The following is a 54,591-nucleotide window of genomic DNA, read 5'->3' on the forward strand; positions in this document are numbered from 1 at the left end:
CCCCCCCAACCCCCCCCCCCACCCCCCCCCCCCCCCCCCCCCCCCCCCGGCCGCCCCCCCCCCCCCCCCCCCCCCCCCCCCGCCCCGCGTCGGGGGCCCCCCCCCCCCCCCCCCCCCCCCCCCCGGGCGGAAGGCGCTGATCGGCGTCAGCGCCAGCAGCGCGGCGTTGATCGGCAGGATCGGTCCCTGCGCGGACAGATTGTAGGCGGTGGAGCCGGCGGGCGTCGCCACCATGATGCCGTCGGCGATCAGCTCAGCCATGCGCTCGCGCTCGTCGATCAGGATCCGCAGGCGCGCGGCCTGGTAGGTCTGCCGGAACAGGGCGACCTCGTTGATGGCGTGATGCAGGTGGACGCGGTCGTTGACGTCGGTGGCGCGCATCAGGAGCGGGTTGATCTCGGATTCCTGCGCTGCCTCGAGACGAGCGCGAAGGTCGACCGTCGAGTACTCGTTCATCAGGAAGCCGACGGTGCCGCGGTGCATGCCATAGATCGGTTTGCCCGAGTGCATGTTCTGGTGCAGCGTCTGGAGCATCAGTCCGTCGCCGCCGAGCGCGACCACGACATCGGCGTCGTTCGGGTCGCAATTGCCATAGTCCCGAGTGAGCTGGCCGAAGGCGGTCTGCGCCTCGCTGCTTGGGCTCGCGACAAAGGCGATCCGGTTGTATCGCGCTGGCTTGGTCATGGCTTCCGGGCAGGGCCGCTGGCTGGAGAAAGTTCCGCCGGGCTCGTCTATACGACCTGGGCCTGCATTGTCGAGAAGGACCGCTGTTCAAGGCAAACAGCGTCCATCCCGATTCAGGGCAAATCCGGGTCGATTTGTGCTCGCCCGGCTTCTTCAGGCGCCGCCGGGCCGGCTATCCCCCAAACCGTCGCAATTTCTCGCTAGCCTTGCGATGCTCGCCGGCTCTCGCAGCCGGACAAGGAGAACGATCATGGTCATGCGTTTGCCGGCGCTCCGCCGCGCGACCCTGGTACTGGCGGTGTCGACTTTCGCGCTCGCGGGATTTGCCCGCGCGGACGATCCGCCGCAGCCGCGCGCCGAGACGACGGCCCCAGCGGGACAGAAGGGTGGGCGCGGCGGCAACACGCCAGGCGCGTCACAGGGTTCATCGTCCGCCGCCGAGCCGCATCGCCTTCCGTCGGATTCGACCACGAAGCAGACGCTCGATCTGCCGGGCCGTGCACTCGACTTCACTGCGACTGCCGGCTCGATCCGCGTGTTCGACGGCAAGGGTGAGCCGCTCGCCGACATCGCCTATACGTCCTATGAGCTCGATGGTGCCGACCGAGCGACGCGCCCCGTGACGTTCCTGTTCAACGGCGGTCCCGGCGCGTCCTCGGCATGGCTCCAGTTCGGCGCTGCGGGGCCGTGGCGGCTGCCGCTCGATGGCGAGGCCCTTTCGCCGTCCGCCTCACCCGAGGTGAAGCCGAACGCGGAGACGTGGCTCGACTTTACCGATCTCGTCTTCATCGATCCCGTCAGCACCGGCTACAGCCGCTTCGTTGCCAGCGGCGAGGACGCGCGCAAGTCCTTCTACTCCGTCGACGGCGACGTCAATTCGATCGCGCTCGTGATCCGCCGCTGGCTGGAGAAGCACGACCGGCTGACCTCGCCGAAATATGTCGGCGGCGAAAGCTATGGCGGCATTCGCGGGCCGAAGGTCGTGCGCCAGTTGCAGCTCCAGCATGGCGTCGGCGTCAGGGGATTGATCCTGGTGTCGCCGCTCCTGGACTTCCGCGAGTTCACCGGCACCAGCCTCCTGCAATATGTCGCGACGCTGCCGAGCTATGTCGCGGTGGCGCGCGAAGCCAAGGGAGCGGTCAAGCGCGCCGATCTCGCCGACGTCGAGGCTTACGCGCGGGGCGAGTTCCTGGCCGACCTCGTCAAGGGCGAGGCGGACAAGGAGGCCACCAATCGCCTTGCCGACAAGGTCGCCGAGCTCACCGGGATCGATCAGGCCGTGAGCCGCCGGCTCGCCGGCCGTTTCGACGTCGGTGAATTCCGCCGCGAGTTCGACCGCAAGAACGGCAAGGTGACGGGGCGCTACGACGCCTCGGTGCGAGGCTATGATCCCTATCCGGATTCGAGCAGCTCCCGGTTCGGCGATCCCTCGGGCGATGCGCTCCAGGCGCCGCTGACGAGTGCGGCGGTCGATGTTCTCACGCGCAAGCTCAACTGGCGGCCGGATGGCTCCTATGAAGTCCTCAATGGCGCCGTCGAGGGCAATTGGGATTTCGGCCGCGGCATCAACCCGCCCCAGTCGATGTCGGAGCTGCGCCAGATCCTCGCCACCGACGGAAAGCTGAACGTGCTGGTCGCGCACGGCCTGTTCGATCTCGCCACGCCCTATTTCGGATCGAAGCGGGTGCTCGACCAGCTCCCGGCGTTCGCCACGCAGCGGGTCAAGTTCGTCGTCTATCCCGGCGGCCACATGTTCTATTCGCGCGACGGCTCGCGGCAGGCGTTTCGGAGCGAGGTGGAGGCTCTTATCCGAGAGTAGGCCGCCGCTTGCGCGGCGGATATCTCCGCGCGATCTCGCGCGCCACGACACGCTCCGGCTTGATATTGGCGCCGGCGATCCAGATGTCGCTGACCTTGCCGCGCGCGTCACGGACGCGGCGCACCGGCTCGCCGTGGCTGGAATAGCCGGCAGCCCAGGCGAGCTTGCCGGTGTCGCGGCCGGTGACCTCGATCTCGGCGGCATCCATGAACGGATTGATGAACTGCGGATTGGCGACCAGCACGCGGTTGCCCGCGGGGACGAGATCGGTTGCGCCCCAGATCGTCCACCAGCGGCCGGTCCAGTCGCGCACGCGGCGGTCGGGTGCGCCGCGAGTCCTGAACACGCGCAGGATCTGCATCGCGCCGTCCATCCAGAACGGCGCCGCGCCGTCGATCGAGTTGCTGAGGATGCTGATCGCGAGCTCGCAAGCGGGGATGGAGCAGGTCCGGGAGATGTAACCCTGAAAATGGCCGCCATGGCCGAACCAGTCCCAGCCGTCGGTTTTGCCGGCGTTGATGCCAAGGCCATAATAGGCCTCGAAACTCTGCGGGATGCGCCAGTGATGCCGGGTCATTTCGCGGCGGCTTGCGACTGAGAGCACGCTCTTCCTGGCGTTGGGCGCAAGCTGCGCGAAGAAGCGGGCCGTATCGCCGGCGGTGGCGGCGAAGCCCGTGGCGGACGCCATCGCGTGCGTCGGATTGTCGCCGGGGATCACGCAACGCTCGCCCAAGGGCACTTTTCGCGTGTGGCCGCGCGCGAACGATGCGCCCTTGGGAAGCGGCGCATCCGGCTCAGTCTCGCGCAGGCCTGCGGGCTCGATGATCTCGCGCTTGATCCAGGCGGAGTAGGGCTCCTTCGACACGGCTTCGATGACGAGGCCGAGCAGGCCAAAGCCGTGGTTGGAGTATTTGAAGCGCGTCCCCGGCTCGATCGCGGTCGGCAGCTTCAATTCCGCGAGCAACTCCCTGGCGTTGAGATAGGGACGGTTGTCAATGAACTGCCCGGAATCGGCGCCATCGCGCGTCAGCCCCGCGCTGTGCGAGAGCACCTGCGCAATCGTCGTCTCGGCGACGCGCGGATGCAGGCCGCCGACATGTTGGCCGACCGTGTCGTCGAGCCGGAGCTTGCGCTGGTCGCGCAGCTTCATGATGCCGGCGGAGGTAAAGCTCTTCGAATGCGAGGCGATACGGCAGCGGTGGCGCGGGGTGAGCTTCTCGCCAGTGTCGAGATTGGCAAGACCAAAGGCGTGCTCGGCGACGATTTCGCCGCGATGGGCAAATGCGACGATGACGCCGGGCTGCTGGAATGTCGCCTGTTGGAATTCGATCCAGCAGCCGATGTAGTCGATCGCGGATCGCAGCCACGTATCCATTGCGCACCAATTTGCGAGGGGAGCACTTGATGCGAGAGGCTAACCGAGAAAGCGGAACGGGCACAACCCCGAGGTTGTGCCCGCTCGTTTCGTTCGAGGATGCGATGTCTCAGTAGACGAGCGTCGCGCCGGTCGGCTTGTCGAGCGCCGCGGCGAGCGAGCGATACTCGGAGCTGTCGGTGCCGGCGAGCGAGGCGATCTTGTTCAGGTGGTACTGCGCCTGTTCGCGGTTGCCCTGCTCGAGCTGCCAGAGGCCGTAATACTGCCAGGTGCGGACGTGGTTCGGATCGTCCTTCAGTGCGATCTCGTAATAGACCTTGGACGACTGGTAGTCGCCGAGCTTGCGATAGGAGTAGCCGATCAAATTGGCGACGTCGGCGACGTCGTCGCGCTCGAGCGACTTCAGCTGGCCGATCGCGCTCGTGTAGTCGTGACCGTCGTAGATCGTGGTGTAGGCGGTGCGATAGGCCGCGAGGAATTTGGGATCGCTGATGGAGGAGCTCTTCTTCTTCCCCTTCTTGGCCGAGCTGTCCGACTTCGGCGGCGGCGAGGGCTCGTCGCTGCCCGCGGCGTAGGCGCTGGTCAGCATCGGTCCGGCGGCCAACGCCATCGAGACAAGCCCCGGTACCAGAAGCATGGAAAGTTTGCGCATCTATCTTCTCCCGTATGGAACGTGGCGATCCTACACGATTGCCCAAAGACCGGAACACCCAGAGGGCAAAAACATTCCCGCTTCGCACGATCTATTCGCCCCTCCGCAGATGACAAACTTGTCATCGAGATGAACAGAAGCCTGCAAGGGACTTCAGACTGGGTTCAGCGCGCGCCGCCTAGGCTCCCACCCACGATCGAAGAGTAGGCGAGAGGGCGCCGCCTCAAGATCCTTCCAAGAGGAGACCAACCATGTTGAAGACCATTTCCGCAGCCTTGCTCGCCGCTTCCGTAATCGCAGCCCCGGCCTTCGCCGCTGAAGCCGGCAAGACCACCACGACCGCGCCGGTGATCAAGGCGGACCAGAGCCAGACCAAGGCGTCGACCACCGCCGTGAAACCCGAGGCCGGCGTCAAGGCCGACACGAAGGCCGCCGACGTCAAGGCGGACGCCAAGGTGGATACCAAGTCGAAGGCGATGAACGCCAATGCCGCGGTCACGCCCGACGAGCACAAGGCCGTGCGCACGCATCGCCACCACAACAAGCATCTGTCGGCCAAGAAGTCGCTGAAGGCGCAGCCTGACGTGACCAAGCCGGCGGCCATCGACAAGCGCAGCTAACGACTGATCCGGCGCGGCGGCATCCCTGGCATTGCCCGCCGCCGCGTGCGGAATTCAGGCCCGGCCCGTCGTCTCGGCGTCAGCGCGAAAGCGCAGGCGCCGGCGGCGGGACGGTGCGTTATTTGCGCAGCATACGAGCAGGACCGAATTCCCTTCGTGCAACCTTGGGGCTAGAACATCCTCCGAGTCTGATCGAGCGGAGAGCGTGGCCTGTGGGATGGTTGGCGAAGCGTGCGGTGATCTTGGCGTTGGTTCTGGTCTTGCCGCTGGCGCTCGCGGCATGTTTCGGCAGCGACGGTGATCGTCCATCCCTGATGGAGGGGACCCAGGCGGGAGGGCCGCAGCCGTTTCCCGACAATTTTCGCAGTGACACGCTGGCCTTGATGCGCGCTTACCTCAACAATCCCGTCGGTGTGCGCGAGGCCACCATGGCCGATCCGGTGCTGCGCGAGATCGGCGGACGGCAGTTCTACGTCGCCTGCCTGCACTTCACGCCACGCGAGACCGACGGCAGCTACAAGGGCGTGCGCGAACGGGCCGCCGTCTTCGTCAACGGGCGGGGCGACCGCATCGTCGATCGCGCCGGCGAGCTCTGCGCCGGTGCGGTTTACGCACCCTTTCCGGAACTGGAAAAGATGGCGCGGTAGCGCAAAGCCGGCCTTCATCGGCAGGTGCTAGGACAGGGGCCGCCGGAGCCGCTGGATCACAATTTGGCGAGCTTTGAACGGGGCTGGTTTGCCTTGCGACAGATCGTTACAGCCCGCCTTGAGCAGACGACGAAAACAGTCGGTGCAAGCAGGTGTGACGGAACAAAATCGCGTTGTTGCCACACCGTCACAGTGACAGACGATCAACGTTCCGGCATCGCCGCGAAGCAACCTAATTCACGCCACGTTGTTTCCTGAGTGTCGAATTTGAAAGAACGGGGATGATCATGAAGACGATTTTGCTGGGCGCCGTTGCTCTGCTGGCGCTGGCTGCACCGGCCGCCGCGGCCGACATGCAGCCGCGCACCTATACCAAGGCGCCCGCCTATACGCCGCCGCAGGTGATCTACAACTGGACCGGTTTCTACATCGGCGGCCATGTCGGCGGCGCGTTCGCGGGTGACAGCAGCTTCCAGTCGAGCGACGCCCGTTTCCTGGGCGGCGTGCAGGGCGGCTTCGACTACCAGTTTGCGCCCAATTGGGTGGTGGGTATCGAGGCCCAATATTCCTGGCTGCCGACCAACAACAACGGTGTCACGTTCCCGCTGGGGACGCAGGTGACGTCGAACACCGACCAGCTCGGGTCGGTGACCGGCCGCATCGGCTACACCTGGGGACCGGCGCTGGTCTATGCCAAGGGCGGTTACGCCTGGCGTAATGGCGGCCTCGGCGTCAACGTCGCCGGCGTGGCGCAGCCCTTCACCGCCACTGGCAACAACAAGGACGGCTATACTGTCGGTGCCGGCCTCGAATACATGTTCGCACCGAGCTGGTCGGCCAAGGCCGAGTACCAGTATTACAACTTTGGCAGCACGACCTTCACCTCCGCTCCGGCCGACGTCGTCGGCGTCCGGGGCCGGGAGGACGAGCATACCGTCAAGGTCGGTGTGAACTACCGCTTCGGCTGGGGCGGACCGGCGGCCTCGCGCTACTGACGCCCAACAGCGACCACGACCTGACAAGGGCCGGCTCACGCCGGCCTTTCGTTTGCCTGGCCCTTGTTTGCCTGCCTGTTGTTTGCTTTGCGTGAACCATCTGGCGCGTCATTTGCAAGCAAACGGTCTGGCGCGCGCGTTCTCACGCGCGTCATGGGACTGGCGTAAAGCAAAAATAATTTTTGCCGCCTACGGAACTCGCGCTCCGGAAGGCGTTATATGAGAATTACCGGGCTGGTGGGACGACGGACATGCGTATCTTTGTGTCGGCAGTAGTGCTCTCGTGCTTCATCTCCCTGCCGTGCGCTGCACAGACAATCCTCAAATCCGAGCCTCTGATGCTGGCACCCTATGAGGTGGCCTTCGTCAAGGACGCTTCCTGCCCATCCGGCAAGGTGCTGAAGGTAACAGGCGCGATCCGCGGGCTGCACCGTCGCAAGGCCTGCGTGGTGCTGGCGGGCGAGCAGGCCTCGCTGGCGACCGCGACCCCCTGAGAGATCCCTTCCTGAGATACCCCGGGCCGAACCTCAGGAATTCAGCGCAAGCTCCATCCTCGACTGCTGCTCGGCCTCGGCCTTGTTCCTGGCGGGGTCCTCGCCCTGGGCAGCCCGGCAGGGCCTGATCTCGTAATCATTGTCCAGGACCCGGCGCGGCCCGTGGCGCCGATCGTCGGTGCTGACATCCACGACGAGGCCGCTTTGCTGCGCGAGCTGCCAGACGTCGGCCTCGCTGGGATAGGCCTTGCTGATTTGGGCGTCGTTGCAGAACAGGGCGTAGGGCATTCTTCCCGCTCCCGGAAAGCGCGTTAACGGCTTCACGGGGCAAGGGGTTCCGGGACGATCACGGGGGCGTGATCGGAGCCGCGGGCCCTGAGTCTTTAACGAGTCCTGAATCCCTAAAAAAAGAATCCCTGGGACTCATTTGCCGGAATCAGCGGATGTTTTCGGCCATGACGACCGACCTCAAGACCTGCTGCGGGCACATGCTGCTGCCACTGACGCTGGGATTGCTCAGCGCCTGTGCGGCCAATCTCTGGTTGGTCTGGTCCTGGCTGTAGGTGTCCGATCGCCCGCCGGTCTTAGTTTTCGGTTGGCGGACGGAGGGAGGGGTCACGAATGGCCGCGCGGAGCCTGGTCAGGGTCGCCGCGCAATACTCCTCCCGCTCGCGCTCGAATCGCTCCTGATGCTTGCGGAAATTGGCGATGCGGGCCTGCATCTCGGAGCGGAAATCGCCGCTTGTCCGTGCTGGCGGGATCATGACGGGCGGGGCGAGCGGGACTGGCGGCGGCTTGATCTCGACCGCCAATGTGTCGACCGCCACGATCTCGACGGTGACGGTCTCGACGGTGACGGTCCCCACCGGGACGTCCGGTGCAGCCGTCGGCCTCTCCGGCGGATGGAAGTCGCCCTTCTTGCCGGTCACCGAATGGACGAAGGCCATTGTCTGCGCGATCAGTGCGTCGCGCTCGCTGATCCACTTCATGGTCCACCTCTGTTGGAGCCATTCCAGCAAAGCTGGCCGGCCGAATCAAGGAGGTGTCCGGCTGGGGATTGCATATTTTTCCCGCCCGCCCGACAGTGGGGAATGGACGTCAAATCAGACCAGTCGGACGAAGCGCAGGGCCTGCGGCTCGTTCGTGCGTTCTTGTCGCTGCCACCCGACAAGCGGGCGGAGGTGATCGTGTTCGTGGAGGAGTTGGCGCGAGCCCAAGGCCGGCCCGAGGCGGGCACGGAGGCATCGCCGACGTGAGCGCTATCGCTCGCGCGGGTTGATGTTGGGCTCGAACGGCGCGCCCACCACCCGGACCGGTGTCGGAGCCGTAACGTCGATCGCCGCGCGTTCGGCGACCTGCGTGGCCGGAGCCGGTCCTGGTGCCAGCTCGAACAGCGCAACGGTGCCGGCCACGGCGACACAGCACAGCGTCACCGTCGCCAGCAGAAACATGTTTCGGTTTTCTTCCTTGATCCGCATGGGCCGACAACGACTGACGCCGTCGACCGGTTCCGGCCGGCTCTGTCCGGAAACGCCCCCAAAACAGGCAGAAGCTTACACGAGGCTTACGTCGACCCCCCGAATAGTTATTTTTCCGTAAGACTACTCGGGGGATTTGGCATCAAATCTTAACGTCCGCCGGTTCCAATGCCCGTTGCTGGGATTATGCGTCGGCAGAAGCATTGGGGCGGCTGTTATGAGCTTTTTGAACAATCTGAAAATCGTGTGGAAGGTCGCACTAATCGTGGCGGTGATGGGATGCGCGATGCTCGCCGTCGCCGGCTTCGCCGCGCGTGAACTTTCGGCGACTGTCGACGGATTTACCGAACTCTCCGCCGCGCAATCCTCGGCGCTCAACCTGACGCGGGCCCAGCGCCGCGCGGAGACCTATCATGCCGCGCTCTATGCGGTCTTCACCGAAGCGACGGAGGCGGGCAACGCTGGCCGTCTCAAGATCGCGAACCAGAACCGCACCGAAATCAGTCAGTACCTCGATGCGGCCGTGCAGGACGACCCGTCGCGCGCCAGCCAGGTCAAGAGCATCGGGGACCAGCTGAAGGCCGCGTTCGCCAGCTGCGATCCGGTACTCCAGGCCGGCGCGCAGGCAAGCAGCGTGGAGGAGAATGCCAAGGCCGCCGAACGTGCGCACAAGGAGTGCGATCCGGTGCTGGACGCGGCCCTCGCACGCATCGTCCAGTTCGTGACCGAGTCCGCACAGGCGGTCAGCAACCGCAAGGAAGCCATCAACCGCGACGCCAGGTCCGCGACCTGGACCGTGATCGGCGTCAGCGCCGGCGGCCTGATCGTCGGTATCGCGATCGCGCTGTTCATCGGCCTCAATGCGATGTCCCGGCCGATCGCCCGGCTCAAGCTCGCGATGGAGGGTCTCGCCCGCAACGATCTCAAGACCGAGGTGTCCGAGAAGGACCGGAGCGACGAGATCGGCGACATGGCCAGGACCGTCGAAGTCTTCAAGACCAACGCGATCGAGGTCGAACGCCTCAAGGCTGCGCAGCTCGAGATCGAGAAGCAGGCTGCCGAGCAGCGCCGCCGTGACATGGTCAACCTGGCCGACGGCTTCGAACGCGCGGTCGGCGAGATCATCGAAACCGTCGGGTCCGCTTCCACCGAGCTCGAAGCGTCGTCCTCGACGCTGGCCACCACCGCGCACCGCGCGCAGGAGCTGACCTCGGTGGTCGCGGTCGCTTCGGGTGAAGCCACGGGCAACGTGCAGTCGGTTGCGACCGCAACGGAGGAGCTGTCGTCCTCCGTCAACGAGATCAGCCGGCAGGTGCAGGAATCCGCGCGGATGGCGGGCGAGGCCGTCACCCAGGCGCGCACCACGACCGAGCGGGTCAGCGAGCTCTCGATCGCGGCGACGCGGATCGGCGATGTCGTCGAGCTGATCAACACCATTGCCGGCCAGACCAACCTGCTGGCGCTGAACGCCACGATCGAGGCGGCACGTGCCGGCGAGGCCGGCCGCGGCTTCGCGGTCGTCGCCTCCGAGGTGAAGACGCTGGCCGAGCAGACCGCGAAGGCGACCGGCGAGATCAGCCAGCAGATTTCCGGCATCCAGACCGCGACCCAGGAATCCGTCAACGCGATCCGCGACATCTCCGCGACGATCGAGCGGCTGTCGGAGGTGTCGTCCACCATTGCCGCGGCCGTCGAGGAGCAGGGCGCCGCGACCCAGGAGATCTCGCGCAACGTGCAGCAGGCCGCTCACGGCACCCAGCAGGTCTCCACCAACATCACCGACGTGCAGCGCGGCGCGGCCGAGACCGGCTCGGCGTCCTCGCAGGTGCTTTCGACCGCCAAGATGCTGGCGACCGACAGCAACCGGCTGAAGGACGAAGTCGGAAAATTCTTGCGGACCGTGCGCGCGGCGTAAGTGTGTGCGGCGGCACTCGTCCGCCGCGCTCACCGCGCCTAATGCGGAAGCAAGAGGCCGAGCGCGAACACCAACAGCATGGCCGTCATGACGACGGCCGTCACGGCGCCGGCAACGATTTTGGCCTTCTCTTTGCTGGTGGTCGAGCGCATGCGGGCTGCATGCTACCTCATGTTGAACTTCGGTCCAATCCGTGGTCAGTAGCCGCGCAGCGCGATGCGCGCGGCCGACTCCATTCCCGAAGGTCGCCCCATGAACGAGGACGTCAGCGACGGCTGGACCGCGTCCGCGGCCGCCTGGATCGTCGAGCAGGGAGAAGACGGCGACTACGGCCGCCGCTTTGTCCTAGACGCGCCGATGCGGGCGCGGATCGAAGGGCGCGGCTTTCGCAATGCGCTCGACGTCGGCTGCGGGGAGGGGCGCTTCTGCCGCATCATGCAGCGCGCCGGCATCGGCACCACCGGCCTCGATCCGACCGAAGCGTTGCTTGCGCGCGCCAGGGAGCTGGACCCGACCGGCAACTATCGGCTCGGCCGCGCCGAGACGATGGAGGTCAGTGCGGAATTTGACCTGGTCGTCAGCTATCTCAGCCTGATCGACATGCCCGACCTCGGCGCGGCCATCGCGAAGATGGTGGCGGCGCTGCGGCCGGGCGGCACGCTGCTGATCGCCAACCTGACCAGCTTCAACACCGCAGGGCAGCCCGACGGATGGACGCGGGACGGCGAGGGTATCCCGCGCTTTTCGATCGACCATTACATGGAGGAGCGGCCGATCTGGGTGAGCTGGCGCGGCATCCGCGTCCAGAATTGGCATCGTCCGCTCAGCACCTACATGACGCTGTTGCTCGATCACGGCCTTCAGCTGCGTCTGTTCGTCGAGCCGGAGCCCGCAGGCGGCGATCCCGAGAGGAATGCCGTTCATCGCCGCGTGCCCTATTTCCACATCATGGAGTGGCAGAAGGCGGCCTGAGGGAAGCGGCTGGCGATTTCGGAGGCGACGCTTCGGCTGTATAGTGTGCTTGCGACGGAATCTTGACGCGAGTCCCGCCCGATGATCACCAATCGTCCACCCGTGCTCGCCCATGAGCGCTTCGTTGCGGACCGCGAGAACTTTGACGGCCTCGATCTCGCCGCGCGGTTCGAGCGGATCGAGCAGACCAACCTGTGGAGCGCGGCCACATCCGTCTCGGGCCTCGGCTCGGAGGACCCGGCGACCGCCGCGATCCGAGAGGAGCTTCCTCCCCTGCTGCAACGGCTCGGCGCGCACTCGCTGCTCGATGCGCCCTGCGGCGATGCCGGCTGGATCGGCCGCATCAAGCTCGACCTCGACTACACCGGCATCGACATCGTGCCGTCGCTGATCGAGACCAATCGCCGGCGTGTGGCCGGCGGCGAGTTGTTCGGCCGGTTTCTCGTTGCCGACGTCACGCGCGATGCGCTGCCGCGCGCGGATGTCATCCTGTGCCGGGACTGCCTGGTTCATTTGAGCTTCGACAACATCGCCCGCGCCGTTGCCAGCTTTGCCGAGAGCGGCGCGGGCTTCCTGCTGGTCACGACGTTTCCCGAATGGGATGCAAATCGCGATTGCGCGGATGGCGATTGGCGCGCGCTGAACATGGAGAAGGCGCCGTTCAACTGGCCGTCGCCGCGCGCGCTGATCAACGAGCGTTGCGAGGAGGGCGGCGGCGGCTGGCGCGACAAGAGCCTTGCCCTATGGCGGCTGGATGAACTGCCCGATCGTATCCGCATGGCCACGGCGATGTGACGGACGCAGGCGGAACTCCATTGCGTCCGTGACCGCACTGGCGATACACTTCAGGTTGTGTGACGCGATCTTTGGGTCGCGTGTCGACGATGCCGGAGGACGCCATGAGGCCGAGTTTTGCCGTAGCGGCTCTGTTGATCTGGTGCTCCACGCCGGCACTGGCGCAGCAGGACGGCGCCGCGCTCTACGCAGCGCACTGCGCGCAATGTCACGATGCCGGCGATGCCCAGAACCGCGCGCCCGCGCGCGGCGCCATGCAGGCGATGTCGTTCGATCACGTGCTGGGGACGCTGACCTCCGGCAGCATGGCCGCGATGGCGAAGGAGCGCAGCGACGACGAGCGTCGCGCGATTGCTGCTTTCGTCACCGGCAAGGCCGCAATCAACAGCGCGTCTGACGGGCAGGGCCGCTGCACGCAGCAGATCAGCGGCTTTCCGCAACCGCTCGACGGTCCACGCTGGAACGGGTGGGGCGTCGATCTCAACAACAGCCGCTTCCAGCCGGCCGACATGGCGGGGCTGACCGCGGCGCAGGTGCCGCGCCTGCGGCTGAAATGGGCCTACGCGTTTCCCGGCGCCTCGGTGTCCTTTGCGCCGCCGACGATCATGGGCGGCCTGCTGTTCATCGGCGGCACCGACCGCAAGGTACATGCGCTCGACGCGCGAACCGGCTGCACGCTGTGGACGTTCGCGATCGATGCGGCGGTGCGCGCCGCGATCACGGTCGCACCGCTTCCGGGCTCCGATCAGTTCGCGATCTTCTTCGGTGATTTGCGCGCCAACGCCTATGCCGTGAACGCGCTGACGGGGGCGCTGATTTGGAAGACGAAGGTCGAGGAGCATCCGGCCGCGCGCATCACCGGCGCACCGGTGCTGCATTCCGGCATTCTCTACGTGCCGGTGTCCTCGCTCGAGGAGGCCGCCGGCTCGCAACCCTCTTACGAATGCTGCACCTTCCGCGGCAGCGTGATGGCGCTGGAGGCCGCGACCGGCAAGCCGGTCTGGCAAGCCTATACGATCCCGGAAGTGCCGCATCCGACCGACAAGAACGCGAGGGGCGTGCAGCTCTTCGGCCCGTCCGGTGCCGCGATCTGGTCCGCGCCGACGATCGATGTGAAGCGCGGCGCGATCTATGTCGCGACCAGCAATTCCTATTCGAATCCGCCATCCGCGACGAGTGACGCGATTCTCGCCTTCGATCTTGCGACGGGAAAGCTGCTCTGGAGCCAGCAGGCCACGCCGAAGGACGCTTATGTCGTGGCATGCTACGGCGTGGACAAGACCAATTGTCCCGAGGATCACGGACCCGACCACGATTTCGGCCAGTCGCCGATCCTGGTAACTCTGCGCGACGGCAGGCGCGTTCTTGCCATCGCACAGAAATCCGGCGTCGTGCACGCGCTCGATCCCGACGACGGTGGCAAGATCCTGTGGCAGACGCGGATCGGGAAGGGCGGTGCGCTTGGCGGCAGCGAATGGGGCTCGGCGGCCGATCAGGATCGCATCTATGTCGCGAACTCCGACGTGCGTTTCCTGCGTGACGGCACCAGACGTCTCGACTCCACGCAAGGCGGCGGCCTGTTCGGGCTCGATCTCGCCAACGGGACAGTCGTGATGGAGGTGCCTCCGGTCGCCTGCGGCGATCGTCTCCAATGCAGCCCCGCGCTGTCGGCGGCGGTGAGCCTGATCCCCGGCGTCGTGTTCTCCGGCGGCGTCAGCGGCTTCCTGCGTGCCTATGCCAGCGACGGCAAGCTGCTCTGGGAGTTCGACACCGCGCAGGATTACAAGGCCGTCAACGGCGTCCCCGCCCATGGCGGCGCGATCGATGGTCCCGGACCGGTCATCGCCGGCGGCATGCTCTACACCAATTCCGGCTACGGCCAATGGAGCGGCGTCGCCGGCAACGTGCTGCTGGCGTTCGAGGTGGGCACGGAGTGAGCGCGAGGTAGGGAGGCGCGATGATCGATGCCCGATGCAGTTGCGGCGCCGTTGCATTGTCGCTCGCGGAGCCTTCCCGCGCGGTCGTTGCTTGTCACTGCATGGACTGCCAGCGCCGAACCGGTGCGCCCTTCGGCGTCGGCGCCTTCTACGCGGCTGAGGCCGTCACGATCTCGGGGACCCCAAGCGAATACGTTCGCAAGGCCGCGAGCGGCGGCAAGGTCCGCAGCTATTTTTGCACCCATTGCGGTTCGACGGTCTATTGGAAGGCGGACAATCTGCCAGGGATGATCGGCGTCGCCGTCGGCGCGATGGCGGACCCGAATTTCCCGGCTCCGCTAAAATCGGTTTTCGAGCAGTCGAAACATGGCTGGGTCGAAATCAATGGTGCGGAGCACTTTCAGCAAAGCAGTGCGCCGAAGAATGCAAGCTGAGGTTTCCGCCTCAAGCGCTGGTGCCGGCTGAGGGGATTGAACCCCCGACCTTCAAGGCGATCTACGAAGCTTGACCGATGACCTCGGCAAGCTGAGGTCTGCTAGCCATTGCGGCGAGCGGGCTTGCGATCGGCTACCTCGGCGGGCGTCTCTACCGGCGCGCCGGCGTCGAGGACTCGAGCTGCATCAGCGGCAAGCCGTCGACAGCGCTGGGCATGTGGTGCGCGTTCCCGTTCACTGCGGCACTGCTGTTTGTGGTGCTCGGTTGAAGCGGCTCACGCTCGCGGCCGCCTTCGGGGTCGCATTGTCGGCCGCCGGCGCATGCCGCCGATCCCGATCCATACGCCTGTTTCGGCGGCGCGTGTTACGTCGCCATGGGCGCCGGCTTCCAGTGCGCGGATCTGCCGGCGTTCTGTGCCGGCGCGCGGGTCCTGCTGGCCGAGGCTGGCGGCAATGAGGCTGCGGCCGAGAAGCTTGCGCGAAGCCGTGGCCATGGCCGGCTGTCGATCGCGCTCGCGCATCGTTTCTGCAAATAGGGAGGGACTCATGCGGAGCTATGTCATCGGCGCCGTGCCCGCGCTCGTGGGGCTGTGGTTCGTGGCTATCCGCGCGCTGATGTTGAGCTGTGGGAACGCTAGGTTCTTAGTTCCGGTTCCGCAATGAAGCTCAGCTTAGGCTTGCCACATAAGTCACCTTGCCGCGCGGTGAAAAACCGCGCGACGATGAGTAGCATTGCTTTTTTGATCGCCCGGTTCGTTCTTCTTGGAGAGCAGATCTTGTCGATCGTGGGTGCGCTCTCGCGAGAGGCCAGCACATGATTGAGCTTTGGAACAAGTGGTACGGGACCTTGGCCTCTGTCGAGGCGCTGGCAGCCGTCGTCGTTATTGCCGTGGTGACCGCTGGCATTCTTACGCTAATTGAGAGTCAGCGGCATAGGACAAAACATTGATGGGGAGACGTCGGAAAACGATCAGCTAGACCAGAGTAGTTCAGCAGGTGAGTGGCGCTAAAAAGTGCTCCTATGCAGGAGGATCAAATGATCCTTTCTCGTGCAAGTTGGACAAACAGGAATGCTTCTTGGCGGCAAGCATTTTGCACATGCGCGGTGTTGAGCATACTGGTCGCAGCTCCTGCATTCGTGATGATACTCCTGCTGGATTCCCAGCTCGTCTTGCCAGCGCTCAGTATTCTATTTTTCTCAGACGCGATGATCACTGCGGTTTTGGCTTGGGCAAAGTCGGGAAATGCGACATTAGAAAATGTAACGCTATGGGATGTTGCCGGGGCATTGACCATGTTGGGTTGTGCCGCAGCGATTCTTGGCGAACCAGATCAAGTGGCACTTCTTTTCGAGCAACCGGTCAGACTACATTTGGACGCGGCTCTAGGCGATAGCGCTAGCCCCTGATAACCGGCGGCGTTAGGACCCCCGTTTCTTGGTGGCAGGTATCGGTCAACCGATCCGATAGACGTATGCGATCTCGCTTGCAGCTGCCCATTCCCCTGCGGCGGGGACATGACCTGTGCCTGATTATTACGATACAGATGTCCTTAGCGTATTCTTGCAGATCGTTCTGATCGATCTGGTGCTCGCTGGCGATAACGCCATCGTCATCGGTCTTGCTTCAGCCGGACTTCCTGAGGCGCAACGAGGCAAGGCGATTTTGATCGGTATTGTTGCCGCGACGATACTGCGCGTCTTACTCGCCGGGTTGGCGACGCAAATCCTCCAGATCGTCGGCCTCTTGCTCGCCGGCGGGATCCTGTTGTTGTGGGTATGCTGGAAAATGTGGCGAGAGTTGCGCACATCCTCCACAGGGCCAACAGGTGCGATGGACGCCGCTGGAGCAATTGCAGGCGGCAAAGCTCGCAAAACACTCGTTCAAGCGAGTTGGCAGATTGTCGTGGCCGACGTTTCCATGTCTCTCGACAACGTTCTGGCCGTGGCTGGGGCAGCACGCGAGCATCCGATGATCTTGATTTTCGGCCTGGGGCTGTCCATCGCGATGATGGGCGTGGCCGCTTCGTTCATTGCGCGCCTTCTGCAAACTTATCGATGGATTGCTTACGTCGGTCTAGCCGTCATCCTTTATGTGGCGGGTGACATGGTCTTTCGCGGGACGTTGGATGTCATCAACGTTGCGTCGATATGAGATGCTGTATCCTAAGTCGTCAGGCAGAATTCGAACGCAGTACGCATAGGCTGCAGATGGGGTGTGAAGCCCGCAGAAGAAAGGGCCGCCTTTGTGGGGCGGCCCTGTCCAAAGTCTATCGACGCCGGTCAAAAAAATTAGGTTAGAGCAAAGCCAGCCCCGAGAATGAAAACAACTAAGGGTACAAGCGCCGCGCCCGGTTGAGGGACATCGAAATAAAACAAGCTAAGCGCTGGTGCCGGCTGAGGGGATTGAACCCCCGACCTTCGGTTTACAAAACCGCTGCTCTACCGCTGAGCTAAGCCGGCAAAACCAAACAATTATAAGCAGTTAACGAGAAGAAACTTGTCCGCTCGGCACGTTGGGGTGCACGGTCGGGCAGCGTTTGCGTCGATATAGCCGCAGTCGGGGTGTAGGTCTAGTCTGACTGGCTTGCGCTCTTGTCCGCACCGCCGCCTGGCAGAAAATGTGTAGAGCCGGAAATCGCTTTGTGAAACCAGACTGCCCCGTTTCAAGGACGTGCGGGCGAAGGATGTCAGACCAAAAGAGCGGATGATCGTCGGCGCAACCGTCAACCGATTCTTGGAAGACTAAAGCTGACACAACGAATGGTGCTCCAAAGCTGTCAAAGCCTTGCGCGGTCTCGGAACCAAATACGTCCCTTTGGAGTGAGGACGAGACATGAAACGCTTTCTCGCCATCGCCGCGGTGCTCGCAGCCGCCGACGCTCGCGCGGCGCCTCTAGACGATGCAATCAGCTGCGCGAATTACGCGACTATTGATGCCGTCTGTCGTGAGCAAAAAGACCCAAGCGACCCTTTGCTCGGCAAACTCAAGACTGCAGCAGGCGTGTTGCACGGTCGCAGCATTCGCATAGGTGCGCAGGCTGGCGTTTCCAAAGAAGCGGTTGGAGCCTTGGCTACGGTCGCCAACGACAAGATGACAAACGAGATGTCGCGCAAGTGCGACAACATCAAAGTGTTGCGTGATCAGTTCGAGGGCACTTGCCGCCCGGTGATGGATCAAGCGTATAAAGATACGCTCATGATGATAGACGAGATCATGAAGGGAAAGGGTCGCTAAGATGATAGCGAACGCGCCGCGCTAAAGCATTAGCGACCGTTTTCCTCCATCGTCTGCGCCTGCGCATTGCAGGGCAGAGCGCGAAGGGTGACGGAGGTGAGGGCAAACTTCATGGCTTCATACCCTCTTCGATCATGCGCAGCGTCTTGGGAGCGCCAGCGCACCACTTGGCCATCGCAGCCTTGTCGCCGTTCCACGACCCGATGATAGCGGCGCTGCCTACCATCACTATTTTCTTGCCGACGTTTTTCAGCAATAGCTCCTTGGCCTGCTCGACAGCCGGGGACAGCTTGATCTCGCAGACCGATTCGTACAACGCGATCCTGATTGCCAGACTGATCTTGGTGCTTTCCACGTCGGATGCTTCTTCGGTCGCAGGAACGGCCAACAAGGCCGCATTCTTCTGGTTCAATTGTTCCTGCGCTTCGTTTTCTTTAAGTTTTCCGTCGGCGTAGTCCTGCAGGATGACCCGTACCTCCGGGTCGATCCTTAACCACTTTTGTCGTGAGGCCGCATCGACACAGATCGACCAGAGACTGGACATGTCGCGCCGCTCACGATTGGCGATGTAGTCGTAACCCTCGGCGTAGTCCTTTTTCCAGCGTGAATTGTTTCGGTACATCCGGTCGAGCTTGGCTTTCTCCTTCGCATCGGCCACGGTCAGGATACCCTTGCAATAGAGTTCGAGGGAGGCGTTCGCAAAACCGTAGTCGCTGGCGGCCTTGCCGTGATCGACCGCGTGGGCTGCGCCCGTCAGGGCGAGCAGTGCTGCGGAGGCCAGGACGATGGCGGCGGTGCCGGGTAGTCGTTTCATGTGTCACCTCATATCCGCGAAGTGAACTTTTTCGGCATTCCATGCTTCCAGGGGTGGGTTTCGCCGACATGAAACAGGCGGCCCGTAGGGCCGCCTGAAACCATTCAACCCGATGGAAGAGGGCCTTACTGGCAGATGTGCTGGAGGCCGTCCGCTCCCTTGTACCAGGTCCCGGGCCGGCAAACGATGCCGTTGCGGGCCGCATAGGTATCCCAATTGCCGTACCAGCCCATTTCGCTGCGGCCGCCGGCATACCCACCGGAAGTGTCATAGGCGTAGGAATTGTCCCAGCCGCGGAACGGCGCGGATGCAACGGCTGCCGCGGTGCCGACGGCGGCGCCAGCAACGGCGCCCGCGGTGTCGACCGGCCAAAAGCCCGATCGAGTTCCGTCATCCGGATTCACTTGGCCGCGGGCCATGTGCCGGCGCCGAGAGGCGCGATCGGTGGTGGGATTGCCGGGGGTGAGATTCTGGCAATTGGGATCCTGGAAGAGCCCCGTGCAGGGGCCCGAATTGTCGACTGTGGTTTGCGCGAAGGCCGGTGTTGCCAGCGTGGACGCGACGATCGCGGCCAAGCCAAGACGCTTCAGGCTCGTCATGGCATTTGCTCCATGTTGTTGAGACCTGTGCTAAGCGCGCCATTCGGCAGTCGTTCCGCGGATTCTCGCATGTGGGGTCACATCGACGTGAGCCCGCGGAGGATGTGCGGTTTGTGTCACGCAACCTCGTGCGATCCAGCATGTGCGGCGGGTTTGTGTCCCGTTAACGCTTCGCTAGCGCAGCTTGCGGCATTTGAGCCGCTATCGACCCTTGCACGTTAGGCTTACCGGAAATTGGTGAGCGGGCCTTAACCCTCTCCGCGTGGCGATCGGATAGGTTGAGCGTCGGATAAACCGGGATCCTTCCATGCGCGCTCTCGCGCTCGCCGCCTTTCTGATCGGATTGCCCGCGACGGCGTTTGCCGGCGGCGGCTTCGATATCGTCGTTCCTGGCCGCCCGGGCGTGCCCATCATCATCGACAACATCGACGCGTCCTACAGCGTGGTCGAGGGTGTCTGGGGTCTCGGCAAGAACGTCCAGGTGCAGCCGACCATCTATGGCGGGCGCTACATCGCGGAGCGGCAGCCCGAGGACGTCGGCCATTATTATCCGACCATGGGCTTGCGGCCCGGCTACGGCCGGCTCGAGGTCGAGCCGCCCGCCAACCGCAAATTGCCCAGGCCCGCCGAGAGCTATCACCAGAGCTGGGGTGTGCAATCGGCGCCGCTGCCGCCGCAGATGGACGTGCCCGTCAATCCGCCGCCGGTGATCTTTGCGCCTGAGATCAACGACCGTCCGCGGCGTCCTCGGCCGCGGCCGCATGCACAGGCGCCCGGAAGGCCGCCAACTTAAGAAACGTCAAAAATTCAAGAAAAAATCCAAGATACGAAAATCAACAGGAGAGAGTAATGCGTCAGATGATTTCGGGACTGGTTGCGGCGGCTGCCGTGATGTTCGTCGCCACCGCGCCCGCCGCGGCTTGCGGCTTCAGCACGTGCGCACCGGTTGCGCCGGTCTATAGCGGCTGCAACACGGGTTGCGGTAGCTGGGGCTATGGCCCGGGTTATGGCGGATGGGGCTTTGAGCACCTCGCCGAGCCAGCCACGCAGTATTACTACGTCAACCAGGGCCCGACCTACACCGGACCGGGCGCATTCGCGCCGTACCCGACCTATCGTGAGGACGCAGTCGTCGCGCCCGCCAACTACGGCTACGGCCGTGGTTATGGCTACGGCAACGGCTATGGCTATCGTGCCGCCGCGGTCGAAGCCCCGGCCGCCTATCCCTATCAGCGCCCGTACTACCGTCCGTATCGCTACGGCTATGGCCCGCGCTACGGCTATCTGCCGCGCGTGCATTACGGCTACGGTCCCCGCTACGGCTACGCCCGTCGCGCCGCGCCGTACTATTACGGCGGCCACCGCGTGCTGCGCCGCTATTACTGATCGTTTGATTGGTTGAGTTGACGAAACGCCCGTCCGCGCGATGCGGACGGGCGTTTTGTTTTTTGGATTCTTAGTTTGACGCGTTTTCTTGACGCGAACCGGTATCCACTTCGCTCGAAAACGCTCTAGCGCTTCATCAACCCGAGACGGCTCGCGCCAACATAGAGCGAGAGCACGGCGGCGTTGGAGACGTTGAGGCTCTTGATCTCGCCGGGCATGTCGAGCCGCGCCACGACGCTGCATGTCTCGCGGGTCAATTGCCGCAGGCCCTTGCCTTCGGCACCAAGCACCAGCGCGAGCGGCTCGCGCAGCGTGACGTTCGAGAGGTCCTCGCTGCCTTCGCTGTCCAGCCCAACGGTCTGGAAGCCGCGCTCGTTCAGCGCGGTGAGTGCGCGGGCGAGGTTCTGCACGGTCACCATTGGCACCAGCTCGAGAGCGCCGGAAGCGGCCTTGGCCAGCACGCCGGTTGCCTCGGGGCTGTGGCGCGCCGTGGTGACGATCGCCTTCACCGCGAACGCCGCTGCGGAGCGCAGGATGGCGCCGACATTGTGCGGATCGGTGATCTGGTCGAGCACCAGCACCATGCCTTCCTGCTCCAGGGTCTCGATGTCGGGCGAGGGCAGGGCGTCGGCCTCGGCCAGCAGGCCCTGGTGCACGGCGTCGGGCGACAGCAGGCGGTCGATCTCCTGGGGCCGGACGATCTCGGGCGCGACGCGGGTCGCGATGTTCTCGTCCGCAAGCCGCTTTGCGGCGTTCTCGGTCAGCGTCAGCTTGCGGATCTGCCGCTGAGGGTTGGCCAGCGCCATGGTCACGGTGTGCCAGCCATAGAGGATGACCGGTCCGTCGGACTGCGAATCGCGGTCGCGCCAAGCCGGCCGGCCGGCTGATTTTCCGGGCCTGTTGAAGGGCTTAGCCCCGCCGCGGGGGCCCCTTGGGGTGAATTTTCGATCCTTCATGGGCTCGCTTGTGTCACGGGTCCCGGAATATGGCAATTTGGGTGGCTTCGGGGGCGATTTTAGCTGTTCGCCTCGGTTGACTTTGCCCCACCGCATCGCCCATAAACGCGCCCGGTCGCGCCCCCATCCGGGCTGTCGCGGCCTTCACGTTCCATGGCCGTCTTCGGTCGCCGGCAAGGTCCGGCCCGATTGTGCTGCCGTAGAGCGGGGGAGTGTCCCGAGTGGCAAAGGGAGCTGACTGTAAATCAGCCGCCTCATGGCTTCGCAGGTTCGAGTCCTGCCTCCCCCACCAGCCTTCGCTCGCTTCGCGAGCTACGGCTGGGCAAGCCAGACCAAATCACCGTCACGCGAAGTTAGCGAAGGCTGTCACGCCGTAGCCGGGAGGGCGCAGGCGGACTGGCTCAGAGCGTAAGTCACCCCATCATCTCCCTGACCAGCGGCACCACTTTCCCCCCGTAAAGCTCGATGCTCCGCATCAGCTTCTCGTGCGGCAAAGGCCCCGCCGAATACTTCAGCTGGAAGCGCGAAATGCCAAGCGCCTTTGCGGTCTTGGCGATCTTGCGCGCGACGGTTTCCGGCGAGCCGACATAGAGCGAGCCGTGCTCGGCCTCATTGACGAACTCGTCGCGGCCCATCGGCGGCCAGCCGCGCTCCTTGCCGATCCGGTCGCGCATCGCCTTGTAGTCGGGCCACAGCTCTTCGCGCGCCTGCTCATCCGTCTCGGCGACGTAACCGGGCGAGTGCACGCCGATCGGCTGTGCCGGACGGCCGAACTCCTTGAAGGCGCGGTGATAGAGATCGACGTAGGGCGCAAAGCGCGCGGGATCGCCGCCGATGATCGCGAGCATCAGGGGCAGGTCGTAATGCGCGGCGCGCACCACCGATTGCGGGCTGCCGCCGACGCCGATCCAGGTCTTGAGCCGGCCGTTCTCGACCGGCGGATAGACCAGTTGATCTTTCAGCGGCGGACGCAGCTTGCCCTCCCAGGTCACCGGCTGCTGCGACAAGAGTGCCGTGAACAGGTCGAGCTTCTCCTCGAACAGCGCCTCGTAAGCGCGCAGGTCGAAGCCGAACAGCGGAAAGGATTCGGTGAAGGATCCGCGGCCGAGGATGACCTCGGCGCGGCCGTTGGAGAGCGCATCGAGCGTGGCAAAGCGCTGGAACACGCGAATCGGATCGTCCGAGCTCAGCACCGTCACGGCCGAGCCGAGATGGATGCGCCTGGTGCGCGACGCGATCGCGGCCAGCACGGTCTCGGGTGAGGAGATCGCAAAATCAGATCGGTGATGCTCGCCGAGGCCGATGAAGTCGAGGCCGAGCTCGTCGGCCAGCACGGCTTCGTCGACGACATTGCGGATCACCTGCGCATGGGGAAGCATGGCGTTGCTCGCGTCCTTCGTCACGTCGCCAAAGGTATCCAGTCCGAATTGAAGCGGTGAGGTCATCGATCAGGTCTCTGCGGGGGAGGGGCGCGAGCGGCGCCCGTTATGTGGGAAGAAATGCTTTGCATTGCAGCTAAGGCGCGGAGACCGCTTCGACAATGCTGCTCCGGGAAAGGCTGGGTTTCCGGTTTTTCATCGCCCCGCCGGCTCAGTCGGACTTGGCGAACGTCTCGACCAGGGTCTCGCGCAGCCAGCGTTGCGCCGGTACGGTGTCGTTGCGCTGGTGCCAGAACAGGCTGACGATGCGCGGTGGCGCCTTGAGCGGAATCGGCATGGCGTGCAGGAACGGCGCGTGCCGGGATTGCGAGCGCAGATCGCTCGGCAGCACGGCGATCAGGTCGGACTGGCGCACGACCTCGTAGGCGGCGCTGTAATGATTGACGGTCGCGACCAGGTTGCGCGACAGCCCGCGCGAGGCGAGGAAAAGATCGTAGGACGGTAAGGTCTTGCCGGCGAGGCTCACATCCACGTGCCCCGCGTTGAGGAAGCTGCGCGTGCTCAGCCGCTTCATCGCCGCGAGCGGATGGCCGCGCCGCATGAAGCAGGCGTAGTCGACCGTCCACAGCGAACGCGAGCGAATGGCGGCCGGCTGTTGCGCCTCGTTGACGTAGACGCTCAGCACGCAATCGACCCTGTTGTCCTCGAGCTGATCGGCGATCTCCAAAATGGTGTTGGGGACGGTGTGGACGCGCGCCTTGGGCGCAACCTTGCCGAGATGACCGAGGAGGTTCGGCATCACCAGCGAGGCGACGTAGTCCGACATCGACAGGCTGAACTCGGTCTGCGCGCGGGCGGGATCGAATACCTGCTCGTCGAGCGCGCCACGGACGCTTTCCAGCGCCTCGCCGATCGGCTCCCACAGCACCACGGCGCGCTGGGTCGGACGAATCCCGGTGCCTGATCGGACGAACAGGGGGTCGCCGAGCGCGCCGCGCAGGCGTGCGAGTGCGTTGCTGACCGCGGGCTGCGTCATCGTCAGCGCGCTCGCCGCGCGGGTGACACTGCCTTCGGTCATCAGCGCCTCGAAGACTTTCAGGAGATTGAGGTCGAGCGCGCGGAACGACACAGACATTCACCGTGGTGATATATTAGATCATGATTATAAATTATGACGATAATGTCACTTTGTCTATGGTTCCCCAAGGGACACGCGGAGCGCCGGGCCGCCAAGACTGAGGGGACTTTCATGTCGATGATATCGGCGCGCATCGAGCGCCTTCCGTTCGCACGCTTCCACACGCATCTGCTGTTGATGGGCGGGCTCGGCTACGCATTCGACGCGATGGACGCAGCCGTGCTGGCCTTCATCCTGCCGGTGCTGCGCACGGCGTGGAATCTGTCGAGCGTCCAGATCGGCGTGCTCGGCAGCAGCACCTATATCGGCTTCCTGTTCGGCGCGTTGTTCGCCGGTACGCTCGGTGACCTGATCGGGCGCCGCGCGGTGATGATGTCGGCGCTGGCGCTTTACTGCGCAGCATCGATCGTGAGCGCGATGGTCGATACCTGGCCGTCCTTCTTTGCCGCCCGCGTTGTCGCCGGCATGGGGACCGGCGCGGAGAGCGCGATCATCGCGCCCTATCTCGCAGAGTTCGTCGCGCGGCGCTATCGCGGCAGCTTTACCGGCGCACTCGCCGGCTTCTTCTCCTTCGGCTTCGTCGCCGCAGCCTTGCTCGGCTACTTCATCGTTCCCGCCTACGAGAACGGCTGGCGCATCGTGCTGGTGATCACAGCGGTGCCGGTCGTCATGCTGCTGTGGTGGCGCCGGGCGCTGCCGGAATCGCCGCGCTGGCTCGAAAGCCGGGGACGGAAGAAGGAAGCCGAAGCCGTCCTCGACAGGATCGAGGCAGGCTTTGCGCGCGCGGGCCATGTCCTGCCGCAGCCGGTCGTCGAAGCGACGGCGCCGGCCGGAGCTACCGGAACGCTGCTCGCCAATTTCGCGGCGCTGCTCGCCGGCCGCCAGGCGCGCATCACCATCATGACCTGGATCATGTGGCTGGCGATCACCTTCAGCTATTATTCCTTCTTCGTCTGGATCCCCGGCCTGCTGGTCCAGAACGGGATGAGCATTACCAAGAGCTTCGCCTATTCGATCGCGATCTATTGCGCGCAGATCCCCGGTTATTTCAGCGCCGCGTATTTCAACGAGCGCATCGGGCGGCAGGCGACGATCGCGACCTACATGGTGCTCGGCGGTGCCAGCGCGCTCGGGCTCGCCTTCGCGCAAAGCGACCAGCAGATCATGGCGGCGGGGATCTTCCTGTCCCTGTTCATGAACGGCACCTATGCGGGCGTCTATGCCTATACCGCCGAAGTATTCCCGACGCCGGTCAGGACCACGGGTGCCGGGCTCGCCTCCGCAATCGGTCGCATCGGCGCGATCGTCTCGCCGATCCTGGTCGGCTATCTCTATCCGAATTTCGGCTTCGCCGGCGTATTCGGGGTCACCACCACTGTGCTGCTGCTTGGGGCAGTCACCGTCGTGCTGATGGGCGTGCCGACGCGCGGCCGCTCGCTGGAAGAGATCGCGGCGGGTGAAGTCGCATGACGCGGACGAAAGTTACCGCTGATCCCTGGCTCTGCGCCGTCGCGGCGGCGCAGAGCAGGGCGGATCAGCCGGATGCACTGTTCGCGGCACTCGACGAAGCCGTGAAGTCGGCGATCGGGCACAAGCTGTTCACGATCCTGACCTACGACGGCGACAGCGGCGAAGCCGCGCGGGTCTATTCCAATCTTCCCGGTCCGTATCCGACCGGCGGACGCAAGCGCCTCGCGCCGGGCCCGTGGACCGAGGCCGTGCTCGACCGCGGCGAGGCCTATATCGGCCGAACGCGGGACGATCTGCGCAAGGTGTTTTCCGACCACGAGCTGATCGCCTCGCTCGGCTGCGCGAGCGTGCTCAACATGCCCGTGCGCTGGCGCGGCCGTACGCTCGGCTCGCTCAATCTGCTTCACGAGGCGGGCTGGTATGGCGAGGACGATATCGCCGCGTGCCTTCCCTTTGCCCAGCTCACCTTGCCGGCGCTGCTTGCGCCGGCCGACTTCTGACAGGATTCCGCGATGTCCAGCATCCTCTTCAAGAACGCCGCGCTGCTCGATCCGCTCCAGGCGGAATTGCTGGCAGGCCATGATGTGCTGGTCGAAGACAGCCTGATCAAGGAGGTCTCGGACCGGCCGATCCAGGCCACCGCCGATCGCACCATCGATCTCAAGGGCAGGACGCTGATGCCCGGCCTGATCGACCTGCATGTGCACGCCATCGCCGTTGAGCTTAACCTGGCGCAGCAGGTGCACATGCCGAACGTGCTGGTGACGCTGCGCTCGACGCTGCTGCTGCGCGGCATGCTGCGGCGTGGCTTTACCACCGTCCGCGACGCCGGCGGCGCCGGCCATGCGCTGAAGCAGGCGATCGAGACCGGCCTGACCGACGGGCCGCGGCTGTTCGTCTCCGGCCGTGCGCTCAGCCAGACCGGCGGCCACGGTGATATGCGCGCGCGCTCGGATTACCTCGCGAGCGACGCCCCGTGTCCCTGCTGCGTGCGTGTCGGGGCGCTGGCGCGCGTTGCCGACGGCGTCGATGGCGTGCGCAGGGCGGCACGCGAGGAGCTCCAGATGGGCGCCGACCAGATCAAGATCATGGCGTCCGGCGGCGTCGCTTCACCGACCGATCCGGTCGGCGCCTTCGGCTACTCCGAGGACGAGATCCGCGCCATCGTCGAGGAGGCGCGCGGGCGCCAGACCTACGTGCTCGCCCACGCCTACACCGCTGCCGCCATCGAACGCGCGGTTCGCTGCGGCGTGCGCACCATCGAGCATGGCAATCTGGCCGATGCTCCGACCGCGCGCCTGATGGCCGAAAAGGGTGCCTATGTGGTGCCGACCCTCGTCACCTACGAGGCGCTGGCCAACGAGGGCGCCCAATACGGCCTGCCGCCGGAGAGCGTGGCCAAGATCGCCGATGTCCGCGACGCCGGTCTGCGCTCGCTCGCGATCTATCGCGACGCCGGGGTAAAGATGGGATTTGGCAGCGATCTGCTTGGAGCTTCTCAACGCCTCCAGAGCGACGAATTCCGCATTCGCGCCGAAATTCTGGGAGCGCGCTCCGTCATCGCCAGCGCGACTTTGATCGGCGCCGAAGTGCTCGGCATGGAGGGCAAGCTCGGCCGGATCGCGCCCGACGCTATTGCGGACCTGCTCGTGGTCGACGGCAACCCGCTGCGCGATGTGGCCTGCCTGCTCGGCCAGGGCGAGCACATCCCGATGGTGATGAAGGCAGGCAAGGTCCAGTTCGACCGGCTGAACGCCTAAAGCGTTTTCGAGCGAAGAGGATACCGGTTCGCGTTAGGAAAACACGTCTAAACAAGCCTGCGCTACCGCCACATCCCGCGCATCCGCGCGCCGATGTCGATCTTCGGCCCTTGCGCCGCGGTGCGGGCCGCGCCGGCGGCGGCCTTCGGCCAGGCGGTGCGCTCGAACAGATAGACGAGGGATTCCGGGATGAAGCGGGTGCGCGAGGCGTAGACGTGGCGGTCGCCCTTGGCGGCCTGTCCGTGCACGAAGAAGCGCTGCGGCACGACGAGGTGGAGATCGTCCTTGGCGCGCGTCATCGCGACATAGAGCAGGCGGCGCTCCTCCTCGAGCTCGGCCGAGGTGCCGGCGCCGAGATCCGACGGCATGCAGCCGTCGACGACGTTGAGCACGAACACCGACTTCCATTCCTGGCCCTTGGCCGAATGGATGGTGGAGAGGATCAGATAGTCCTCGTCGCGGAGCGGAGGACCTGATTTGTCGCTGGTCGCATCCGGCGGGTCGAGCGTGAGCTCGGTCAGGAATTTTTCGCGCGAGGCGTAGCCGCTCGCGATCTGCTCGAGCTGCATGAGATCGGCGCGGCGCGTCTCGGAATCCTCGTGGATGCGATCGAGATGCGGCTCATACCAGAGCCGCACGCGCTCGAGATCGGCTGGCCATTCCGAGTAACGCAGATTTCCGACCGTGCGGACGAAGTCGGTCCACTCGGCGCCGGTGCGTGGCGGCACCGCAAGCTGGCCGAGCGCGGCAAGCGGGTCGGTGCTCTCCGCCATCTGGTCGAGCACGCGCTGCGCGGTGGCAGGGCCGACGCCGGGCAACAGGTGCAGGATGCGGAAACCGGCGACGCGGTCGCGCGGATTTTCGGCAAAGCGCAGCAGCGCCAGCACGTCCTTGACATGCGCGGCATCGAGAAATTTCAGTCCGCCGAACTTGACGAAGGGGATGTTGCGGCGGGTCAGCTCGATCTCCAGCGGACCGGAATGCGAGGACGTCCGGAACAGCACCGCCTGGTGCTTGAGCAGCGCGCCTTGCTCGCGGTTGGCCAGCACTTCCTCGACGATGTAGCGCGCCTGGTCGGCCTCGTCGTGGACGGTGACGAGCTGCGGCTTCTGCGACGAGGTGCGGTCGGTCCACAGGTTCTTGGTGAAGCGTTCGCGCGCTAGCCCGATGACGCCGTTGGCCGCCGCCAGCACGGGTTGCGTCGAGCGGTAGTTGCGGTCGAGCGTGATCATCTCGGCGTGGGGGGAGAAGCTTTGCGGAAAATCCAGGATGTTGCGAACGGTGGCGGCGCGGAATGAATAGATCGACTGCGCGTCGTCGCCGACCACGGTTAGCCCGCGTCCATCCGGCTTCAGCGCCAGCAGGATCGAGGATTGCAGGCGGTTGGTGTCCTGATATTCGTCGACCAGCACGTGATCGAAGCGGCCGCCGATCTCTTCGGCGATCAGCGCATCGCTCATCATCTGCGACCAGTAGAGCAGGAGGTCGTCGTAATCCAGCACGTGCTGGGCCTGCTTGGCCTCGACATAGGCCGCGAACAGGCCCTTCAACTCGGCGGCCCAGCCGGCGCACCAGGGATAGTGCTGGCCGAGCACTTTTTCGATCTCCATCTCGGCATTGACGCAGCGCGAGTAGATCGACAGGCACGTGCCCTTGGCGGGAAAGCGGCTCTCGGTCTTCGACAGGCCGCGCTCGTGCCGGACCAGATTCATCAGGTCGGCGGAATCCTCGCGGTCGTGGATGGTGAAGGCTGGATCGATGCCGATCCGCTCGGCATATTCGCGCAAGAGGCGCGCGCCGATGCCGTGGAACGTGCCGGCCCAGGTGAGGGCGTCGCGCATGATCGCGGCGTTGTTCTCGCCCAGCACCTTTCGGGCGATGCGCTCGACCCGGCCGGCCATCTCGGCCGCGGCGCGGCGAGAGAACGTCATCAGCAGGATGCGGCGTGGATCGGCGCCCGCGACGATCAGGTGCGCGACGCGATGGGCGAGCGTATTGGTCTTGCCGGAGCCCGCGCCGGCGATGACGAGCAGGGGGGCGCCCACGGTCGCGCCATCGGCGACGCCATGTTCCACGGCGCGGCGCTGCTCCGCATTGAGCGTGTCCAGATATGTCGCCACGAATCGCCCCGGTGAAAGGGTGAGAGTCGGCGATCCCGGCGCGAATCGCAATGCAGCTGGACGGAACCAATGTTAAGACCTAGGGAAAAGATGCCCGAAGTTCCAGCCCGAAAAGCGCACACCCGGCATGACCGAGCCCAAGTCCGAGCAGTTCGAGATGCGGCGGCTGGAGTCGCTCAGCAACACCATCTTTGGTGTCGCCATGACGCTACTCGCCTACGACCTGCCCAAGGCGGCGGTGTTCACCAGCGCGCCGGGCTGGGACGATCTTGCTCGGGTCTATTCCGGCAAGCTCGCCGGTCTCGCGCTCAGCTTCATCATTGCCGGCGTGTTCTGGATCAGCCATCACCGCCGGCTCGCGCGCCAGCCCGTGGGCAGCCGCGGCATGGTGATCCTCAACCTGTTCTTCCTGCTCTCGATCGTGCTGCTGCCGGTGACCAACGGCCTCTACACCAATTACAGCATGAGCAGCGCGGTGGCCGTTCTCTACGGCCTGCATCTGACCGCGATCGCCGGCCTCAATGCCTGGCTGTGGTGGACGATTTTGGGCGGCTGGCGCCACGAGATCATGGCCTCGATGTTTCCGCTGCTGGTGTTCATTCCGGGCACGATCGTTGCGGCCTTCGCGCCGCACGTCGCGCCCTTCGTGTGGTTCATCGCCTTTGGCGGGCTGCTGATCCAGCGCTTCTATGCCGCGCCGACCGGGCCAGGCGCGTGAGGCGGTGGCTCACCCTTTTGTCGCGCCGAACCCGTCGGCCGGCACGTAAAGCATGACTGGGCGGATTTCGTAGACCGCTGACGGGTTGACCTCGCGCAGCTTCCGCGCCGCCGCGATCGCTTCCTCATCGGTATCGTAGTCGACGAGGTGGAAGCCGAGAAGCTGCTCCTTGGTCTCGGCAAACGGGCCGTCCAGCACCATGCCCGCGCCGGGGCCGCGCAAGGTGTGCGCCTTTCGGGTCTCATCCAGACGGGCGGCCGGCCCAAGGTGTCCGCTTGCCCTCAAGGGCGCCTGAACCTCGATCACTTTGGCCACGACCGCGGCGTCCTGCTCTGCCGTCCAGGACAAAATCTCGTCTTCCACGTGGTAGGCCAGGATGGCGTAAAGCATCGTCACCTCGTTTGTTTTTCAAGCTCGCAGTCGGAAGGATGTATGAGCGCCGTCGATACCGACAATCCCGGAGACTAACATATTGCGTCGCGCAAGTTGCGACGAAACCGTCCTGAAACCCGATTGCCGCCCTCGGAGGTGAACGCTGCCCAAAGCCGAGGCGACTGATGGCCACCAAGAACACTTCGGAGGCGGCCATGTCGACCATAAAGATCATCTGCGACGCGCGTCGGGCGGGAAAGTCGGAAGCCGCGGATTTGCACGACCAGTCCGGCCACCACCGCTATTACGGCAGCTCGGCCGAGAACGGCGGTGAGCGGATCGTCGAAAGCCGCCGCGGAAAACGCCCGCGCGCGCTCAATGTGTGTGGCTTCTGACGCCTTCGGCGATACCGTCTTTCGACATGGACGTCCTGCAAATATCGATCGCGGCGATGCCGTTCCTGCTTGCGCTGATGAGCCGGACGCGAAAGGCAATCGCGCCGTGCCTGCTGACGAGCATCGTCACCGTGCTGCTCGGCGACGAGCCTCATCGGGCGGTCATGGCCTGGTGCGTCGGCGTGCTGATTGCCGCCGTTGCCCTGCGTGAGCGGCTTCGCGCGAGGTGATCCGGCGCCGTCACGGCGCGCTCAGGACCTGTTTGACCAGCGCCTCGCGCAGCGTTGCCAGCTCGCCGCTCGCTTCCATCTGTGCGATCACCTTGCCGACCTTCGGCACCAGATCGCGATGGCGTTCGTGCAAATAATGGTAGATGTGGATGCGCTCCAGCGGTGGCGAGAGCGGGACAATCCTGGTCTGCAGATTGAGTTTCCTCACCGCGACGAGCCCGCTGAAGAGATCGGTGACCATCAGCTCGAAACGGTCGGCGTCGAGCATCCTGATCATGTTCTCGAGGCTGGTGGTCGCGGTGACGCGGGCCATGCCGCGCGTCCCGGCCTCCGAGGAGCCGACGCCGCGGACGATTCCGATGCTGTACTCCCTGATCGAATTCCAGCCGGCGACGTCGAAACGGAGTTTCGTCGCGAAGACCGCCGGCTCGATGTAGTTGATCGCCGGCGTCACCTGAATCAGCGTCGGGTAGTCGCTGAAGAGCGTTCCGATCCGCTGAATCTCGCCATCGACCTCGCCGGCGCTCGACAGCGCCAGCGCGCGCTTGCCGGGGACGTCCTCGAACGCCAGCTTGATATTCAGCTTGGCGTAGACGGCCCGCAGCATCTCGCCGCCGACATATTGATCGGGGATATCGGCAATCCGCGCCAGCCGGATGAGCTCCTGCGCGTGCGACGGAGCGGCGGCGAGCAATGACAGGCAGGCGACGATGATCCGCCACATGACGCGTCTCCTTTGCCCTGCATAGCTACCATTGGATTCGGATGGCCGCGATCCACCGGGGGGCACCCGTGTGGCGGCCGCACCGCTCGCTTGTCTTGCAGGCGACTGCGGACTTTAACCAATGTCATTCCAGTACGCGAAGTGATAGTTTGCGCGAGAATCCTGCTGCTGGGCGCAAGACAAGACCCCGCCAAGCCACCCATGGGCCGGCAGGATCGCCACGCAGGTCGCGTGATGAGAGAATTTCAACTGTCGAATTGCTCGCGGCTGCGATCCGCCGTCCGGAGCAGGGTGCCGCCATTCCGGGGACGTGGTGCATGGGCAACGCAGGCGACGAGGACTCCAAGCGCAGCAGTCGCGCCGGTCCCCCGGCGGCCGCGAAGCAGGATTTGAACGGGATCGGCGCTGCATTTGCGCCAGGGATGATCGGAGCGCTGCTGTCGCGGATCTTCAACTGGTCGCGCAGCGGCGTCGGGCCGCGCCTGCTGGCCGCCGTGCTGCTGTTCTCCTCGATCGTCACGCTGATGCTGACCGCGCTTCAGCTCTATCTCGACTACGACCGCGAGGTCGGCGTCATCGAGACGCGGCTAGACGAGATCGGCCGCAGCACGACCGGCAGCCTCGGCGAGAGCCTGTGGAATCTCGACCAGAACCAGCTCAAGCTCCAGCTCGACGGCATCCTGCGGCTGCCCGACATCCGCGCCGCCGAGGTGCGCGAGGTCGCCGATCGTCCCAATCCGATCCGTGTCGCGGTCGGCGAGCCGAGCACCCGCTCAGCCGTGACACGCGACTATCCGCTGAACTACAGCGTCCAGGGGACGGCACGCCAGATCGGCGTGCTCCATGTCGAGGCGACGCTGGCCGAGGTCTATCAGCAATTGCTGAACCGCGCCCTGGTCATCCTGGCAAGCCAGGCCGCGAAGACCTTTGTCGTCTCGCTGTTCATCATCTACATGTTCCATCTGCTGGTGACACGGCATCTGGTCGCCATCGCCGAGTTCGTCGGCCAATACAGCCTGTCGCGGCCACCGCCGCCTTTGCACCTCGAGCGCCGGCCGCCCCGCGATCCCGACGAGCTGGACAAGGTGATCGACGCCTTCAACGCGATGTGCGAGAATCTCGGGCGCGCCTATGGCGAGCTGCGCGAGGCCAACGCAAATCTCGAGCGCGACCTGAGTATCCGCCGGCGCGCCGAAGAGGACGCGCGTGCCAGTGAAGAGCGTTTCCGCGACTATGCCGAGACCGCGTCCGACTGGTTCTGGGAGACCGGACCGGATCATCGGTTCACCTACGTATCCGACCGGGCCGGCGCCTTCGGCATGGACAACAAGGCGCTTGTCGGCAAGCACCGCACAGATGCCGCCTCCGACCGCGACGCCGAGCCTGAGAAATGGCGCGCGCACGTGGCGACCTTGGACCGCCACGAGCCGTTCCGGAAGTTCGAGTATCGCGGGCGCGACGTGGCCGGCCGCATGCATCATTTCAACGTCAACGGCCAGCCGATCTTCGCGGCGGACGGACGCTTCATGGGCTATCGCGGGTCGGCCACTGACCTCACGGTGCAGCACGAGGCCGAGGAGCGGCTGCGCCAATCCCAGAAGATGGACGCGATCGGTCAGCTCACCGGCGGCGTCGCTCACGACTTCAACAACGTGCTCACGGTCATCACCGGCACCATCGAGATCATCCAGGAGGGGCTTGCGGACAAGCCCGAGTTCGCCGCGATCGCACAACTGATCGACGATGCGGCGGCGCGCGGCGCCGAGATCACCTCGCAGCTGCTGACCTTCGCGCGCCGCCAGCCGCTGGAGCCCCGCGACATCGACGTCAACGCACTCGTGGTCGAAACGGCGAAGCTGCTCAAGCCGATCCTCGGCGAGCATATCGAGATCGTGACCCGGCTCGCGGACGACGCCTGGTCCGCGATGGCAGATCCGTCGCAGCTCTCGTCGGCGATCGTCAATCTCGCCGTCAATGCGCGTGACGCGATGCCGGGCGGCGGCCGGCTCACGCTGGAGACCGCGAACCGCGAGCTCGACGGCACCAGCGGTGCCGGCGACGGCGACGTCATGCGCGGCGCCTTCGTGATGATCGCGGTGGCCGACACCGGTCACGGCATCCCGGCCGACATCCGCGAGCGCGTGTTCGAGCCGTTCTTCACCACCAAGGGCGTCGGCCGCGGCACCGGGCTTGGGCTGAGCATGGTCTACGGCTTTGCCCGCCAGACCGGCGGGACCGTCATCATCGAGAGCGAGGAGGGGCGCGGCACGGTGATGCGGCTGTTCCTGCCGCGGTCGAAGGGCGAGGCGCCGGCCAGGACGGCGCCGGTTCAGCCGCCCGCGTCGGCACGCGGGCACGAGACGATCCTCGTGGTCGAGGACGATCCGCTGGTGCAGGGCTATGTCATCGCCCAGCTCGGCACCCTCGGCTATCGCACGCTCGCCGCCAGCGACGGCGCAGCTGCGCTTGCGCTGGTCGACCAGGGCGTCAAATTCGATCTCCTGTTCACGGACATCATCATGCCCGGCGGCATGAACGGACGGGAATTGGCCGAAGCCGTCCGGCTTCGCCGGCCGGGGGCGAGCGTGCTCTACACCTCCGGCTACACCGACGACACCATCGTTCACGAAGGACATCTCGATCCCGGCCTGGCGCTGCTCAGGAAGCCGTACCGGAAATCGGAGCTGTCGCAGAAGATCCGCGAGGTGCTTGCAGGCGAGCCGCCGGCCTGAGCGGAGCTCATCCATGCAGACGCCACCCACGAAAAAGGCGCGGCGGGGAGGCCCCGTCGCGCCCGATTTCTTGCTCGCTGGTCCAGGGCTGAGAGCGCCCCGATGCCAGGCCTTTCGTCAAAGCCTAGCGGGCGATCCCAGCGAGGTGACAGCGCTTGAGATAAGACACTGGATCACCTCCTTTCGTTGGTTTCGGGACTCTGAATATAGGACGAAATCCCGCCGCCGTTAAGGGGCGCCCCGGGGGCGGGAACTGGCCTGTCCGCAAGACGGGAAAGACCGGTCCGGAGCAGTTGAGACTGCCGCCCGGTCGTGTTAGGGAGCCAGTGATGCGGGTGTAGCTCAATGGTAGAGCAGCAGCCTTCCAAGCTGAATACGAGGGTTCGATTCCCTTCACCCGCTCCAAATTTTTCGAAGATTTTGCGAGAGTGGTCAGGTTTCAGTCTGACAAATCGGCTGCTTGACACGTCCTGATGCTCGCTTTGCGATCGACTGTTTCGCGGTGGAACGATCGTGGTGTGCACTCTGGCGGGGGCCGCGCTCGGGCCGCGGCTTCTGCGGTGGTGAGGTGTTGCGTCAATACCGACGTCGCACTCGAAACCGCGACAAATGCGTGCGGCGATATCAGTGTCGATAGCTCGCGTCTCGATCGAACGCCGCGCAAACTGCTCGACGTCAGCCGTCTCGCCAAGCTCGGCTGGCGTGCCACGACCTCGCTTCACGATGGCTTGAAGTGCGCCTATGCGGCGTATCAGGCCGGCGCGCCGGTGGCGGCGCGAGAGTAGGAACCTTCACCGCAAGCAAGAGTTGGCCGGTCGGGCAGGGCGAAAAGCCACACGAGGCCGACCGTGCAACAAGCCGTGCGCGTGCGCTCCACCGCGCAAATCGCGGGGCATCCGATTCATCCGATGCTGTCGCCATCGACAAGACCGGCGCACTGCTCTTCGCCGACGACAGTGGCAACGCCGTGTGGCGGGTGACGGCGGCCCATCCGCAGGTCACGCAGCGCTAGATATCGAGGAGCTGCACCATGGGCCTTGCTCAATACGCGATCGTGCCGGTCGAGGACGAATGGGGCGTGCTGCATGACGGTGACGTCAAAAGCAAATACGCGACCAAGGAAGCCGCGTTCGAGTCCGCGGTCGCTGCCGCCTCCCTGGCGATCCGTCAGGGGCATGAGGTGCATGTCAGCGTGCCCGGTCGCGAAGCCGGCGAGAATGCGCTGGGAAGCTAGGGATACGATCAAGCCCGTGCGCTTGTGATCCTGAGCGAGTACCGCGCCACGACTGCGCATCATCCCTACGTGAACGAGATCCGCTAACCTGTTTCCGGCCGTCGCCACGCCACCCTGATCCTTCCTACTGACCGACGATGGCGTCGATTTCCTCTTTCAGGAGGGCGCCGTAATGTTCGAGGACGCCCGACGTCAGCTTGGCGCAGAGCAGCGTGAAACTGAGCGCCGCGCCCGGCTTTTCGCCCGGCGTCATGATCGGCAATCCAACTCCGGCAATGCCGGGAATGAGCTCGCCCACATCCACCGCGTAACCGCGGCGACGGGTGTCGGCAATCAGCTGTCGAACCTTGTCCTCGGTGAGGTTGCGATAGGACGCGTAGCGCCCGAGGTTGGCGCGGATGATGTAGTCCTGCTCGTCCTCGTCCAGGAATGCGAGCATTGCGATCGAACCGGGGCCCACGCCGAGGGGGACGAAGCCGCCGATCGATCCCGTCAGCGTCGGCACGATGCATTCGCCGTCGCGCCGGTCGAGACAAACGGAATCGTGGTTGAAGCGGGCCATCAGATGGGTCGTGTCGCCGGTGCGGCGCCTGAGCCGGGACAGCGCGATCTCGCAGCGGCTGATGATGCCGGGGCCGCGAGCCGCGCGGACGCCGTAGATCGCCATGCGTGCACCCAACCTGTAGCGCCGTTTTTTGTCGTCGCGGGCAAGCAGCTTGTGACCGACCAGCGTGTTGAGGATGCGGTGACAGGTGGCGGTGTTGAGCCCGGAGCGGGCCGCCAGGTCCTTGAGCGATAGGCCCTCGACGCCGCCATCGGCGACGAGATCCAGCAGGATGACGGTCCGGTCGAGCAGCTGGGCTCCACCGGAGGGCGGTTGGGCGATCACCGGCACAGTATCTCACATTATGAAAAAAGAGGCCTCGGCAACTTGTACATTGAGAAAGATGCGTCTCCAATGATGAAAATTAGGTCGCTTGGGATTGATGCATATTTTTTGAGCGACCTGATTTCTGCATTCGCAAAGCTGATGGCTGACGCGGCGCTGTGGCAACAGCGCTGGAAGGCCGTGATTTATCCAGAGGAACAGGATGACAGGCTTCAAAACGATGATGGGCGTTTCCGCTGTTGCGCTCGCTGCTTTTTTTGCTGGTAGCGCCGCCGTGGCGGGCACGCTTGAGAACGTCAAGGCGCGCGGCAAGCTCGTCGTCGGCGTGAAGAATGATTACGTGCCCTATGGCTTTCTGAACGACAAGGGCGACATCGTCGGCTTCGAGGTCTCGCTTGCGAAGTACGTTGCCAAGGAGCTCCTTGGCTCCGAGGATAAGATCGAGCTCGTGCCTGTCGTCGCGTCCAATCGCATCGAATTCCTGACCGCCGGCCGCATCGATGCGATCTTCGCCACGCTCGGCGTCACGGCCGAGCGCGCCAAGGTCATCGACTTCACGACGGAATACGTTTCCGCTGCCGGCCCGTCCGTGCTGGCGGCCAAGGAAGCGACGGTCTCCAAGTGGGAAGAGCTGAAGGGCAAGTCGGTCTGCGGCATCCAGGGCTCCTACTACAACAAGAAGATGACCGAGGAATTCGGCATCAATCTCGTGGCCTTCAAGACCCAGCCGGAAGCCTATCGTGCGCTGAAGGACAATCGTTGCATCGGCTTCGTCTTTGACGACATGACGCTTCAGCAGAAGCTCAAGGAGCCCGATTGGGCGAGCTACAAGATCGCGGTGGCGCCGTATGAATTCCAGCCGATGGCCGGCGGCCTCCGCAAGGGAGACACGGAATTCCACGAAGCCGTCGACAAGGCCATCGCGAAGGCCGAGGCCGAAGGCAAGCTGATCGCGTGGGAGACCGAGTTCGGCATGCCGCACTCCGACTACATCGCCGCGCGGGCGAAGGCTGCGGTCGCGAAGAAGAACTGACGCACACGGAGCGGCCTTTGTTCGGACTCGACTATTCCTGGCTCGCGGATCCTGCGTACCAGCAATGGCTGCTGACCGGTGTTGTCAACACGCTGAAGCTGGCGGCGCTCTCATCGGCGGCCGCCATCCTCATCGGGATGCTCGGGGCCCTCGGGCTCACGCTGCGGATTTTCTGGCTCGATGCCCTGATCGAGCTGTTCGTCGAGGTGTTCCGCAACACGCCGCCGCTGTTGCAGATGTTGTTTGCCTATTTCACCTTCTCGAACCTCGGCCTCAAGGTGACCGATCCGTCGACGGGATTATCGGTTCCGCTTCTCAGTGCCTTCGCCTGTGCTGCGATTTCGCTCAGTCTCTTCGGCGGGGCGCTGGCGACCGAAGCCTTCCGCTCCGGCATCGAAACCATGCCGCGGTCGATCATCGATGCGGCGCGGTCGCTGGGGTACGGCCGATGGGCCCGCTTCTGGCGCATCGAGGCGCCGATCGCCACCCGCGTCTGCCTGCCGGGACTGACGAACATCCTGACCAACCTCTTCAAGACGACGTCGCAGGCATCCGTCATCACCGTGCCGGAACTGATGTACTACGCCGGGCAGATCTACAATGACACGTTCCGCACGCTGGAGGTCATGATTCTGGTCCTCCTCATATACGTGGTGCTGGTGTCCATCCTCACATTTGCGATGGCGAGGCTCGAAGCCTTCATGGCCTTCCCGGGTTACGGGAGGGGGCATTGATCGCGGGCTCCATGCTCTCCTATGAGGGAAAGAAGCGCGCCGTTCTGCTGCTGATCGCCCTTGGCGTCGCGATCTGGATCGCGGTCGATGCGGCGGCGGGCGGCTCGGCGCACTGGAGCCGCGTGCTGGCGCGGCTTCCTCTGCTTCTCACCGGCTCGGCGTCCGGCTGGCCGATCAATGGCGGCTTTGCCCTCAATATCATTCTCTCGATCGCCTCCATGGCACTGGCGACGGTGCTCGGTACGATCATGGGTCTTGCGACGCTCGCCAGGTTCGGACCGATCCGGGTCCCGTCTCTTCTGCTGATGAATTTCCTGCGCAATTCACCCTGGCTCGTTCTGCTTTTTGCAACGCTCTATTTCCTGCCGTTTGAGATGCATGTCTTCGGCACGACCATTGCGTTCCCGCCGTTCGTGAAGGCCGTGATTGGCCTTGCGCTGCCAACGGCGGCGAATTTCTCCGAGGTGATCCGGGGCGCCGTTCAGTCCATTCACAGCGGTCAGTGGGAAGCGGCACGTTCGCTCGGCTATGGCACCGGCCAGATCTATCGCCACGTGATCATGCCACAGGCGCTGCGGCGCATGATCCCGGGCTGGATGAATTCCTACGCGTTGCTGATGATCGCGACAGCGCTCGCCACGGTGACCGGTATCCAGGACGTGCTGACAATTCTGAATACTTTGCTCGCCATGGAGAACGAGCGCGTGATCGTCTACTTCTATTTGACCATCCTCTTCCTGTTCATCGCCTATTGCTATCCGATCGCGGTCGTCGCGCGCCGGTTGGAACGCGCCGTGAAGGGAGAAAGCCTGTGAACCGCATCGACGCGCTGATCGAGCTCGACAACGTCCGCAAGTCCTTCGGTGACGTCCCTGTTCTCAGGGGCATTTCGATGTTCGTGCAGAAGGGCGAGGCAGTCTGCATTATCGGTCCTTCCGGGTCGGGAAAGTCCACCATTCTGCGCTGCATCAACGGCCTGATTCCCGTGGACGAAGGCTTTGTCCGCGTCGGCGCACACCGTGTGCATGAAATGAGGTCGGAAAAGCAGATGCGGGTGCTACGCCATCAGGTCGCGATGGTGTTCCAGCAGTACAATCTTTTCCCGCATCGTACGGCACTGGAAAACATCATGATGGCGCCGATCCAGGTTCTCGGACACGATCGCGCCGAAGTCGAGGAGCGGGCCCGCAAGCTCCTGAAGAAGGTGCGGCTCTCGGAGAAGGCGGACAGCTACCCGGGGCAGCTGTCCGGCGGCCAGCAGCAGCGCGTGGCAATCGCCCGCGCACTCGCGATGCAGCCGGAAGCGATCCTGTTCGACGAGGTGACGGCTGCGCTCGATCCCGAAACGGTAAAGGACGTGCTGTTCGCGATCCGCGAACTGGTGGAGGAGGGCCTCACCTGCATTCTCGTGACGCACGAGATGAAGTTCGCCCGGGAAGTCTCGCAACGCGTTTGTTTCACCGATCGTGGTCTGATCGTGGAAAGTGCGCCTCCTGCGGAACTCTTCGACAATCCGCGAGACCCGCGCACGCGCGAATTCCTCGGTCAGGTTCTCTGATCGCACCACCGGGGCGGACGCGCTGCGTGGTGCGGCCATCCCAAGTGCAATGAAAATGAAAGGTGAGCCGGAAGGCCCAATACATCATGCCTCGTTTTGACGACATCTACGCCAAGGACTTCAAGGAGACGCCTTACTGGTGGGAGGCCGCGGAACCGGAGACCGATCTCGATCCGCTGCCGGAGCGAGCCGACGTCGTGGTCATCGGCTCGGGCTATGCCGGGTTGAATGCAGCGACTCATCTGGCGCGCGCCGGGCGCTCCGTCGTCGTCATCGACGGTGACCGGATCGGGGAGGGAGCCTCGACGCGTTCGGGCGGGATGGTGTCGAGTGGCCAGAAGCTGGTGGTTAGTGGTGCGATCAAGGGAATCGATCCCGTGCTCTTCTCGCGCCTGATCGGCGAGAGCAACGAGAGCTTCGATTATCTGAAGATGCTGGTCGAGACGGAGAAGCTGGATGCGGGGCTTGCGCTCAGCGGCCGCTTTTTCGGCGCCCACGCCGCGGGCGATTACGAAACCCTGAAGCGGCATGGCATGCTTCTGGCGGAAAAGACCGGCGTGACCGTACATTTCCTCGATCGCGCGCATCAGCGATCGGCGATCGGTTCGGACTATTATCACGGCGGCATGGTGATCGACGAATATGGCGGTCTGCATCCGGGCAAGTATCACAAGGCGCTGCGCGACCGGGCGCGCGCCGCCGGCGTCATGCTGCGCTCGCATGCGCGCGCGGGTATGGTGCAGGATGGTGCGAAAGGAGAGAAGATCGTGCCGACCGCTCGAGGCGCCATCCGGGCTGCCCACGTGGTCGCAACCACAAACGGTTACACCGCCGCCGATGCGACACCTGGCCTCGCCAGCCGTATCGTGCCGGTCAAGAGCTATCAGATTGCCACCGCGCCGCTGCCGGCCGATCTCTTGGCCGAGCTCGTTCCGCAGGCCCGCATGGTGTCCGACACACGCCGTGACTTGATCTACGCCAGGCCGTCGCCTGACGGGACACGGCTTCTGTTCGGTTCACGCCCGGGCATCTTCGACATGCCCGACAAGCTGGCCGCGAAGCGGCTTTATGCGCGCATGTTGGCCATCTGGCCGCAGCTTGCGGGCGTGAAGATCACTCATGCCTGGAGCGGGCGCGTGGCCATGACTGTCGACAAGATAGCCCATCTCGGGGTTCGCGACGGCGCGGATTTCGCGGCTGGTTGCAATGGCAACGGCGTCGCGCTGATGACCTTTCTCGGCTACCAGACAGCACGCAAAATTCTCGGCGAGCAGAACATGCCATCGGCCTTCGATCGCGAGACATTCACGGCCGTGCCCTTCTATTCGGGCAAGCCCTGGTTCGTTCCGCTCTTTGCCGGCTGGTATCGCCTGCGCGATTTCCTCGACCGTCCGGGACGCTGAGCCTCGGGCGGCACATCCGGCCCGGCTCGCCTTCCGCGTACCCGTTTCAAGGAGGACCACGTGTCCAGGATTATTCCCGATCTTGTCGTCGCGCCGCAGGAGCTGCCTGCGCATGTGGACGTCGTCGTGATCGGCGGCGGCATCATCGGCGTGTCGACCGCGCTTTCGCTGGTTGAGCGTGGCGTCTCCGTTGCCCTGTGCGAAAAGGGATTGATCGGAGCAGAGCAGTCGTCGCGAAACTGGGGCTGGGTACGCCAAATGGGGCGCGATCCGGCCGAGTTGCCGCTCGCGATCGAGAGTCTTCGGCTCTGGCGTGGCATGAACGAGCGTATCGGCGGCGAAACCGGCTTTCGGCAGGCCGGCATCGCCTATCTCTGCGACACGGATGCCGACGTTGCGATGTATGACGAGTGGTTGAAACACGCCACGTCTTTCGATCTCGACTCGCGCTTCGTAAGGGGCGAGGCGCTGAAGACGCTCATGCCGGGTATGGCGAAACCGATCCGTGCCGCGCTGCATACGCCGAGCGACGGCAAGGCGGAGCCGTTTATCGCCGTCCCTGCAATCGCGCGCGGCGCGGCCGCGAAAGGGGTGCATATCCTCACCAACTGCGCGGTCCGTTCCATCGAGCGATCGGCGGGCAGGGTGAGCGGCTGTGTCACCGAGCGCGGCGAGATCCGCTGTTCGTCCGTCGTGCTGGCGGGAGGGGCTTGGTCGCGCCTCTTCGCCGGCAACATGGGCATCGATCTTCCGGTCCTGAAGATCCTCGGCAGCGTCGCCCGCGTTTCTTCGATCGAGGGCGTTCCGGATTTTGCCGTTGGTGCGGGCAACTTCGCTTTCCGCCGCCGTCTGGATGGCGGGTTCACCGTCGCCCAGCGCAACGCGAACGTCGCCCCGATTACGCCGGACAGTTTCCGATTGTTCTGCGACTATACGCCGACGCTCATCAAGAGCTGGAACGAACTGACACTTCGCATCGGCGGTCAGTTCGTTCGCGAGCTGAAAATGGCCCGCAGCTGGAAGAGTGATGAGGTTAGTCCTTTCGAGCATGTCCGCATTCTTGATCCCGATCCGTCGCTGCGGTTCGTCCACGGCGGCGTCACCCATCTGTGCGAAGCCTTCCCGGCGTTCCGCGACGCCAGGATCATGCAAATGTGGGCTGGCCTGATGGATGTCACGCCGGATGCCGTTCCAGTTATCGCGCCGGTCGGCTCCGTTCCAGGCTTCTATCTCGCGACCGGCTTCTCGGGCCACGGCTTCGGTATCGGTCCTGGCGCCGGCGCCCTGATGGCCGATCTCGTGACCGGTTCGACGCCTTGCGTAGATCCCGCACCCTTCCGGATGGAGCGCTTCAAGCGCTTGAAGAGGGCCGCCTGATTTTTGATGCCCACGCCAAACAAGGCGTAGTCGTCACGGGAGCTCTTCTCGTGGCAGACGGCGGCGGCCGGTCTCCCACACACAGTCGCGCTGTCTGAGGCGGGCAATCTTGCCGGCATGGGAGAAGCGAGCCCAGCGTGCGCTTGTGGCGAAAAGCGTGTGTTGAACTGGCGGTCTGAAATATCTGGTCGTCTCTGCGTCGGATGTCGACGACGCGTCTCCGCCCGAGCGCTGCTGATCGGCGCACAATCGCCAACTGTGTTCAAGTCTGGCGAAAATAACATCATGTTAGGTTTATCGCATAACTGGGTAATTGTGTTAGCCCGGCGAAAGCCTATTGTCGCGACCAATCGGATACCCATCGGCAGTGACAAGCGCTCGCGGAAGTCGGCAGAGCGCCCGGAGAATGCTGCCCAATTTCTAGCGAAGCCCGACAACGGGACGTCAGCAAACCCAGTGGAGGAATTTTCTGCGATGACCACGACTCGCACGATCCGTCACATGAGTCAGTCCAGGAAGGCCGCTGCCAGCGGCTGGATCGGTTCGGCTCTCGAATATTATGACTTCTTCATCTACGCGACCGCCGCGTCGCTGATCTTCCCGCAAATCTTCTTCCCGTCGGAAAACCCCACCGTCGCCATCGTCGCATCGCTGGCGACCTACGGTGTGGGATATGTGGCCCGGCCGATCGGGGCTTTCGTTCTCGGACATTGGGGCGACACCCATGGCCGCAAGACCGTTCTCATCGTCTGCATGTTCCTGATGGGCATCTCGACGATGGCGGTGGGTTTTCTGCCGACCTATCAGCAGGTCGGCATCCTGGCGCCGATCCTGCTCGTCATCCTGCGCCTTGTGCAGGGATTTGCGGTGGCCGGTGAAATCTCCGGCGCGAGCTCGATGATCCTGGAGCATGCGCCGTTCGGCCGGCGCGGCTTCTATGCCAGTTTCGCCCTTCAGGGCGTGCAGGCCGGACAAATCCTCGCGGCAGCCGTGTTCCTGCCGCTGGCGGCCTATATGCCGACCGACGCATTCAATAGCTGGGGATGGCGGATTCCGTTCCTGCTCAGTTTCTTCGTCATTGTCGCAGGCTACATCATTCGTCGCGAAGTCGACGAAACCCCTGCCTTTGCGCAAGAGGGCGCACGGGGAGAAACGCCGCGGTCGCCCATTGTTCAGGCCATCAAGCTGAGCTGGCGCGACATGCTCAGGGTCATCTGCATGGCTCTGATGAACGTCATCCCGGTCGTTGCGACCATCTTCGGTGCGGCCTACGCGGTGCAGCCGGCCTATGGCATCGGTTTTGCCAAGGACGTCTATCTGTGGATCCCGGTCCTCGGAAATATGCTGGCCATATTCGTCATTCCCTTCGTCGGCAATCTCTCCGACAAGGTCGGTCGCAAGCCTCCGATCATCGTGGGCGCGCTGCTCTCAGGCTTGCTTGCCTTCGTCTATCTCTATGCCATCAGCATCAGGAATGTGCCGCTGGCGATCCTGGTGTCGCTGCTGATGTGGGGCGTCGTCTATCAGGGCTACAACGCCATCTTCCCGAGCTTCTACCCGGAGCTGTTTCCGACCCGCACGCGGGTGTCGGCGATGGCGATCTCGCAGAACATCGGAACGACCATCACCGCGTTGCTTCCGGCCCTGTTTGCGACCGTGGCGCCTCCCGGCTCGGACAATATCCCCTTGACGGTGGGAGCGATCGCCTTCGGTATCACTGTCATCGCGGCGCTGGCGGCCGTCACGGCCCGGGAGACCTATCGAGTCAGTATCGACGATCTCGGCAATCCCAAGGCCGTTCCGATGCCGCGGGCCGACTATGAGCGGCAGCGTGCGGAGGCGGCGAGCGGTGCGGCCGCAATTCCGACCTGAACGGCACGCAAGGGGCCTGCCGCTGCGATCGATGATGTTTGCAGCGGCAGGGCTCGATGCGTTACTTGAGTGCCTATTCGAACTCCGTGCGCGCGAGCGCGATCATCATGAGGTCAAGGGATGAACCCCGTTGTTGTTGCTGTCGCCATCACCGGCTCCGTTCCGCGCAAGAAGGACAATCCCGCGGTGCCGATTCTGCCGTCCGAGCAGATCGAGTCGACGCAGGAGGCCTTCGAGGCCGGCGCCACGCTTGCCCATATCCATGTTCGAAACGATGACGAGACGCCGTCCTCCGACCCCGCGCGTTTCGCGCAGGTGCAGGAGGGGATCAAAAAGCATTGCCCGGGGATGATCGTTCAGTTCTCGACCGGCGGGCGGGGCCGCGATCCCTCGGCGCGGGGATCATCGCTTTATCTGAAGCCGGACATGGCCTCGCTGTCGACAGGGTCGGTGAACTTTCCGACGATTGTCTACGAGAACGGCGCCGCCCTGGTCGAGACTCTCGCGACCGGCATGAAGACAAATGGCATCCGTCCGGAAATCGAGATCTTCGATCTGTCGCATCTACATGGTGCGCGGCGTCTGATCGAGGCGGGGCTGATGGACTCGCGTCCGCACGTGCAATTCGTCATGGGCGTCAAGAATGCGATGCCGGCCGACGAGCATGTCCTCGACATCCTCCTGGGAGAGCTGAAGCGGCTGATCCCGAAAGCGACGTGGACCGCTGCCGGGATCGGACGCCATCAGGCCGAGGTCATGGGCTGGGCGCTTGCGCGCGGCGCCGACGCGGTGCGCACCGGGCTCGAGGACAATATCAGGATCGACAAGACCCGCCTGGCCGCCAGCAATGCTGAGCTCGTGACCATCGCCGGCGAGGCTGTCGCGCGCCACGGCCGGCGCGTCGCGACCGCGGCCGAGGCGCGATCCTTGCTCGGGCTCGCGGGGTAGGGGCTACTGCCTCCTGCTGACATGCTCTCGGCCGCCTTCTGCCATTCGGCGGCCGGCGTTCCTCTGCGCCAGGACTTCCGTTATCAAGACTCCCGCTATGACGTGTCTGTGCGCACGCATGCAGCTGGGGCAGGCGACGATCGGAATGCGGTTCTTGAAATCTGACGGCAGGCTCATCGGGGTCCTGCTGGTGCTTGCAATCACCCAGCTCATTGGATGGGGCACGATTGGCCTTCCGCCGATCGTGGGCCGTGACCTCGCGGCCGATCTCGGCATGAGCCTCCCGATGGTGTTTGCGGGCACCTCGACGCTTTATGTCACCATGGGCCTGTGCGCGCCCTGGCTCGCCAAGGCTTTTGCGCGGCACGGCGCACGCAAGGTGATGATGGTGGGCACCGTCGTGGCCGTGCCGGGCTATGTCCTTCTGTATTTTGCGCACGAGCCGATGCTCTATTTCGTGGCCTGGGTCATCCTCGGCATGGGCGGCAGCGCCACGCTGTCGACCGGCGCCTATATCATGCTCAACGAGGTCGCCGGGCGACAGGCCAAGAGCGCGATTGGCGCCCTCATGCTGGTGACGGGACTGTCCGGCAGCATCTTCTGGCCGACCACCTCGTTCCTGAGCGGTCATTTCGGTTGGCGCGGCACCTGCCTCGTCTACGCCGCCATGCTGTTTCTCGTTTCGCTGCCGCTTTATGCTTTCGCAACTCCGCGCCGGGCCATCGCGAAGGAGGGGGGCACCGCTCCCGCAAAACAAGCCAATGCGCTGTCAATTCCGCGGAGCACGTTCGGCCTCGTCGTCGCCGCGATCACCGTCAATGCCTTCGTCACTTTCGGCCTGAGCGCCGTTTTCATCGAATTGCTGCGGGCCGAGGGGCTGGCGCCGGCGCAGGCGATCGCCTTCGGCTCGATGCTCGGCGTGATCCAGGTCAGCGCCCGTGGGCTCGATTTCCTCGGCGGCGGGCGCTGGGACGGCATCACGACGGGGCTTGTCGCCGGCACGGCGCTGCCCGTTGCCATGCTGCTCTTGATGCTGAGCGAGGGGGCGACCTGGGCGGTCGCGGTCTTCATCCTGCTCTACGGCGCCGGCAGCGGCGCGATGGCGGTGGCGCGGGCGACGATCCCGCTGGTGTTCTACGACCAGGCCGAGTTCGCCAAGGCGTCGTCAATGATCGCGCTCCCGCTCAATCTCGCCTCCGCGATCTCGCCGCCCGTTCTTGCCGGCCTGCTCACCCAGTTCGGCAGCCGCGGCGCGCTCGGTCTCACCTTCGTCTGCTCCTGCGCAGCGGTGCTGATCCTGGTTCTGCTCGGCCGCCGCCGACCGCAGGTGGCCGCGGCCGGTGTGGTGTGAGGTCGGCGGCACGTCGGTTGCCGCGAGTTGCCGGTCGCTTCCTATTCGTTTTCACCGAGTGTCGCCCGGCCGCCACAGCAAAAGCGAGGGGAACCCGCTAGAGTTGGAATCGTCAATCCCATGGGCTGGAATTTGCAATGAAACGCACGCTAATCTGCCTCGCCGCGCTGGTCTGCTCCGCCGTCGCTGCGGATGCTGCCGACTTGCCCGTTAAGGCAGTGCGTTCTGTCGCCGTGTCGCCCTTCGCATGGACTGGCTTCTATGCAGGTGTCCAAGGTGGTTACGCGTGGAGCCGGGATCGCACTGTCGAATTCTTCTTGGGCGGGCCTCCGACCGGCTTCACGCATGGGTTCCGCGCGGACGGCGGCTTCGGCGGTGTCCATGTGGGCTACAACCATCAATTGGACAGGCTCGTTGTTGGCCTTGAGGCCGATGTAGACGTGGGCCCGGTGAACGGCGGATTTAACATCCCGTTTTTCCGATACGACGCGCGCAAGGAGTGGGAGGCCTCCGTTCGCGGACGGCTCGGCTTTACACCGACTGAGCGCCTGCTGCTCTATGTGACGGGTGGCTTGGCGTTCACCGAGCTGAAGTACCGGTGGACGTCGACATTGGCAGTTCCCACGGTGGATGCCGACATTTCGAAGACCGGATGGACCGCAGGCGTCGGCGGAGAAGCGGCGCTGACCAATCGGGTTACGGCGCGCCTGGAATATCGCTATAGCGATTTCGGCACGTCCCGCTTCGACTGGCCCGACGTCGGGAGCTACGAGCAGCATCCTCGCTTCCAGTCCGTGCGCGGTGGAATCAGCGTCAGGTTCTAGCCGTCATCAGCGGCGCGGATCGCCGTGGCGGAGCGCCGGCGCAGGCGCGATAGCCGTGGCGCGGAAATCCGCCCGCCGCAGGGCCGCTCCTGCTGCCGGGCGATGGATAGCCGTATGCCCCGAACGCAGTGCTCAGAACTCCAAAATGGTGTATCCGCAGGGAGCGCGGCCAGGGCTTAAGGCCGCCGCGCCAATATTAGTTCCCGGAGGAAATCGACATGTCGGCCTTGCCGCTCTCAGGCATCAAGATCCTTGATCTCACCCGCGTGCTTGCCGGGCCCCTGTCGGCCCAGATGCTGGGTGATCTCGGCGCGGAGGTGATCAAGATCGAGCGGCCGGGCACCGGCGACGACGCGCGCGCCTTCGGCCCGCCTTATCTGACCGACCCCGAGGGCAAGGCCAACAACAACAACTCATTCTACCTTTGCGCCAACCGCAACAAGAAGTCGGTCACCGTCAACATCGCCAAGCCCGAGGGGCAGGCGATCATCCGCGCGCTCGCCAAGGACGTCGACGTCTTCATGGAGAACTACAAGGTCGGCGATCTCAAGCGCTATGGCCTCGACTACGAGACGATCAAGGCGATCAACCCCGGCATCATCTATTGCTCGGTGACCGGCTTCGGCCAGACCGGCCCCTACGCGCCGCGCGCTGGCTATGACGCGATCCTGCAGGCGATGGGCGGCCTGATGAGCGTCACCGGCCATATCGACGGCGAGCCCGGCGAGGGTCCGATGAAGGTCGGGCCGTCGATCGTCGACTACATGACCGGCATGAACACCTCGATCGGAATTCTCTCGGCGCTTTACCATCGCGACGCCAATGACGGGCAGGGGCAGCACATCGACGTCTGCCTGTTCGACACCGTGATCGCATCGCTGTCGCACTGGCTGCAGATCTACCTCGTCAACGGCAAGATGCCGCCGCGCCGCGGCACCTGGGGCAATGGCGGCATGCCGGCCGGCGTGTTCCGCTGCACCGATGGCGAGCTGATGCTGGTGGTCGGCAATGACGGCCAATTCCAGCGCACCTGCGCCGTGCTCGGCGAGCCCGAGCTCGCCAATGACAAGCGCTTCGTCAAGAACAACGACCGCGTCGTGCACGGCAAGGAGATCATGGCGATCTTCGCCGGCCTGTTCCTGAAGAAGCCGGTGGCCTACTGGCTCGAAAAGCTGGAGGAGGCCGGCGTGCCGTCGGGCCCGATCAACAATTTCGAGCAGGTGCTTTCCGATCCGCACGTCCAGTCGCGCGGCATGCGGGTGAAAGTCGATCATCCGTTCGAGCCCGATCTCTCGCTGATCCGCAACGCGCTGACCCTCTCAGAGACCCCGATCGAGACTTATCGTGCTCCGCCGCTGCTCGGCGAGCACACTCAGGAGGTGCTCGGCGGCAAGCTCGGCTATGATGCCGGCAAGATCGAGCAGCTGAAGCAGCAGGGGATCATCTAGTTTCGCTTCCTGATCCTCTCAGGGGCGTGCTGGCGAAGACCAATGCGGTGCTGGCGCGCATGCGACAGCGATCCTGACCAGCCTGGGAGCGACGGTTGCGCGATGCCAGGCCTTGCCCGAGGCTTGCGTGCAATCCCCAGATGAGCCCGGTCCGTACTCGCACAGGCTTCCGCTTTGCGCGCGACTCTGATGCGATCATCCCGACGCAAGTCCGGGAGGGAACGCATGTCCTACACGATCGGGTTTCAGGCCAAGGACCAGAAGGCAATTCTGGCAACCGAGGCAGCAACGGCCAATCAGGCCGTCGCCATCATCGCCGCGCTGCGGCAAAGCGCCGACGAAATAAAGTTCATCCGTTCGCCCCAGGAAGGCGAGATGGGTATCGAGATGCTGCTGCTGCTCGCCAAGGAAGAGGCCGAGGAGATGCCGCAGCGGGTGTAAGCCACGATCCGGAAAACTGCGCAGCGGTTTTCCCTCGCGACAAACGCGGAACGCGTTTGCGCGGAGATCATGCTCAAACAAGAACTAAAGCGCGATCTCATCGCGCTTTAGCGCAACCACACTTCGAGCTTTAGCGAAGCATGCCGGCTGCAGAATAATGTAGCAAGGCGCCAGTCTCGCTCGAACCGAAGGTGGCCGCCGATGAAACGCGAAGCGCTCCGCGTCGAACCGATCTCGTCCTTTCTCGACCGTGTCAAGGCGCCGACCTCGCCGGTCACGCGCGCCGGCAACATGATCTTCGTCGCCGGCCTGCCGCCGTTCGACCCCGAGACGGGCGAGATCGGGGGGATGCCAATCGCGCGGCAGAGCGAGATCATCATGGAGCAGATGAAGCTCTGCCTCGAGACGGCAGGCGCCTCGCTCGACAATGTCATGAAGTGCAACGTCTACTGCACCTCGACCAAACACTTCGCCGTCTTCAACGCGATCTATGCGCGCTACTTCCCGATCGATCCGCCGGCGCGCATCTTCGTCTGCACCCCGGAATGGTTCGGCCCCTTCGACGTCGAGATCGACTGCATCGCGATGATGTGAGCGCTAACGCGCGACAACCCGTGACGGCGCCTTCGTCTCCATCCGTCCCGCTGTCAGCGCCATCGTCGCGACGCTGACGACGCGCGCGACGACGTCGTCGACGTCGTCGAGATCGCATTTGCCTTCAGAGAGCTTCGTCAACCGCTCGCTCTCGCGGATGGTGTGGTGCGCCATGGCGAGCGCGAAGTTCAGGCCCCAATAGATATCGACGTCGCTGCGGTCGGGCAGGGAGCGCCGCATGGCGCCTGCGAATTTCCGCAAATGGTCGATCTCGCGGTTCTTGATGCGGCGGATCGGCGGCACGGATTCGATCGAGGCGCGGATCATGAAGCGCGCCGCGGTGGAGCGCTGGTTTTCCGGACCCAGGCAGCCGCGCAAGGTCGGGCCGACCAGCGCGCGCAAGATCACCTCGATCGGCGCGCGACCGCCGCCTTGCTCTTCCGCGGCCTTCAATTCGCGCAGGCGTTCGCGGTTGGTGGCGATCGAGCGCGAGACGAACAGCTCCGCGATCAATTCGTCCTTCGAGCCGAAATGATAATTCACCGCTGCGAGGTTGACGTTGGCCTCCGCGACGATGTCGCGCAGCGTCACGTCGCCAAAGCCGCGATCGGCATAGAGCCGTTCGGCGGCGGCGAGAATGGCAGACCTCGTATGATCGCTGGCCATGGATGCCCCTCAGGGAGGGAGTTGCAATTCAAACACTTGTATGAAACTATCGTTTGAAGGCCGGAGAAAGTCAATCCGCAATCGAGACTCGTTCGCAGCGCGCGGACGGGTTCCGAAGCGTCCGCAGGCATTCGTGCTTGCGGACCGCGTGCGGCGGGAGGACAGTCCGGCGCAAAACAGCTTTGCAAAGAGAGACCGAGGAGCGTCCCATGGATTTCGATCTGTCCCCCAAGCAGAAGGAATGGCTCGACCGCGTGCAGTCGTTCATGACCAAGCACGTGCGTCCGGCGGTGCCGATCTATAACGAGCAGGATCACAGCGGCGAGCGCTGGAAGGTCATTCCGGTGCTGGAGGACCTCAAGAAGAAGGCGAAGGCCGAAGGCCTCTGGAACATGTTCATGCCGCCGAACGAGCATGAGGACGACGAATTCCGTGGTGCGGGATTGACCAATCTCGAATACGCGCTGTTGTCGGAGCAGATGGGCCACATCTCCTGGGCCTCGGAAGTGTTCAACTGTTCGGCGCCCGACACCGGCAACATGGAAGTGTTCATGCGCTACGGCTCCAAGGAGCAGAAGCGCAAATGGCTGCGTCCGCTGATGGACGGCGAGATCCGCTCGGCGTTCCTGATGACGGAACCGGCGGTCGCCTCGTCCGACGCCACCAACATCGAGACCAGCATCGAGAAGGATGGCGATCACTACGTCATCAACGGTCGCAAATGGTGGTCGTCCGGTGTCGGAGATCCCCGCTGCAAGATCGCGATCCTGATGGGCAAGACCGATTTCAAGGCGGCCAAGCACCAGCAGCAGTCGCAGATCCTGGTTCCGCTCGACACTCCCGGCATCAAGGTCGAGAAGATGCTGCCGGTGTTCGGCTTCGACGACGCGCCGCACGGCCACGCCCAGGTGCTGCTCGAGAACGTGCGCGTGCCGAAGGAGAACATCCTGCTCGGCGAGGGCCGCGGCTTCGAGATCGCGCAGGGCCGCCTCGGTCCCGGCCGCATCCATCACTGCATGCGCACCATCGGCAAGGCCGAGGAGGCGCTGGAGAAGATGGTGAAGCGTCTGATGTCGCGTACCGCCTTCGGCAAGAAGATTGTCGAGCATTCGGTGTGGGAGCAGCGCATCGGCGAGGCCCGCACCAACATCGAGATGACGCGTCTTCTGTGCCTCAAGGCCGCCGACATGATGGACAAGGTCGGCAACAAGACCGCGCAGGCCGAGATCGCCATGATCAAGGTCGCAGCCCCCAACATGGCGCTGAAGATCATCGACGAGGCGATCCAGGCCTTTGGTGGCGCGGGCGTTTCGGACGAAGCGGGTCTTGCCAAGGACTACGCCGGCATCCGCACGCTGCGGCTCGCCGACGGTCCGGACGAGGTGCACAATCGCGCCATTGCAAGGCTCGAAGTTCGGAAGTATGCCAATTCTCCCAAGCATTAAGAGGGAGAGCCCTGCGGCGCTCCCGACTTGAAAAAGACGACAGGGCTGATCCGCATTCGGTGACCGCTTGACGCAAGTGCGTCAGCGGTTACCGATTAGGATCATGTTCGGACTGAAGAGGGAGCGTCATCGTGGCTGACGGCGTCAGGAAAGACGAAGAATTCTCGGGCACCAAGCCGGTCGAGGAGCGTCATCGCTTCGACGAGATGCGGCTCGAAGCCTGGATGCGCGACAACGTCGAAGGCTATGAGGGCCCGCTGGTTGTCCTCCAGTTCAAGGGCGGCCAGTCCAATCCGACCTACCGGCTCAACACGCCGAACCGCTCCTACGTGATGCGCCGCAAGCCGTTCGGCAAATTGCTGCCGTCGGCGCACGCGGTCGATCGCGAATATCGCGTCATCGCAGCCCTTGGAAAGCAGGGTTTTCCGGTCGCGCGCGCCTACGCGCTGTGCCAGGACGACAGCATCATCGGCGCGGCCTTCTACATCATGTCGATGGAAGACGGCCGGGTGTTCTGGGATCCGACGCTGCCGAGCCAGACGCCGGAGGACCGCCGCAAGATATTCACCAGCAAGATCGAGACGCTGGCAAAACTCCACATGTACGATCCCGTAGCGATCGGCCTCGGCGAGTTCGGCAAGCCCGGCAACTATTTCGCGCGGCAGATCGACCGCTGGACCAAGCAGTACCGGGCGTCCGAGACGCAGCACATTCCGGAGTTCGAGAAGGTCGCCGAATGGCTGCCCAAAACCGTGCCGGAGCAGGCGCGCGTCTCGATCGTCCACGGCGACTATCGCCTCGACAACATGATTTTCCACGCGACGGAACCGCGCGTGCAGGCCGTGCTCGATTGGGAGCTGTCGACGCTCGGCGATCCCATGGCCGACTTCACCTATCTCCTGATGCAGTGGATCATGCCGGGCCTTGACGGCGCCGACCTCAAGGCGCTCAACATCCCAAGCGTGGAAGAGGCCGCGCAGATCTATTGCAACGTCACCAAGATGACGGTGCCCGATCTCAACTGGTATTTTGCTTACAACCTGTTCCGCCTCGCCGGCATCACCCAAGGCATCGCCGGCCGCGTCCGCGACGGCACCGCCGCCAACGCCAAGGCGCTGGAGTCCGCCAAGCGCACCGTGCCGCTGTCGAAGGCGTCGTGGGAGTACGCGCAGAAGGCGGGCGCGGTCTAGACCCACAAAGGCGCGGCTGATGGCCGCGCCTTTTCGCTTTGTGGTTCGCCGTCTCCACACTTTCGGTGTCATTGCCCGCGAAAGCGGGCAATCCAGTATCCCAGAGACAGCGCGTGGACGCAGAGGAGCGGCGGCGTACTGGATGCGCCGGTCAAGCTGGGGCATGACACCGCTGTCGTCGCGACATCAGTGAAAGAACGGCCAGCCACATGATCGATCACGCCACCCTCATCACCTACATCCTCATCGTACTCGGTTTTGTCTTCATTCCCGGGCCTGCGACGCTGCTCACCATGGCGCGCGCGGTTAGCTCGGGAACGAAGGTCGGCATCGCGACCGGCGCGGGGATTGCGGCCGGTGACTTGATCCACACTTCGATGGCGATCGTCGGTCTTTCGGCGATCATCGCGACCTCTGCGCTGCTGTTCAGCATCGTTAAATATGCGGGCGCTGCGTTCCTGATCTATCTCGGCTTTCGCGCGATGCTCGACAAGGCGCCGGTCGAGCCGAACGGCGGCGCGCCCGCGATCGGCGCGGGCCGGGCCTTCCGGCAGGCCGTGCTGACCGAAGTGCTCAATCCCAAGACCGCGCTGTTCTTCCTTGCGTTCCTGCCGCAATTCGTGAGGCCGGAGCACGGTTCGATCGCACTTCAGCTTGCGATCCTCGGCATCGTCTTCGTGCTGCTGGGTCTCGTCAGCACCGTGGTGTTCGCCGTCGGCGCCGGTCGTCTGGGCAATC

Annotated in this window: 57 protein-coding genes, 3 tRNA genes and 1 pseudogene (1 of these 61 cut by a window edge); 44 read left to right on the forward strand and 17 right to left on the reverse strand. The window is 64.3% G+C overall.

Going from position 1 to position 54,591, the window contains the following annotated elements; translation table 11 throughout:
- Positions 1-684: NAD kinase (locus tag AC0L3X_RS09745; protein WP_473316380.1), on the reverse strand; the 684-nt coding region annotated here is incomplete at its 3' end.
- A gap of 250 nt (positions 685-934) precedes the next feature.
- Here AC0L3X_RS09745 and AC0L3X_RS09750 point away from each other — a divergent pair.
- Positions 935-2,503, forward strand: coding sequence for a S10 family peptidase (locus AC0L3X_RS09750; RefSeq protein ID WP_473316381.1), 1,569 nt, complete (start codon positions 935-937; stop codon positions 2,501-2,503).
- Here AC0L3X_RS09750 and AC0L3X_RS09755 read toward each other — a convergent pair.
- Entirely contained in the window at positions 2,490-3,878 is a 1,389-nt protein-coding gene (locus AC0L3X_RS09755) for a serine hydrolase domain-containing protein (RefSeq protein WP_166342387.1), read from the reverse strand. The two genes, AC0L3X_RS09750 and AC0L3X_RS09755, sit on opposite strands and share 14 nt — an antisense overlap.
- Before the next feature lie 109 nt (positions 3,879-3,987).
- Positions 3,988-4,530 carry a tetratricopeptide repeat protein gene (locus AC0L3X_RS09760; protein ID WP_028150223.1) on the reverse strand — a complete coding sequence of 181 codons (543 nt, stop codon included), beginning with the start codon at positions 4,528-4,530 and terminating at the stop codon, positions 3,988-3,990.
- Between the two features lie 251 nt (positions 4,531-4,781).
- Here AC0L3X_RS09760 and AC0L3X_RS09765 point away from each other — a divergent pair, with 251 nt between their 5' ends.
- The 4 genes from AC0L3X_RS09765 to AC0L3X_RS09780 all read left to right on the forward strand — a co-directional run bounded on the left by AC0L3X_RS09765 (position 4,782) and on the right by AC0L3X_RS09780 (position 7,286).
- Complete coding sequence (locus AC0L3X_RS09765; protein WP_166342386.1) at positions 4,782-5,150, forward strand: His-rich protein BRANT; 369 nt, start codon at positions 4,782-4,784, stop codon at positions 5,148-5,150.
- 212 nt (positions 5,151-5,362) lie between these two features.
- A complete protein-coding gene (locus tag AC0L3X_RS09770) occupies positions 5,363-5,797 on the forward strand; it encodes a hypothetical protein (protein WP_283016904.1) in 435 nt (144 codons plus the stop codon).
- Positions 5,798-6,084: 287 nt separating this feature from the next.
- Entirely contained in the window at positions 6,085-6,792 is a 708-nt protein-coding gene (locus AC0L3X_RS09775) for an outer membrane protein (RefSeq protein WP_166342385.1), read from the forward strand.
- Between the two features lie 251 nt (positions 6,793-7,043).
- On the forward strand, positions 7,044-7,286 hold the full coding sequence (locus AC0L3X_RS09780; RefSeq protein WP_038935984.1) for a DUF6719 family protein: 243 nt from the start codon (positions 7,044-7,046) through the stop codon (positions 7,284-7,286).
- 33 nt (positions 7,287-7,319) lie between these two features.
- Here the strand turns inward: AC0L3X_RS09780 and AC0L3X_RS09785 are convergent, their stop codons facing one another.
- Complete coding sequence (locus AC0L3X_RS09785; protein WP_166342384.1) at positions 7,320-7,574, reverse strand: hypothetical protein; 255 nt, start codon at positions 7,572-7,574, stop codon at positions 7,320-7,322.
- A gap of 296 nt (positions 7,575-7,870) precedes the next feature.
- On the reverse strand, positions 7,871-8,275 hold the full coding sequence (locus tag AC0L3X_RS09790; RefSeq protein ID WP_166342383.1) for a hypothetical protein: 405 nt from the start codon (positions 8,273-8,275) through the stop codon (positions 7,871-7,873).
- A gap of 102 nt (positions 8,276-8,377) precedes the next feature.
- Between AC0L3X_RS09790 and AC0L3X_RS09795 the strand changes: the two genes are divergently transcribed.
- Positions 8,378-8,542, forward strand: coding sequence for a hypothetical protein (locus AC0L3X_RS09795; RefSeq protein ID WP_166342382.1), 165 nt, complete (start codon positions 8,378-8,380; stop codon positions 8,540-8,542).
- A 3-nt stretch (positions 8,543-8,545) separates the two neighbouring features.
- On the opposite strand, the gene AC0L3X_RS09800 is transcribed toward AC0L3X_RS09795, so the two are convergent.
- On the reverse strand, positions 8,546-8,764 hold the full coding sequence (locus tag AC0L3X_RS09800) for a hypothetical protein (RefSeq protein ID WP_041958446.1): 219 nt from the start codon (positions 8,762-8,764) through the stop codon (positions 8,546-8,548).
- Positions 8,765-8,981: 217 nt separating this feature from the next.
- Here AC0L3X_RS09800 and AC0L3X_RS09805 point away from each other — a divergent pair, with 217 nt between their 5' ends.
- The 8 genes from AC0L3X_RS09805 (at position 8,982) to AC0L3X_RS09840 (ending at position 16,970) form a co-directional block, all read left to right on the forward strand.
- Complete coding sequence (locus AC0L3X_RS09805) at positions 8,982-10,679, forward strand: methyl-accepting chemotaxis protein (protein ID WP_283016903.1); 1,698 nt, start codon at positions 8,982-8,984, stop codon at positions 10,677-10,679.
- Positions 10,680-10,931: 252 nt separating this feature from the next.
- Entirely contained in the window at positions 10,932-11,651 is a 720-nt protein-coding gene (locus tag AC0L3X_RS09810; RefSeq protein ID WP_166342380.1) for a class I SAM-dependent methyltransferase, read from the forward strand.
- An 81-nt stretch (positions 11,652-11,732) separates the two neighbouring features.
- Entirely contained in the window at positions 11,733-12,446 is a 714-nt protein-coding gene (locus tag AC0L3X_RS09815) for a class I SAM-dependent methyltransferase (RefSeq protein ID WP_283016902.1), read from the forward strand.
- 104 nt (positions 12,447-12,550) lie between these two features.
- Positions 12,551-14,383, forward strand: coding sequence for an outer membrane protein assembly factor BamB family protein (locus AC0L3X_RS09820; RefSeq protein WP_166342378.1), 1,833 nt, complete (start codon positions 12,551-12,553; stop codon positions 14,381-14,383).
- A 20-nt stretch (positions 14,384-14,403) separates the two neighbouring features.
- Positions 14,404-14,817, forward strand: a complete 414-nt coding sequence (locus tag AC0L3X_RS09825) for a GFA family protein (protein ID WP_166342377.1) — start codon at positions 14,404-14,406, stop codon at positions 14,815-14,817.
- A gap of 374 nt (positions 14,818-15,191) precedes the next feature.
- Positions 15,192-15,353 (forward strand): hypothetical protein, encoded by a 162-nt coding sequence (locus AC0L3X_RS09830; RefSeq protein ID WP_283016901.1) that lies wholly within the window; start codon positions 15,192-15,194, stop codon positions 15,351-15,353.
- Positions 15,354-15,853: 500 nt separating this feature from the next.
- Positions 15,854-16,225 carry a hypothetical protein gene (locus AC0L3X_RS09835; protein WP_354131457.1) on the forward strand — a complete coding sequence of 124 codons (372 nt, stop codon included), beginning with the start codon at positions 15,854-15,856 and terminating at the stop codon, positions 16,223-16,225.
- Positions 16,226-16,340: 115 nt separating this feature from the next.
- Positions 16,341-16,970, forward strand: coding sequence for a TerC family protein (locus AC0L3X_RS09840; protein ID WP_283016899.1), 630 nt, complete (start codon positions 16,341-16,343; stop codon positions 16,968-16,970).
- A gap of 233 nt (positions 16,971-17,203) precedes the next feature.
- Here the strand turns inward: AC0L3X_RS09840 and AC0L3X_RS09845 are convergent.
- A tRNA-Thr gene (locus AC0L3X_RS09845) sits at positions 17,204-17,278 on the reverse strand.
- Positions 17,279-17,651: 373 nt separating this feature from the next.
- Between AC0L3X_RS09845 and AC0L3X_RS09850 the strand changes: the two genes are divergently transcribed.
- Positions 17,652-18,053, forward strand: a complete 402-nt coding sequence (locus AC0L3X_RS09850; protein ID WP_166342337.1) for a hypothetical protein — start codon at positions 17,652-17,654, stop codon at positions 18,051-18,053.
- Between the two features lie 109 nt (positions 18,054-18,162).
- On the opposite strand, the gene AC0L3X_RS09855 is transcribed toward AC0L3X_RS09850, so the two are convergent.
- Positions 18,163-18,867: a hypothetical protein gene (locus tag AC0L3X_RS09855; RefSeq protein WP_166342336.1), complete on the reverse strand. Its 705-nt coding sequence runs from the start codon at positions 18,865-18,867 to the stop codon at positions 18,163-18,165.
- A 125-nt stretch (positions 18,868-18,992) separates the two neighbouring features.
- The gene (locus tag AC0L3X_RS09860; RefSeq protein WP_166342335.1) at positions 18,993-19,466 is read right to left on the reverse strand and encodes a hypothetical protein; all 474 of its coding nucleotides are present in this window, start codon (positions 19,464-19,466) and stop codon (positions 18,993-18,995) included.
- Between the two features lie 307 nt (positions 19,467-19,773).
- On the opposite strand from AC0L3X_RS09860, the gene AC0L3X_RS09865 reads away from it, so the two are divergent.
- On the forward strand, positions 19,774-20,259 hold the full coding sequence (locus AC0L3X_RS09865; protein ID WP_071912719.1) for a hypothetical protein: 486 nt from the start codon (positions 19,774-19,776) through the stop codon (positions 20,257-20,259).
- A 56-nt stretch (positions 20,260-20,315) separates the two neighbouring features.
- Positions 20,316-20,852 (forward strand): hypothetical protein, encoded by a 537-nt coding sequence (locus AC0L3X_RS09870; RefSeq protein ID WP_071912721.1) that lies wholly within the window; start codon positions 20,316-20,318, stop codon positions 20,850-20,852.
- A 125-nt stretch (positions 20,853-20,977) separates the two neighbouring features.
- Here AC0L3X_RS09870 and rlmB read toward each other — a convergent pair whose 3' ends face one another.
- A complete protein-coding gene (gene rlmB / locus AC0L3X_RS09875) occupies positions 20,978-21,808 on the reverse strand; it encodes a 23S rRNA (guanosine(2251)-2'-O)-methyltransferase RlmB (RefSeq protein WP_166342332.1) in 831 nt (276 codons plus the stop codon).
- A 206-nt stretch (positions 21,809-22,014) separates the two neighbouring features.
- Between rlmB and AC0L3X_RS09880 the strand changes: the two genes are divergently transcribed.
- A tRNA-Tyr gene (locus tag AC0L3X_RS09880) sits at positions 22,015-22,100 on the forward strand.
- Between the two features lie 121 nt (positions 22,101-22,221).
- Here AC0L3X_RS09880 and AC0L3X_RS09885 read toward each other — a convergent pair.
- Both AC0L3X_RS09885 and AC0L3X_RS09890 read right to left on the reverse strand, forming a co-directional pair.
- Positions 22,222-23,253, reverse strand: a complete 1,032-nt coding sequence (locus AC0L3X_RS09885) for an LLM class flavin-dependent oxidoreductase (protein ID WP_283016898.1) — start codon at positions 23,251-23,253, stop codon at positions 22,222-22,224.
- Between the two features lie 145 nt (positions 23,254-23,398).
- Entirely contained in the window at positions 23,399-24,322 is a 924-nt protein-coding gene (locus AC0L3X_RS09890) for a LysR family transcriptional regulator (RefSeq protein WP_283016897.1), read from the reverse strand.
- A gap of 114 nt (positions 24,323-24,436) precedes the next feature.
- Between AC0L3X_RS09890 and AC0L3X_RS09895 the strand changes: the two genes are divergently transcribed.
- The 3 genes from AC0L3X_RS09895 to AC0L3X_RS09905 are packed head-to-tail and all read left to right on the forward strand — an operon-like array spanning position 24,437 to position 27,555.
- A complete protein-coding gene (locus AC0L3X_RS09895; protein ID WP_166342330.1) occupies positions 24,437-25,795 on the forward strand; it encodes an MFS transporter in 1,359 nt (452 codons plus the stop codon).
- Entirely contained in the window at positions 25,792-26,295 is a 504-nt protein-coding gene (locus AC0L3X_RS09900; protein ID WP_071912729.1) for a GAF domain-containing protein, read from the forward strand. The genes AC0L3X_RS09895 and AC0L3X_RS09900 overlap by 4 nt, the downstream gene beginning before the upstream one ends.
- Before the next feature lie 12 nt (positions 26,296-26,307).
- The gene (locus tag AC0L3X_RS09905; protein ID WP_166342329.1) at positions 26,308-27,555 is read left to right on the forward strand and encodes a metal-dependent hydrolase family protein; all 1,248 of its coding nucleotides are present in this window, start codon (positions 26,308-26,310) and stop codon (positions 27,553-27,555) included.
- Between the two features lie 62 nt (positions 27,556-27,617).
- On the opposite strand, the gene AC0L3X_RS09910 is transcribed toward AC0L3X_RS09905, so the two are convergent.
- The gene (locus AC0L3X_RS09910) at positions 27,618-29,675 is read right to left on the reverse strand and encodes an ATP-dependent helicase (protein WP_166342328.1); all 2,058 of its coding nucleotides are present in this window, start codon (positions 29,673-29,675) and stop codon (positions 27,618-27,620) included.
- 127 nt (positions 29,676-29,802) lie between these two features.
- On the opposite strand from AC0L3X_RS09910, the gene AC0L3X_RS09915 reads away from it, so the two are divergent.
- Positions 29,803-30,393, forward strand: a complete 591-nt coding sequence (locus AC0L3X_RS09915; RefSeq protein ID WP_166342327.1) for a TMEM175 family protein — start codon at positions 29,803-29,805, stop codon at positions 30,391-30,393.
- 9 nt (positions 30,394-30,402) lie between these two features.
- Here AC0L3X_RS09915 and AC0L3X_RS09920 read toward each other — a convergent pair whose 3' ends face one another.
- Complete coding sequence (locus AC0L3X_RS09920; RefSeq protein WP_166342326.1) at positions 30,403-30,783, reverse strand: YciI family protein; 381 nt, start codon at positions 30,781-30,783, stop codon at positions 30,403-30,405.
- A 167-nt stretch (positions 30,784-30,950) separates the two neighbouring features.
- Between AC0L3X_RS09920 and AC0L3X_RS09925 the strand changes: the two genes are divergently transcribed.
- Together AC0L3X_RS09925 and AC0L3X_RS09930 are read left to right on the forward strand one after the other, a co-directional pair.
- The gene (locus AC0L3X_RS09925; RefSeq protein WP_014494462.1) at positions 30,951-31,160 is read left to right on the forward strand and encodes a hypothetical protein; all 210 of its coding nucleotides are present in this window, start codon (positions 30,951-30,953) and stop codon (positions 31,158-31,160) included.
- 26 nt (positions 31,161-31,186) lie between these two features.
- Positions 31,187-31,390, forward strand: a complete 204-nt coding sequence (locus AC0L3X_RS09930) for a hypothetical protein (protein WP_166342325.1) — start codon at positions 31,187-31,189, stop codon at positions 31,388-31,390.
- A gap of 10 nt (positions 31,391-31,400) precedes the next feature.
- Here the strand turns inward: AC0L3X_RS09930 and AC0L3X_RS09935 are convergent, their stop codons facing one another.
- Positions 31,401-32,114 carry a substrate-binding periplasmic protein gene (locus tag AC0L3X_RS09935; protein WP_473316382.1) on the reverse strand — a complete coding sequence of 238 codons (714 nt, stop codon included), beginning with the start codon at positions 32,112-32,114 and terminating at the stop codon, positions 31,401-31,403.
- A 317-nt stretch (positions 32,115-32,431) separates the two neighbouring features.
- Here AC0L3X_RS09935 and AC0L3X_RS09940 point away from each other — a divergent pair, with 317 nt between their 5' ends.
- The 4 genes and pseudogenes from AC0L3X_RS09940 (at position 32,432) to AC0L3X_RS09955 (ending at position 36,080) form a co-directional block, all read left to right on the forward strand.
- The gene (locus AC0L3X_RS09940; RefSeq protein WP_283016895.1) at positions 32,432-34,846 is read left to right on the forward strand and encodes an ATP-binding protein; all 2,415 of its coding nucleotides are present in this window, start codon (positions 32,432-32,434) and stop codon (positions 34,844-34,846) included.
- Between the two features lie 331 nt (positions 34,847-35,177).
- Positions 35,178-35,251, forward strand: a tRNA-Gly gene (locus AC0L3X_RS09945).
- Between the two features lie 212 nt (positions 35,252-35,463).
- Positions 35,464-35,631, forward strand: a pseudogene (locus tag AC0L3X_RS09950) (GDP-L-fucose synthase); the annotation flags it as partial.
- 245 nt (positions 35,632-35,876) lie between these two features.
- Entirely contained in the window at positions 35,877-36,080 is a 204-nt protein-coding gene (locus AC0L3X_RS09955) for a hypothetical protein (RefSeq protein ID WP_063986285.1), read from the forward strand.
- A gap of 124 nt (positions 36,081-36,204) precedes the next feature.
- Here AC0L3X_RS09955 and AC0L3X_RS09960 read toward each other — a convergent pair whose 3' ends face one another.
- Complete coding sequence (locus AC0L3X_RS09960) at positions 36,205-36,969, reverse strand: IclR family transcriptional regulator (protein WP_234678552.1); 765 nt, start codon at positions 36,967-36,969, stop codon at positions 36,205-36,207.
- Between the two features lie 202 nt (positions 36,970-37,171).
- Between AC0L3X_RS09960 and AC0L3X_RS09965 the strand changes: the two genes are divergently transcribed.
- The 13 genes from AC0L3X_RS09965 to AC0L3X_RS10025 all read left to right on the forward strand — a co-directional run bounded on the left by AC0L3X_RS09965 (position 37,172) and on the right by AC0L3X_RS10025 (position 50,552).
- Positions 37,172-38,002, forward strand: coding sequence for a transporter substrate-binding domain-containing protein (locus AC0L3X_RS09965; RefSeq protein WP_283016894.1), 831 nt, complete (start codon positions 37,172-37,174; stop codon positions 38,000-38,002).
- 17 nt (positions 38,003-38,019) lie between these two features.
- Positions 38,020-38,736, forward strand: a complete 717-nt coding sequence (locus AC0L3X_RS09970) for an amino acid ABC transporter permease (protein ID WP_166342302.1) — start codon at positions 38,020-38,022, stop codon at positions 38,734-38,736.
- Positions 38,733-39,551 (forward strand): amino acid ABC transporter permease, encoded by an 819-nt coding sequence (locus AC0L3X_RS09975; protein ID WP_224517323.1) that lies wholly within the window; start codon positions 38,733-38,735, stop codon positions 39,549-39,551. Before AC0L3X_RS09970 ends, AC0L3X_RS09975 begins: the two co-directional genes overlap by 4 nt.
- Positions 39,548-40,294, forward strand: a complete 747-nt coding sequence (locus AC0L3X_RS09980) for an amino acid ABC transporter ATP-binding protein (RefSeq protein ID WP_166342301.1) — start codon at positions 39,548-39,550, stop codon at positions 40,292-40,294. Before AC0L3X_RS09975 ends, AC0L3X_RS09980 begins: the two co-directional genes overlap by 4 nt.
- Before the next feature lie 86 nt (positions 40,295-40,380).
- The gene (locus AC0L3X_RS09985) at positions 40,381-41,697 is read left to right on the forward strand and encodes an NAD(P)/FAD-dependent oxidoreductase (protein ID WP_166342300.1); all 1,317 of its coding nucleotides are present in this window, start codon (positions 40,381-40,383) and stop codon (positions 41,695-41,697) included.
- Between the two features lie 60 nt (positions 41,698-41,757).
- On the forward strand, positions 41,758-43,074 hold the full coding sequence (locus tag AC0L3X_RS09990; RefSeq protein WP_283016893.1) for an NAD(P)/FAD-dependent oxidoreductase: 1,317 nt from the start codon (positions 41,758-41,760) through the stop codon (positions 43,072-43,074).
- 474 nt (positions 43,075-43,548) lie between these two features.
- The gene (locus tag AC0L3X_RS09995; RefSeq protein WP_085405396.1) at positions 43,549-44,946 is read left to right on the forward strand and encodes an MFS transporter; all 1,398 of its coding nucleotides are present in this window, start codon (positions 43,549-43,551) and stop codon (positions 44,944-44,946) included.
- A gap of 120 nt (positions 44,947-45,066) precedes the next feature.
- Positions 45,067-45,894, forward strand: a complete 828-nt coding sequence (locus AC0L3X_RS10000; protein WP_283016892.1) for a 3-oxoadipate:acetyl-CoA acetyltransferase — start codon at positions 45,067-45,069, stop codon at positions 45,892-45,894.
- A gap of 145 nt (positions 45,895-46,039) precedes the next feature.
- Complete coding sequence (locus AC0L3X_RS10005; protein WP_354096742.1) at positions 46,040-47,245, forward strand: MFS transporter; 1,206 nt, start codon at positions 46,040-46,042, stop codon at positions 47,243-47,245.
- Positions 47,246-47,382: 137 nt separating this feature from the next.
- Positions 47,383-48,069 carry an outer membrane protein gene (locus AC0L3X_RS10010; protein WP_283016888.1) on the forward strand — a complete coding sequence of 229 codons (687 nt, stop codon included), beginning with the start codon at positions 47,383-47,385 and terminating at the stop codon, positions 48,067-48,069.
- A 218-nt stretch (positions 48,070-48,287) separates the two neighbouring features.
- On the forward strand, positions 48,288-49,517 hold the full coding sequence (locus tag AC0L3X_RS10015) for a CaiB/BaiF CoA transferase family protein (RefSeq protein ID WP_354096741.1): 1,230 nt from the start codon (positions 48,288-48,290) through the stop codon (positions 49,515-49,517).
- A 225-nt stretch (positions 49,518-49,742) separates the two neighbouring features.
- A complete protein-coding gene (locus tag AC0L3X_RS10020) occupies positions 49,743-49,958 on the forward strand; it encodes a hypothetical protein (protein ID WP_014494475.1) in 216 nt (71 codons plus the stop codon).
- A 201-nt stretch (positions 49,959-50,159) separates the two neighbouring features.
- On the forward strand, positions 50,160-50,552 hold the full coding sequence (locus tag AC0L3X_RS10025) for a RidA family protein (protein ID WP_038942317.1): 393 nt from the start codon (positions 50,160-50,162) through the stop codon (positions 50,550-50,552).
- A 3-nt stretch (positions 50,553-50,555) separates the two neighbouring features.
- On the opposite strand, the gene AC0L3X_RS10030 is transcribed toward AC0L3X_RS10025, so the two are convergent.
- Positions 50,556-51,218, reverse strand: a complete 663-nt coding sequence (locus tag AC0L3X_RS10030; RefSeq protein ID WP_354096740.1) for a TetR/AcrR family transcriptional regulator — start codon at positions 51,216-51,218, stop codon at positions 50,556-50,558.
- A gap of 209 nt (positions 51,219-51,427) precedes the next feature.
- On the opposite strand from AC0L3X_RS10030, the gene AC0L3X_RS10035 reads away from it, so the two are divergent.
- From AC0L3X_RS10035 to AC0L3X_RS10045, 3 genes are all read left to right on the forward strand, one after another.
- Positions 51,428-52,663 (forward strand): acyl-CoA dehydrogenase family protein, encoded by a 1,236-nt coding sequence (locus AC0L3X_RS10035; protein WP_063982561.1) that lies wholly within the window; start codon positions 51,428-51,430, stop codon positions 52,661-52,663.
- 131 nt (positions 52,664-52,794) lie between these two features.
- Positions 52,795-53,853 carry a phosphotransferase family protein gene (locus AC0L3X_RS10040; protein ID WP_247307454.1) on the forward strand — a complete coding sequence of 353 codons (1,059 nt, stop codon included), beginning with the start codon at positions 52,795-52,797 and terminating at the stop codon, positions 53,851-53,853.
- 209 nt (positions 53,854-54,062) lie between these two features.
- A protein-coding gene (locus AC0L3X_RS10045) for a LysE family translocator (protein WP_354096739.1) crosses the window boundary here: on the forward strand, positions 54,063-54,591 show its 5' portion. It continues 98 nt past the right edge of the window; 529 of the gene's 627 nt are visible here — the first part of the coding sequence; its start codon is at positions 54,063-54,065; its stop codon lies beyond the right edge, outside the window.

This window comes from Bradyrhizobium sp. MI1.7 (assembly GCF_055811795.1).

Excerpts from the sequence above, each read along its gene's own strand:
- AC0L3X_RS09750 (WP_473316381.1), top strand. The coding sequence starts at position 935 with ATGGTCATGCGTTTGCCGGCGCTCCGCCGCGCGACCCTGGTACTGGCG.
- AC0L3X_RS09755 (WP_166342387.1), bottom strand. The coding sequence starts at position 3,878 with ATGGATACGTGGCTGCGATCCGCGATCGACTACATCGGCTGCTGGATC.
- AC0L3X_RS09760 (WP_028150223.1), bottom strand. The coding sequence starts at position 4,530 with ATGCGCAAACTTTCCATGCTTCTGGTACCGGGGCTTGTCTCGATGGCG.
- AC0L3X_RS09765 (WP_166342386.1), top strand. The coding sequence starts at position 4,782 with ATGTTGAAGACCATTTCCGCAGCCTTGCTCGCCGCTTCCGTAATCGCA.
- AC0L3X_RS09775 (WP_166342385.1), top strand. The coding sequence starts at position 6,085 with ATGAAGACGATTTTGCTGGGCGCCGTTGCTCTGCTGGCGCTGGCTGCA.
- AC0L3X_RS09780 (WP_038935984.1), top strand. The coding sequence starts at position 7,044 with ATGCGTATCTTTGTGTCGGCAGTAGTGCTCTCGTGCTTCATCTCCCTG.
- AC0L3X_RS09785 (WP_166342384.1), bottom strand. The coding sequence starts at position 7,574 with ATGCCCTACGCCCTGTTCTGCAACGACGCCCAAATCAGCAAGGCCTAT.
- AC0L3X_RS09790 (WP_166342383.1), bottom strand. The coding sequence starts at position 8,275 with ATGAAGTGGATCAGCGAGCGCGACGCACTGATCGCGCAGACAATGGCC.
- AC0L3X_RS09795 (WP_166342382.1), top strand. The coding sequence starts at position 8,378 with ATGGACGTCAAATCAGACCAGTCGGACGAAGCGCAGGGCCTGCGGCTC.
- AC0L3X_RS09800 (WP_041958446.1), bottom strand. The coding sequence starts at position 8,764 with ATGCGGATCAAGGAAGAAAACCGAAACATGTTTCTGCTGGCGACGGTG.
- AC0L3X_RS09805 (WP_283016903.1), top strand. The coding sequence starts at position 8,982 with ATGAGCTTTTTGAACAATCTGAAAATCGTGTGGAAGGTCGCACTAATC.
- AC0L3X_RS09810 (WP_166342380.1), top strand. The coding sequence starts at position 10,932 with ATGAACGAGGACGTCAGCGACGGCTGGACCGCGTCCGCGGCCGCCTGG.
- AC0L3X_RS09815 (WP_283016902.1), top strand. The coding sequence starts at position 11,733 with ATGATCACCAATCGTCCACCCGTGCTCGCCCATGAGCGCTTCGTTGCG.
- AC0L3X_RS09820 (WP_166342378.1), top strand. The coding sequence starts at position 12,551 with ATGAGGCCGAGTTTTGCCGTAGCGGCTCTGTTGATCTGGTGCTCCACG.
- AC0L3X_RS09825 (WP_166342377.1), top strand. The coding sequence starts at position 14,404 with ATGATCGATGCCCGATGCAGTTGCGGCGCCGTTGCATTGTCGCTCGCG.
- AC0L3X_RS09830 (WP_283016901.1), top strand. The coding sequence starts at position 15,192 with ATGGGCGCCGGCTTCCAGTGCGCGGATCTGCCGGCGTTCTGTGCCGGC.
- AC0L3X_RS09835 (WP_354131457.1), top strand. The coding sequence starts at position 15,854 with ATGATCCTTTCTCGTGCAAGTTGGACAAACAGGAATGCTTCTTGGCGG.
- AC0L3X_RS09850 (WP_166342337.1), top strand. The coding sequence starts at position 17,652 with ATGAAACGCTTTCTCGCCATCGCCGCGGTGCTCGCAGCCGCCGACGCT.
- AC0L3X_RS09855 (WP_166342336.1), bottom strand. The coding sequence starts at position 18,867 with ATGAAACGACTACCCGGCACCGCCGCCATCGTCCTGGCCTCCGCAGCA.
- AC0L3X_RS09860 (WP_166342335.1), bottom strand. The coding sequence starts at position 19,466 with ATGACGAGCCTGAAGCGTCTTGGCTTGGCCGCGATCGTCGCGTCCACG.
- AC0L3X_RS09865 (WP_071912719.1), top strand. The coding sequence starts at position 19,774 with ATGCGCGCTCTCGCGCTCGCCGCCTTTCTGATCGGATTGCCCGCGACG.
- AC0L3X_RS09870 (WP_071912721.1), top strand. The coding sequence starts at position 20,316 with ATGCGTCAGATGATTTCGGGACTGGTTGCGGCGGCTGCCGTGATGTTC.
- rlmB (WP_166342332.1), bottom strand. The coding sequence starts at position 21,808 with ATGAAGGATCGAAAATTCACCCCAAGGGGCCCCCGCGGCGGGGCTAAG.
- AC0L3X_RS09885 (WP_283016898.1), bottom strand. The coding sequence starts at position 23,253 with ATGACCTCACCGCTTCAATTCGGACTGGATACCTTTGGCGACGTGACG.
- AC0L3X_RS09890 (WP_283016897.1), bottom strand. The coding sequence starts at position 24,322 with ATGTCTGTGTCGTTCCGCGCGCTCGACCTCAATCTCCTGAAAGTCTTC.
- AC0L3X_RS09895 (WP_166342330.1), top strand. The coding sequence starts at position 24,437 with ATGTCGATGATATCGGCGCGCATCGAGCGCCTTCCGTTCGCACGCTTC.
- AC0L3X_RS09900 (WP_071912729.1), top strand. The coding sequence starts at position 25,792 with ATGACGCGGACGAAAGTTACCGCTGATCCCTGGCTCTGCGCCGTCGCG.
- AC0L3X_RS09905 (WP_166342329.1), top strand. The coding sequence starts at position 26,308 with ATGTCCAGCATCCTCTTCAAGAACGCCGCGCTGCTCGATCCGCTCCAG.
- AC0L3X_RS09915 (WP_166342327.1), top strand. The coding sequence starts at position 29,803 with ATGACCGAGCCCAAGTCCGAGCAGTTCGAGATGCGGCGGCTGGAGTCG.
- AC0L3X_RS09920 (WP_166342326.1), bottom strand. The coding sequence starts at position 30,783 with ATGCTTTACGCCATCCTGGCCTACCACGTGGAAGACGAGATTTTGTCC.
- AC0L3X_RS09925 (WP_014494462.1), top strand. The coding sequence starts at position 30,951 with ATGGCCACCAAGAACACTTCGGAGGCGGCCATGTCGACCATAAAGATC.
- AC0L3X_RS09930 (WP_166342325.1), top strand. The coding sequence starts at position 31,187 with ATGGACGTCCTGCAAATATCGATCGCGGCGATGCCGTTCCTGCTTGCG.
- AC0L3X_RS09935 (WP_473316382.1), bottom strand. The coding sequence starts at position 32,114 with ATGTGGCGGATCATCGTCGCCTGCCTGTCATTGCTCGCCGCCGCTCCG.
- AC0L3X_RS09940 (WP_283016895.1), top strand. The coding sequence starts at position 32,432 with ATGGGCAACGCAGGCGACGAGGACTCCAAGCGCAGCAGTCGCGCCGGT.
- AC0L3X_RS09955 (WP_063986285.1), top strand. The coding sequence starts at position 35,877 with ATGGGCCTTGCTCAATACGCGATCGTGCCGGTCGAGGACGAATGGGGC.
- AC0L3X_RS09965 (WP_283016894.1), top strand. The coding sequence starts at position 37,172 with ATGACAGGCTTCAAAACGATGATGGGCGTTTCCGCTGTTGCGCTCGCT.
- AC0L3X_RS09985 (WP_166342300.1), top strand. The coding sequence starts at position 40,381 with ATGCCTCGTTTTGACGACATCTACGCCAAGGACTTCAAGGAGACGCCT.
- AC0L3X_RS09995 (WP_085405396.1), top strand. The coding sequence starts at position 43,549 with ATGACCACGACTCGCACGATCCGTCACATGAGTCAGTCCAGGAAGGCC.
- AC0L3X_RS10000 (WP_283016892.1), top strand. The coding sequence starts at position 45,067 with ATGAACCCCGTTGTTGTTGCTGTCGCCATCACCGGCTCCGTTCCGCGC.
- AC0L3X_RS10005 (WP_354096742.1), top strand. The coding sequence starts at position 46,040 with ATGCGGTTCTTGAAATCTGACGGCAGGCTCATCGGGGTCCTGCTGGTG.
- AC0L3X_RS10010 (WP_283016888.1), top strand. The coding sequence starts at position 47,383 with ATGAAACGCACGCTAATCTGCCTCGCCGCGCTGGTCTGCTCCGCCGTC.
- AC0L3X_RS10015 (WP_354096741.1), top strand. The coding sequence starts at position 48,288 with ATGTCGGCCTTGCCGCTCTCAGGCATCAAGATCCTTGATCTCACCCGC.
- AC0L3X_RS10020 (WP_014494475.1), top strand. The coding sequence starts at position 49,743 with ATGTCCTACACGATCGGGTTTCAGGCCAAGGACCAGAAGGCAATTCTG.
- AC0L3X_RS10025 (WP_038942317.1), top strand. The coding sequence starts at position 50,160 with ATGAAACGCGAAGCGCTCCGCGTCGAACCGATCTCGTCCTTTCTCGAC.
- AC0L3X_RS10030 (WP_354096740.1), bottom strand. The coding sequence starts at position 51,218 with ATGGCCAGCGATCATACGAGGTCTGCCATTCTCGCCGCCGCCGAACGG.
- AC0L3X_RS10035 (WP_063982561.1), top strand. The coding sequence starts at position 51,428 with ATGGATTTCGATCTGTCCCCCAAGCAGAAGGAATGGCTCGACCGCGTG.